General features: G+C 69.0%; 48 protein-coding genes, 1 tRNA gene and 2 pseudogenes (2 of these 51 running past the window's edge). 31 read left to right on the top strand and 20 right to left on the bottom strand.

Annotated elements, in window-relative coordinates; genetic code table 11:
- The 3 genes from serC to aroA all read left to right on the top strand — a co-directional run.
- Positions 1-842, top strand: partial view of a 3-phosphoserine/phosphohydroxythreonine transaminase gene (serC, locus tag AB3X07_RS09865; protein ID WP_369944330.1) — the 3' portion only. Its footprint begins 244 nt before the window's first position; the window shows 842 of its 1,086 coding nt (coding positions 245-1,086); its start codon lies beyond the left edge, outside the window; it ends in the stop codon at positions 840-842.
- Positions 843-919: 77 nt separating this feature from the next.
- On the top strand, positions 920-2,104 hold the full coding sequence (gene pheA, locus AB3X07_RS09870) for a prephenate dehydratase (RefSeq protein ID WP_369944331.1): 1,185 nt from the start codon (positions 920-922) through the stop codon (positions 2,102-2,104).
- A 551-nt stretch (positions 2,105-2,655) separates the two neighbouring features.
- The gene (gene aroA, locus AB3X07_RS09875) at positions 2,656-3,972 is read left to right on the top strand and encodes a 3-phosphoshikimate 1-carboxyvinyltransferase (protein WP_369944332.1); all 1,317 of its coding nucleotides are present in this window, start codon (positions 2,656-2,658) and stop codon (positions 3,970-3,972) included.
- An 81-nt stretch (positions 3,973-4,053) separates the two neighbouring features.
- Here aroA and AB3X07_RS09880 read toward each other — a convergent pair whose 3' ends face one another.
- The 3 genes and pseudogenes from AB3X07_RS09880 to AB3X07_RS22945 form a co-directional block, all read right to left on the bottom strand.
- The gene (locus AB3X07_RS09880; RefSeq protein WP_369944333.1) at positions 4,054-4,284 is read right to left on the bottom strand and encodes a hypothetical protein; all 231 of its coding nucleotides are present in this window, start codon (positions 4,282-4,284) and stop codon (positions 4,054-4,056) included.
- Positions 4,285-4,389: 105 nt separating this feature from the next.
- Positions 4,390-4,674 (bottom strand): annotated as a pseudogene (locus AB3X07_RS22940) (energy transducer TonB); the annotation flags it as partial.
- Positions 4,675-4,739: 65 nt separating this feature from the next.
- Positions 4,740-5,058: pseudogene (locus AB3X07_RS22945) on the bottom strand (energy transducer TonB); the annotation flags it as partial.
- A 143-nt stretch (positions 5,059-5,201) separates the two neighbouring features.
- Between AB3X07_RS22945 and serS the strand changes: the two are divergent.
- The 8 genes from serS to AB3X07_RS09925 all read left to right on the top strand — a co-directional run bounded on the left by serS (position 5,202) and on the right by AB3X07_RS09925 (position 12,705).
- Positions 5,202-6,482 carry a serine--tRNA ligase gene (serS, locus tag AB3X07_RS09890; RefSeq protein WP_369944335.1) on the top strand — a complete coding sequence of 427 codons (1,281 nt, stop codon included), beginning with the start codon at positions 5,202-5,204 and terminating at the stop codon, positions 6,480-6,482.
- A 612-nt stretch (positions 6,483-7,094) separates the two neighbouring features.
- The gene (locus tag AB3X07_RS09895) at positions 7,095-8,081 is read left to right on the top strand and encodes a LysR family transcriptional regulator (protein ID WP_369944336.1); all 987 of its coding nucleotides are present in this window, start codon (positions 7,095-7,097) and stop codon (positions 8,079-8,081) included.
- Positions 8,082-8,232: 151 nt separating this feature from the next.
- Positions 8,233-8,322, top strand: a tRNA-Ser gene (locus AB3X07_RS09900).
- 469 nt (positions 8,323-8,791) lie between these two features.
- Entirely contained in the window at positions 8,792-9,439 is a 648-nt protein-coding gene (locus AB3X07_RS09905) for a response regulator (protein ID WP_145706360.1), read from the top strand.
- Positions 9,440-9,650: 211 nt separating this feature from the next.
- The gene (locus tag AB3X07_RS09910; protein ID WP_369944337.1) at positions 9,651-10,253 is read left to right on the top strand and encodes a hypothetical protein; all 603 of its coding nucleotides are present in this window, start codon (positions 9,651-9,653) and stop codon (positions 10,251-10,253) included.
- Complete coding sequence (locus AB3X07_RS09915; protein WP_369944338.1) at positions 10,250-10,825, top strand: hypothetical protein; 576 nt, start codon at positions 10,250-10,252, stop codon at positions 10,823-10,825. The genes AB3X07_RS09910 and AB3X07_RS09915 overlap by 4 nt, the downstream gene beginning before the upstream one ends.
- Entirely contained in the window at positions 10,812-11,405 is a 594-nt protein-coding gene (locus tag AB3X07_RS09920; RefSeq protein ID WP_369944339.1) for a hypothetical protein, read from the top strand. The genes AB3X07_RS09915 and AB3X07_RS09920 overlap by 14 nt, the downstream gene beginning before the upstream one ends.
- Entirely contained in the window at positions 11,398-12,705 is a 1,308-nt protein-coding gene (locus tag AB3X07_RS09925; RefSeq protein WP_369944340.1) for a hypothetical protein, read from the top strand. The genes AB3X07_RS09920 and AB3X07_RS09925 overlap by 8 nt, the downstream gene beginning before the upstream one ends.
- 281 nt (positions 12,706-12,986) lie before the next feature.
- Here AB3X07_RS09925 and AB3X07_RS09930 read toward each other — a convergent pair whose 3' ends face one another.
- Together AB3X07_RS09930 and AB3X07_RS09935 are read right to left on the bottom strand one after the other, a co-directional pair.
- Complete coding sequence (locus AB3X07_RS09930) at positions 12,987-13,553, bottom strand: DUF3617 domain-containing protein (RefSeq protein ID WP_369944341.1); 567 nt, start codon at positions 13,551-13,553, stop codon at positions 12,987-12,989.
- A 338-nt stretch (positions 13,554-13,891) separates the two neighbouring features.
- Positions 13,892-17,377, bottom strand: a complete 3,486-nt coding sequence (locus tag AB3X07_RS09935; RefSeq protein ID WP_369944342.1) for an Rne/Rng family ribonuclease — start codon at positions 17,375-17,377, stop codon at positions 13,892-13,894.
- Between the two features lie 394 nt (positions 17,378-17,771).
- On the opposite strand from AB3X07_RS09935, the gene AB3X07_RS09940 reads away from it, so the two are divergent.
- Positions 17,772-18,761 (top strand): RluA family pseudouridine synthase, encoded by a 990-nt coding sequence (locus AB3X07_RS09940; RefSeq protein WP_369944343.1) that lies wholly within the window; start codon positions 17,772-17,774, stop codon positions 18,759-18,761.
- 43 nt (positions 18,762-18,804) lie between these two features.
- Here the strand turns inward: AB3X07_RS09940 and AB3X07_RS09945 are convergent, their stop codons facing one another.
- The 4 genes from AB3X07_RS09945 to AB3X07_RS09960 form a co-directional block, all read right to left on the bottom strand.
- Positions 18,805-20,643, bottom strand: a complete 1,839-nt coding sequence (locus tag AB3X07_RS09945; protein ID WP_369944344.1) for a DUF3300 domain-containing protein — start codon at positions 20,641-20,643, stop codon at positions 18,805-18,807.
- 144 nt (positions 20,644-20,787) lie between these two features.
- A complete protein-coding gene (gene zupT, locus AB3X07_RS09950; protein ID WP_369944345.1) occupies positions 20,788-21,609 on the bottom strand; it encodes a zinc transporter ZupT in 822 nt (273 codons plus the stop codon).
- A gap of 113 nt (positions 21,610-21,722) precedes the next feature.
- Positions 21,723-22,166, bottom strand: a complete 444-nt coding sequence (locus tag AB3X07_RS09955; RefSeq protein ID WP_369944346.1) for an energy transducer TonB — start codon at positions 22,164-22,166, stop codon at positions 21,723-21,725.
- Positions 22,167-22,171: 5 nt separating this feature from the next.
- Positions 22,172-22,513: a 4a-hydroxytetrahydrobiopterin dehydratase gene (locus AB3X07_RS09960; protein ID WP_369944347.1), complete on the bottom strand. Its 342-nt coding sequence runs from the start codon at positions 22,511-22,513 to the stop codon at positions 22,172-22,174.
- 89 nt (positions 22,514-22,602) lie between these two features.
- On the opposite strand from AB3X07_RS09960, the gene AB3X07_RS09965 reads away from it, so the two are divergent.
- Positions 22,603-23,199, top strand: coding sequence for an NfuA family Fe-S biogenesis protein (locus tag AB3X07_RS09965; RefSeq protein WP_184410073.1), 597 nt, complete (start codon positions 22,603-22,605; stop codon positions 23,197-23,199).
- Between the two features lie 16 nt (positions 23,200-23,215).
- Positions 23,216-24,916, top strand: a complete 1,701-nt coding sequence (locus AB3X07_RS09970; protein ID WP_369944348.1) for a transmembrane repetitive protein — start codon at positions 23,216-23,218, stop codon at positions 24,914-24,916.
- 372 nt (positions 24,917-25,288) lie between these two features.
- On the opposite strand, the gene AB3X07_RS09975 is transcribed toward AB3X07_RS09970, so the two are convergent.
- Entirely contained in the window at positions 25,289-25,750 is a 462-nt protein-coding gene (locus tag AB3X07_RS09975; RefSeq protein WP_369944349.1) for a c-type cytochrome, read from the bottom strand.
- A 7-nt stretch (positions 25,751-25,757) separates the two neighbouring features.
- Positions 25,758-26,159 carry a c-type cytochrome gene (locus tag AB3X07_RS09980; RefSeq protein ID WP_369944350.1) on the bottom strand — a complete coding sequence of 134 codons (402 nt, stop codon included), beginning with the start codon at positions 26,157-26,159 and terminating at the stop codon, positions 25,758-25,760.
- 212 nt (positions 26,160-26,371) lie between these two features.
- Here AB3X07_RS09980 and AB3X07_RS09985 point away from each other — a divergent pair, with 212 nt between their 5' ends.
- Genes AB3X07_RS09985 through AB3X07_RS09995 form a run of 3 tightly spaced genes read left to right on the top strand, consistent with a single transcriptional unit; the run spans position 26,372 to position 34,091 of the window.
- Positions 26,372-27,496 (top strand): efflux RND transporter periplasmic adaptor subunit, encoded by a 1,125-nt coding sequence (locus tag AB3X07_RS09985; RefSeq protein WP_369944351.1) that lies wholly within the window; start codon positions 26,372-26,374, stop codon positions 27,494-27,496.
- Positions 27,496-31,014 (top strand): efflux RND transporter permease subunit, encoded by a 3,519-nt coding sequence (locus tag AB3X07_RS09990; protein WP_369944352.1) that lies wholly within the window; start codon positions 27,496-27,498, stop codon positions 31,012-31,014. The genes AB3X07_RS09985 and AB3X07_RS09990 overlap by 1 nt, the downstream gene beginning before the upstream one ends.
- Positions 31,011-34,091 carry an efflux RND transporter permease subunit gene (locus AB3X07_RS09995; protein ID WP_369944353.1) on the top strand — a complete coding sequence of 1,027 codons (3,081 nt, stop codon included), beginning with the start codon at positions 31,011-31,013 and terminating at the stop codon, positions 34,089-34,091. Before AB3X07_RS09990 ends, AB3X07_RS09995 begins: the two co-directional genes overlap by 4 nt.
- Before the next feature lie 196 nt (positions 34,092-34,287).
- Here AB3X07_RS09995 and AB3X07_RS10000 read toward each other — a convergent pair whose 3' ends face one another.
- The 6 genes from AB3X07_RS10000 to ykgO all read right to left on the bottom strand — a co-directional run bounded on the left by AB3X07_RS10000 (position 34,288) and on the right by ykgO (position 39,060).
- Positions 34,288-35,586, bottom strand: a complete 1,299-nt coding sequence (locus AB3X07_RS10000; protein WP_369944354.1) for a TraB/GumN family protein — start codon at positions 35,584-35,586, stop codon at positions 34,288-34,290.
- The gene (locus tag AB3X07_RS10005) at positions 35,579-36,127 is read right to left on the bottom strand and encodes a GNAT family N-acetyltransferase (RefSeq protein WP_369944355.1); all 549 of its coding nucleotides are present in this window, start codon (positions 36,125-36,127) and stop codon (positions 35,579-35,581) included. The genes AB3X07_RS10000 and AB3X07_RS10005 overlap by 8 nt, the downstream gene beginning before the upstream one ends.
- Positions 36,124-37,026 carry a carbon-nitrogen hydrolase gene (locus AB3X07_RS10010; protein ID WP_369944356.1) on the bottom strand — a complete coding sequence of 301 codons (903 nt, stop codon included), beginning with the start codon at positions 37,024-37,026 and terminating at the stop codon, positions 36,124-36,126. Before AB3X07_RS10010 ends, AB3X07_RS10005 begins: the two co-directional genes overlap by 4 nt.
- A gap of 294 nt (positions 37,027-37,320) precedes the next feature.
- Positions 37,321-38,358, bottom strand: a complete 1,038-nt coding sequence (locus tag AB3X07_RS10015) for an agmatine deiminase family protein (protein WP_369944357.1) — start codon at positions 38,356-38,358, stop codon at positions 37,321-37,323.
- A gap of 120 nt (positions 38,359-38,478) precedes the next feature.
- Positions 38,479-38,805 carry a hypothetical protein gene (locus tag AB3X07_RS10020; RefSeq protein ID WP_369944358.1) on the bottom strand — a complete coding sequence of 109 codons (327 nt, stop codon included), beginning with the start codon at positions 38,803-38,805 and terminating at the stop codon, positions 38,479-38,481.
- Between the two features lie 129 nt (positions 38,806-38,934).
- Entirely contained in the window at positions 38,935-39,060 is a 126-nt protein-coding gene (gene ykgO, locus AB3X07_RS10025; RefSeq protein WP_010342887.1) for a type B 50S ribosomal protein L36, read from the bottom strand.
- 172 nt (positions 39,061-39,232) lie between these two features.
- Here ykgO and cmk point away from each other — a divergent pair, with 172 nt between their 5' ends.
- The 8 genes from cmk (at position 39,233) to galU (ending at position 47,549) form a co-directional block, all read left to right on the top strand.
- Positions 39,233-39,904, top strand: a complete 672-nt coding sequence (gene cmk / locus AB3X07_RS10030) for a (d)CMP kinase (protein WP_369944708.1) — start codon at positions 39,233-39,235, stop codon at positions 39,902-39,904.
- A 234-nt stretch (positions 39,905-40,138) separates the two neighbouring features.
- On the top strand, positions 40,139-41,818 hold the full coding sequence (gene rpsA, locus AB3X07_RS10035; RefSeq protein WP_369944359.1) for a 30S ribosomal protein S1: 1,680 nt from the start codon (positions 40,139-40,141) through the stop codon (positions 41,816-41,818).
- A 79-nt stretch (positions 41,819-41,897) separates the two neighbouring features.
- Complete coding sequence (locus AB3X07_RS10040; RefSeq protein ID WP_369944360.1) at positions 41,898-42,203, top strand: integration host factor subunit beta; 306 nt, start codon at positions 41,898-41,900, stop codon at positions 42,201-42,203.
- Between the two features lie 80 nt (positions 42,204-42,283).
- Positions 42,284-42,583: a LapA family protein gene (locus AB3X07_RS10045; protein WP_369944361.1), complete on the top strand. Its 300-nt coding sequence runs from the start codon at positions 42,284-42,286 to the stop codon at positions 42,581-42,583.
- 6 nt (positions 42,584-42,589) lie between these two features.
- The gene (gene lapB, locus AB3X07_RS10050; RefSeq protein WP_369944362.1) at positions 42,590-43,768 is read left to right on the top strand and encodes a lipopolysaccharide assembly protein LapB; all 1,179 of its coding nucleotides are present in this window, start codon (positions 42,590-42,592) and stop codon (positions 43,766-43,768) included.
- Entirely contained in the window at positions 43,769-44,740 is a 972-nt protein-coding gene (locus tag AB3X07_RS10055; protein ID WP_369944363.1) for an MraY family glycosyltransferase, read from the top strand.
- Positions 44,741-44,757: 17 nt separating this feature from the next.
- Positions 44,758-46,668 carry a polysaccharide biosynthesis protein gene (locus AB3X07_RS10060; RefSeq protein WP_369944364.1) on the top strand — a complete coding sequence of 637 codons (1,911 nt, stop codon included), beginning with the start codon at positions 44,758-44,760 and terminating at the stop codon, positions 46,666-46,668.
- Positions 46,668-47,549, top strand: a complete 882-nt coding sequence (gene galU, locus AB3X07_RS10065) for a UTP--glucose-1-phosphate uridylyltransferase GalU (protein ID WP_369944365.1) — start codon at positions 46,668-46,670, stop codon at positions 47,547-47,549. Before AB3X07_RS10060 ends, galU begins: the two co-directional genes overlap by 1 nt.
- A gap of 293 nt (positions 47,550-47,842) precedes the next feature.
- On the opposite strand, the gene AB3X07_RS10070 is transcribed toward galU, so the two are convergent.
- From AB3X07_RS10070 to AB3X07_RS10080, 3 genes are all read right to left on the bottom strand, one after another.
- The gene (locus tag AB3X07_RS10070; protein ID WP_369944366.1) at positions 47,843-49,048 is read right to left on the bottom strand and encodes an acetyl-CoA C-acyltransferase; all 1,206 of its coding nucleotides are present in this window, start codon (positions 49,046-49,048) and stop codon (positions 47,843-47,845) included.
- A 154-nt stretch (positions 49,049-49,202) separates the two neighbouring features.
- Complete coding sequence (locus AB3X07_RS10075; protein ID WP_369944367.1) at positions 49,203-51,575, bottom strand: 3-hydroxyacyl-CoA dehydrogenase/enoyl-CoA hydratase family protein; 2,373 nt, start codon at positions 51,573-51,575, stop codon at positions 49,203-49,205.
- A gap of 60 nt (positions 51,576-51,635) precedes the next feature.
- Positions 51,636-52,268 carry a TetR/AcrR family transcriptional regulator gene (locus AB3X07_RS10080; RefSeq protein WP_369944368.1) on the bottom strand — a complete coding sequence of 211 codons (633 nt, stop codon included), beginning with the start codon at positions 52,266-52,268 and terminating at the stop codon, positions 51,636-51,638.
- Positions 52,269-52,484: 216 nt separating this feature from the next.
- Between AB3X07_RS10080 and ndk the strand changes: the two genes are divergently transcribed.
- The 6 genes from ndk to bamB all read left to right on the top strand — a co-directional run.
- A complete protein-coding gene (gene ndk, locus AB3X07_RS10085; protein WP_002812972.1) occupies positions 52,485-52,910 on the top strand; it encodes a nucleoside-diphosphate kinase in 426 nt (141 codons plus the stop codon).
- A gap of 9 nt (positions 52,911-52,919) precedes the next feature.
- On the top strand, positions 52,920-54,125 hold the full coding sequence (gene rlmN / locus AB3X07_RS10090; RefSeq protein ID WP_369944369.1) for a 23S rRNA (adenine(2503)-C(2))-methyltransferase RlmN: 1,206 nt from the start codon (positions 52,920-52,922) through the stop codon (positions 54,123-54,125).
- Positions 54,126-54,147: 22 nt separating this feature from the next.
- Positions 54,148-54,930: a type IV pilus biogenesis/stability protein PilW gene (locus AB3X07_RS10095; protein ID WP_369944709.1), complete on the top strand. Its 783-nt coding sequence runs from the start codon at positions 54,148-54,150 to the stop codon at positions 54,928-54,930.
- Positions 54,927-55,814 carry a helix-turn-helix domain-containing protein gene (locus AB3X07_RS10100; RefSeq protein WP_369944370.1) on the top strand — a complete coding sequence of 296 codons (888 nt, stop codon included), beginning with the start codon at positions 54,927-54,929 and terminating at the stop codon, positions 55,812-55,814. The genes AB3X07_RS10095 and AB3X07_RS10100 overlap by 4 nt, the downstream gene beginning before the upstream one ends.
- A 64-nt stretch (positions 55,815-55,878) precedes the next feature.
- Positions 55,879-56,517, top strand: coding sequence for a YfgM family protein (locus AB3X07_RS10105; RefSeq protein ID WP_369944371.1), 639 nt, complete (start codon positions 55,879-55,881; stop codon positions 56,515-56,517).
- Positions 56,517-57,113, top strand: partial view of an outer membrane protein assembly factor BamB gene (gene bamB, locus AB3X07_RS10110; protein WP_369944372.1) — the 5' portion only. The gene runs 759 nt beyond the window's last position; the window shows 597 of its 1,356 coding nt (coding positions 1-597); the start codon lies at positions 56,517-56,519; its stop codon lies off the right edge, out of view. The genes AB3X07_RS10105 and bamB overlap by 1 nt, the downstream gene beginning before the upstream one ends.

The raw sequence follows: 57,113 nt of genomic DNA on the forward strand, positions 1-57,113 counted from the left end.
TGCTGGCGCTGAATTTCGCCGCGCCCGGCCAGACCGTGGACTACGTGGTAACCGGGCACTGGGGCAAGACCGCGATCAAGCAGGTCACCCCGTACGCCAACGTGCACGTGGCCGCCAGCAGCGAGGCCGGCGGCTTCCACGCGATCCCGCCGCGCGCGGACTGGCGGCTCAGCGACGATGCCGCCTACGTTCACATCACCGCCAACGAGACCATCCACGGCGTGGAGTTCCGCGACGCGCCGGACGTCGGCGCGGTGCCGCTGTTCGCCGATTTCAGCTCCAGCATCGCCGCCGAACCGATCGACGTGTCCCGCTATGCGGTGATCTACGCCGGCGCGCAGAAGAACCTGGGGCCGGTCGGGGTGGCGGTGGTGATCATCCGCCGCGACCTGCTCGAACGCGCCGGCCAGCCGCGCGCGGACATCTTCGATTACCGCTCGCACGCCGCGCGCGACTCGATGCTCAATACGCCGCCGACCTGGAACTGGTACCTGGCGGGGCTGGTGTTCAAATGGATGCTGGCCGAGGGCGGGGTGGAGGAGTTCGCGCGCCGCAATCAGGCCAAGTCGGCGCTGGTGTACGCGGCGATCGACGGTTCCGGCGGCTTCTACCGCAACGCGGTGGTCGCCGAAGCGCGCTCGCGGATGAACATCCCGTTCTTCCTGCCGGACGAGACCCTGACCGCGCGCTTCGTCGCCGAGTCCAAGACCGCCGGCCTGCTGGCGTTGAAGGGGCACAAGGCGGTCGGCGGCATCCGCGCCTCGCTGTACAACGCGATGCCGGTGGCCGGCGCGCAGGCGCTGGTCGCATTCATGCGCGACTTCCAGCAACGCAACGGCTAGTCATCCCCCCTGTAGGAGCGGCTTCAGCCGCGACCGGACGCGTCAGGCGCTCCGGCACATCGAGGAAACCACGATCCATGGCCGCAAAGCCGAACAAATCCCGCACCGCCGACGCCGAATCGAGCAAGCCGGCCAAGCCGGCCAAGCCGAAATCGACGGCCGTCGCCAAGCCTGCAGCGGCGGCACCGGCGCTGGCCGACGTGCGCGCCAAGATCGACGAGATCGACCGCACCATCCAGGCGCTGATCGCCGAGCGCGCGCAGTTCGCGCACCAGGTCGGCAAGGCCAAGGGCAAGCTCGCCGCGGCGGTGGACTATTACCGCCCCGAACGCGAGGCGCAGGTGCTGCGCATGGTGGTGGACCGCAACCAGGGTCCGCTCAGCGACGAAGTGCTGGTGCACGTGTTCCGCGAGATCATGTCCGCGTGCCTGGCGCAGCAGGAGCCGTTGAAGATCGGCTACCTGGGGCCGGAAGGCACCTTCAGCCAGCAGGCGGTACTCAAGCATTTCGGCCGCTCGGCGGTGGGCCTGCCGATGGCGACCATCGAGGAAGTGTTCCAGGAAGTGGAGAGCGGCAACGCCGATTTCGGCGTGGTGCCGGTGGAGAATTCAGGGCAGGGCACGATCCAGGTCACGCTGGACATGTTCCTCACCTCCAACCTGAAGATCTGCGGCGAGACCGAGTTGCGCGTGCACCAATTCCTGCTCTCGCGCAGCGGGCGGCTGGACGCGATCGAGCGGATCTACGCGCATCCGCAGTCGTTCGCGCAGACCGCCGGCTGGCTGCGCGCGAACCTGCCGAAGGTGGAGAAGATTCCCGTCTCCAGCAACGCCGAGGGGGCGCGCCGTGCGCGCAATGCCGACGATGCGGCGGCGATCGGCGGGGAGAGTGCGGCGCATGTGTATGCGCTGAAGAAGGTGATCATGAAGTCGATCGAGGATGACGCGGACAACACCACGCGCTTCCTGGTGATCGGGCGGCAGATCTTTCCGCCGTCCGGGCACGATCGCACGTCGGTGCTGGTGTTCATCCACGACAAGCCGGGTGCGCTGTTCGATGTGCTCAGTCCGTTCGCGCGGCATGGGATCAGCATGAACCGGATCGAGTCGCGGCCGTCGCATCAGGCGAAGTGGGAGTACGGGTTCTTCATCGATCTGGCGGGGCATGTGGAGGATGAGGCGATGAAGTTGGCGTTGGCGGAGTTGAAGGCGCATTCGGCGCAGATCAAGGTGTTGGGGTCGTATCCGGTGGCGGTGCCTTGAGGTGGTTGCGCGGTTGCTTGGACTCTGACCGCGGCTGGGCGCTTTGATCACACAGAGAGTTGCACGTGTAGGAGCGGCTTCAGCCGCGACGAGGCGTTTCCCGGGAAGGTCATCAGGACTGAAGCCGCTTGTTCAACAGCAAAGGCAACAGCAAAAGCTTTCGCGCTTTGCGCGAGTCACTTTTCTTTGCTTGTGCAAAGAAGCGTTTTACAGCAGCCGGAGGCTGATCAAAGTAACCAAAAGAAATACACCCCCGGGACGGGCTGCCCCGCGCTGCGCGCGGGGTCCGCGGTCACGACGGGACATCGGAAGGCACATCCATGTGCCTGCCGAAAACGACGCGCATCTTGCGCGTCGCCCCTGTTGGGGTTTTACCCGCCGTGCCCGCCAGCCCTCACGGCGGATTGAAAGCAACAGCAAAAACAGAACAGCAGCAACAGCAAGAACAACAGCAATAGCGGTGGCGTCGTCGCGGTAGCGCAAGCGCTAGGTAGTGGCGGCGGTGACCTCGGGCGGTAGTGGATCTTCGGGTGGTTGGACTTTCAGGAACGATGATGAGCAACGAGCAAGGCTGGATCGCAACGCGCGGCACCGCGCTGCAGGGCACGCTGACGGTGCCGGGCGATAAGTCGGTGTCGCACCGGGCGGTGATGTTCGCGGCGTTGGCCGATGGCACGTCGCGCATCGAGGGGTTTCTCGAGGGCGAGGACACGCGTTCGACCGCGGCGATCTTCGCGCGGCTCGGGGTGCGGATCGAGACGCCGTCGCCGTCGCAGCGCGTCGTGCATGGCGTGGGCGTGGATGGGCTGCAGGCGCCGCAGGGCGAGCTGGATTGCGGCAATGCCGGTACCGGCATGCGCCTGCTCGCCGGGTTGTTCGCGGCGCAGCCCTTCGACAGCGTGCTGGTCGGCGATGCGTCGCTGTCCAAGCGGCCGATGCGCCGGGTCACCGAGCCGCTGGCGCTGATGGGCGCGCGCATCGACACCGAGGCCAATGGCGTGCCGCCGCTGCGCATCCATGGCAGCCAGCCGCTGCGCGGCATCGAGTTCGTCTCGCCGGTGGCCAGCGCCCAGGTCAAGTCGGCGGTGCTGCTGGCCGGTCTGTATGCCGACGGCGTCACCACGGTGCAGGAACCGCATCCCACCCGCGACTACACCGAGCGCATGCTCTGCGCGTTCGGTGTGGAGATCGACTTCGCGCCCGGCCAGGCGCGCCTGCGCGGCGGCCAGCGTCTGCGCGCCACCGATATCGCGGTGCCGGCGGACTTCTCCTCGGCGGCGTTCTTCATCGTCGCCGCCAGCATCATTCCCGGCTCGGACATCACCCTGAAGGCAGTCGGGCTCAATCCGCGCCGCATCGGCCTGCTGGCCGCGCTGCGGCTGATGGGCGCGGACATCGTCGAGCACAACCACAGCGAACACGGCGGGGAGCCGGTCGCCGACCTGCGGGTGCGTTACGCGCCGCTACGCGGCGCGACGATTCCCGAGAGCGTGGTGCCGGACATGATCGACGAGTTCCCTGCGCTGTTCGTGGCCGCGGCCGCCGCCGAAGGCCAGACCGTGGTCAGCGGCGCGGCGGAGCTGCGGGTCAAGGAGTCGGACCGCCTGGCGGCGATGGCCACCGGACTGCGCAGCCTCGGCATCGTCGTCGACGAGACCCCGGATGGCGCCACGATCCATGGCGGCACGCTGGGCGCCGGCACGATCGAGAGCCATGGCGACCATCGCATCGCGATGGCCTTCGCGATCGCCGGGCAACTGGCGGCGGGCGAGGTGCGGATCAACGACGTCGCCAACGTCGCGACCTCGTTCCCGGGGTTCGATACGCTGGCGCGCGGCGCCGGCTTCGGTTTGCGCGCCGCCGATTGAGCGTAGCGGTCTCGCGAGACGGCCGCGGTCCGTGGCATCGCGGCGCACGCCGCGACGCATCCGTTCGCGTCGTTCCTGTGCCTACGGGGTGCGTGGCGGGTCGCTCGCGGGCGTCGCCGGTGCTGCATTCGTCGGGGCGTCCGGCGACGGTGCCTCGCCGCCATCGTCGCGACTCAACCACCAGCCGGCGGCCGCCAACACCAACACGATCAGCGCCACCCACGCCCATGGCGAGCCGCGATGGGCGTGGGAACGGCGCTGGACGTCGCGGCCCTGCGCGTACGGATCCCGGATGTCTTGAGGACTGGACATGACCATGCTCCTTGCGTCTTGCAACGAGCCTAGTCTTGCCCGTGGCGGCGCAAGGTGTGTCAGCCGCCCGTGAACGCCGCACCTCCGCCGCATGCGGGGTTCAGCTTACTGAGCCGGCTTGAAATCGAACGGGATCTCCAGACTCCCGGCGACCGGCTGGCCGTTCTTCTGCGCGGGCCGGAAGCGCCAGCGGCGCACGGCTTCCATCGCGGCACGGTCCAGCTCGCGCGACCCACTGCGCTTGACCAGGGCCACGCCGCCAGGCGCGCCGCTGGCATCGACCTCGACCCGCACCACCACCGTGCCGCTGTCGCCGCGGCGCAAGGCGGCCGTCGGGTAACGCGGCGGCGCCTGTCCCTCCAGCGGCACCGGACGATCGCCGGGCGCCAGCGCAGCGCCGCCGGCACCCGCGGCCACGGCGTCGCTGCCGGTGGGGCCCGCCGCGATGGCATCGGCTCCCGCCGGTGGGGCGGGGGGCGCGGTCTCGACCAGCTTCGGTGTGTCCTCCGTCGTCGTCGCCGGCGGCTTGGCCTGCGGCATGTCGCTGGCCGCGCTGCCGGCGGGCAGCGGCTCGGGCAGCGGCTTGATCTCCGCCGTGTCCTGCTGCACCTGCGCCGGTTGCGGCTTGTAGAAATCGTTGTCCTTGCGCCCGCTCAGCCAGACCGCCAGGAACAGCAGCAGCCCGGCGCAGAACGCGATGCCGACGATCACCAGCAGACGCCGCGGCAGGCGCAGCACGATGCCGGAGTTGGAAGAGGGGGGTGACGTGGACATGGGGCTCACCGTGAGGAACCGCTGGATTCTGGCATAGCCGCGGTGAATCGGTCGCACAGCGTCCGCGGCGCGCGCGCGCTGTCGGCAAAAGCGCGGCCGACAGGCGATAATGCGTGGCTCCGATCCATCCACGTGATGCGCCCATGCTCGATCCCGTCCTGCTCCGCCAACAGCCCGCCGACCTCGCCGAGCGCCTGCGCACCAGCCGCGGCTATGCGCTGGACGTGGCCGTCCTGGAGGCCCTGGAGGCCGACCGCAAGCGCATCCAGGTGCGCACCCAGGAACTGCAGAGCCTGCGTAACAGCCGCTCCAAGGCGATCGGCCAGGCCAAGGCCAAGGGCGAGGACGTGACCGCGCTGATGGCCGAGGTCGCCGGATTCGGCGACGAACTCAAGGCCTCCGAACAGCGCCTGGACGAGATCCGTGCGCAGTTGGAGACGCTGGCGCTGGAAATTCCCAACCTGCCGCAGGCCGACGTGCCGGCCGGCAAGGACGAGGCCGACAACGTCGAGGTGCAGCGCTGGGGCAGCCCGCGCGCGTTCGATTTCGCGGTCAAGGATCATGTGGAACTCGGCGCGCGCCACGGCTGGCTGGACGGCGAAGCCGCGGCCAAGCTGTCGGGCGCGCGCTTCACCGTGCTGCGCGGGCCGATCGCGCGCCTGCACCGCGCGCTGGCGCAGTTCATGCTGGACCTGCACACCGGCCCGCACGGCTACCAGGAAACCAACGTGCCGGTGATCGTCAACGCCGACAGCCTGTACGGCACCGGCCAGTTGCCCAAGTTCGAAGAGGACATGTTCGCCACCGAACTGGGCGAACAGAAACGCTATCTGATCTCGACCTCGGAAATCTCGCTGACCAACCTGGTTCGCGACGAGATCGTCGAGGCCGAACGCCTGCCGCTGCGCATGACCGCGCACTCGCTGTGCTTCCGTTCCGAAGCCGGCAGCGGCGGTCGCGACACCCGCGGCATGATCCGCCAGCACCAATTCGAGAAGGTCGAACTGGTCAGCGTCTGCCGTCCGGAGGACAGCGCCGCCGAGCACGAGCGCATGACCCGCTGCGCCGAGGTGGTGCTGGAGACGCTCGGCCTGCCGTACCGCAAGGTGCTGCTGTGCACCGGCGACATGGGCTTCTCGGCGACCAAGACCTACGACCTGGAAGTGTGGCTGCCCTCGCAGCAGACCTATCGCGAGATTTCCTCCTGCTCCAACTGCGGCGACTTCCAGGCGCGGCGCATGCAGGCGCGCTGGCGCAATCCCGCCACCGGCAAGCCGGAACTGCTGCACACCCTCAATGGCTCGGGTACCGCGGTGGGGCGCGCGATGATCGCGGTCATGGAGAACTACCAGAACGCCGACGGCTCGATCGAGGTCCCCGCGGCGCTGCGTCCGTACATGGGTGGCCTCGACCGGATCGGGTGAGCGACGGGCGCCGCGCCAGCGGCGTGCGACGCTGCCCCTGTTCGTCAGGCGACGGCGTTGGCGTAGCCCCGGTGCCAGGCACTTGGTGAAGCTGCGTGCTTGTGAGCGACTCGCCCGCATTCCGGCCGGACGTTCACGGAATCGATGCTCAAGCTAGGCACGACGGCCATTCGATAGCGGCCGACCCCGGGCGCCGCCGCAGCGTTGCAGACCCTGCCGCACGTGGCGGAACGGCCCCGCACCCGACCGCGTCGCGTGGTCTGTACCCAAATGCCGCGCCCTGGCTGCCATCCCCTCCGATCCCGGTTTCAGCCTGGATTCGCAGCGGATTCGTCGCTCCGCGATGTCTCCAGCGCGTGTTCGATGGCGTTGTCGCACCCGCGACCAAGACGGCGACGCCGCCTGGATGCTTGAATCGCGGCGAACCGGGTCAGGCCATCGTCCCGGGGATTGAGTGGGAACCGGGGAAGCGCCGGGTGCAGCAGACTCCCGGCGATCGGGAAGCGTCGCGCTGCGCGCAGCGGCACGGCCGTCGGGTGCGCAGCCTCGATCGTTGTGGGAGTAGAATGACCCCGACGCGATTTCATCCATCGTTCTAGATATCGAAAGAACATGCACGATCTCAACGACCTGTACTACTTCGCGATGGTGGTGGACCACGGCGGTTTCGCCGCGGCCGAGCGCGCCCTGGGCATCCCCAAGTCGCGCCTGAGCCGCCGCATCAGCCAACTGGAAACCGACCTGGGCGTGCGCCTGCTGCAGCGCTCCACGCGCCGCTTCGCAGTCACCGACCTGGGCATGAGCGTGCATCGCCACGCGCAGACCATGCTGGCCGAGGCGCAGGCGGCGCGCGAGGTGGTGGACCGGCTCAGCGCCGAGCCGCGCGGCCTGGTCCGGGTCAGCGTGCCGGTGTCGCTGGCGCAGATGCAGCTGCCCAAGCTGCTGCCGATGTTTCTGGACCAGTACCCCAAGGTGCGGCTGCAACTGAACATCAGCAACCGCCGCGTCGACATCATCAACGAAGGCTACGACGTCGCCTTGCGCGTGCGTTCGCGCCTGGACGACGACGGCAGCCTGGTGATGCGCAGCTTCGGCCAGGTGCAAGAGCTGCTGGTCGCCAGCCCCAAGTATCTGGACCGCGCCGGCCGCCCCAAGGACCCGGAGGAACTGACCTCGCACGTGACCTTGAGCATCAGCGAGGACGAGGCGCGGCAGCGTTGGGAATTGCATGGGCCGGCCGGCGAAGTGCGCCGCGTCGACCTGCAGCCGCGCGTGGCCGGCTTCGATTTCCCGCTGCTGCAGTCGATGGTCAAGGACGGGTTCGGCATCACCCTGCTGCCGGAAACGGTCTGCGCCGATGCGGTGCGCAACGGCGAACTGGAAGTGGTGCTGCCGGAGTGGTCGCTGCCGCAGGGCATCTGCCACGCCGTGTTCGCCTCGCGCCGCGGCCTGCTGCCGGCGGTGCGCGTGTTCATCGATTTCCTCGCCGAGCACCTGCCGCGGCAGATCGAGGCCTCGCGCCTGGATTGCAGCGGCTGCCCGGAGCGGGTCAAGGTCAAGCATTCGACCCTGGGCGCGATGGCGGTCGAGGCCGGCTGAGCAAAACCCGCGCGGGCATGCGAAAATGCGCGCGCCGGCGCTGTATCGCGATTTCGACGCATGCTAGTGCGCTCACGTCGCGGCACGAAGTAGGGGATGCGCAGTAACAGGTCGAGCGCGTCCTCGCGACGCGCGTGGTTTGGTCGCAATCGGAGAGATGGCCGAGCGGTTTAAGGCACCGGTCTTGAAAACCGGCGAAGGGTCAAACCTTCCGTGGGTTCGAATCCCACTCTCTCCGCCAACCACTGCCTTCGCAGTTGTACGTCGGGCGGGTCGGGGAAGCGTCCGGTGCCCGGATGCGCGGCGACCTCTGGCAGTGTCCGCGCGAGGCTATCGGAAAATTCGGATTTGGCGAGTTGTTCGCGCGGTGGCATTGCGTCCGGATTTCGGGATGGGCAAGGTCAGGAAAATCTGACCCGGCATCAGGCTTTGTCCTGATAACGTTTTTGTCTTGCGGTCGCGATACTGCGCCTGCCTGACGCAGGTACCGCCGCGCTCACCCTAGAGGAGCGAACAGGCTGGTCACTCGCCCTGCGTGTCGAGCCTTGAGTAAGCTCGACGTGGTGTTTGTTTCACCCTGATGACAAGGCCCAGATGCTTGCTTAGCGTGCCGTGAATTTCGGTGGCTTTGTCTACAAAATTCGGTTGCCCTGAATAATTCACGCCGCTAGGCTGGTGGCGTGGCGTTCGCCGCATTGGGGTTATACGAGATGGCCATCAGGGTTTTTCTGGTCGATGATCATGCTCTTGTCCGTACCGGCATGAAGCTGATCCTTTCGAATCAAACCGATATCGAAATCGTCGGAGAGGCCGAGAGCGGCGAGGCGGCGATGCCGCAGATCCGCCAGCTCAAGCCCGACATCGTGCTGTGCGATCTGCACATGCCCGGCGTCAGCGGACTCGAGGTCACCGAACGCATCGTCAAGGGCGACCACGGCACCAAGGTCATCATCGTGTCGGTGCTGGAAGATGGTCCGTTGCCCAAGCGCCTGCTCGAGGCCGGCGCGTCCGGCTATGTCGGCAAGGCGGGCGATGCGCAGGAACTGTTGCGCGCGGTGCGCGACGTGGCGATGGGCAAGCGCTACCTCGGCGCCAACATCGCGCAGAACCTGGCGCTGGCCAATCTGGAAGGCGGCGGTTCGCCGTTCGATGCCCTGTCGCCGCGGGAACTGGAGGTCGCCTTGCTGCTGACCCGCGGGCTGCGCCAGGAAGACATCGCCAAGCGCCTGAGCCTCAGCGCCAAGACCGTCAACACGCACAAGGCGCGACTGTTCGAGAAGGTCGGCATCCACGACAACATCGCGCTGGCGCGTCTGGCCACGCAGTACGGGCTGCTGGATCCGGCGCATCCGCTGTAAGGCGTCTTGCCTCGCGGCTGAAGAAAGCGACCCACAGGGTCGCTTTTTTTTTGCGATCGCCTCCGCTCGCAGACGCGGATGCGGCGTCCGAGTGCCCAGTTCATCAGGCGGCGTGCCACCCGTTTCCGCCGTTTTGCGCCTGTTTTGGCGTCGGTTGCAATCCGTCGCGGGCGAGTGCTACCGTCGCGCCGAGCTTGCAAGGGAGCCTGTTTTGGCGAGCAAACCGTTCTTCGGGCAATGGCGGACCCGAGCGATGGCCGGCGCTGGCGGAATCGCTGCAATCGTTGCAAGTTGGGGGATGGGATTGTTCGAGGCCAAGGACAAGCCCGTGCTCGCGAACCTGCCCGTCGCGCAGTCCATTGCCGCAGGCGAGTGGTCGCTGCGATTCGAGCGTGCGGACCTCAGCGATCGGCTGCCGGACGGAAGCGCGCTGGCCAAATCGGGGCGCAAGGCGATCGTGTTGTACCTCGAGGCGACCAATCGCACCGCGCGCACCAGCGGCACGCTGCCGCGCGCGATCACGCTGGCCACGCCCATTCCCGGCGTCGATGCCCGGCCGACCGCGTATCTGCTGCGCGATCGCGCCGCCCTGACCGAACTGCAGCCGGCCTTGCCGGAAGAGATCGCGCTGGTCTGGACGTATCCGGCCGCGCAGCCCGCCGCACCACGCGTGCGTTTCGATGTGGCCGCCAGCACGTTCAAGCCCTTCGACAATCTCTACGCGCAGCCGTTGTGGACCGATCCGCATCCGGTCGGCGCGGTCGAACTGCCGCTGGACACGGTGCGGCCCGATGCGCCCGCAGGTGAGTCGTGAAGCGGCTTGCCGGTGTCGCGATCCTGCTGGTCGGCGTGGTTGCCCTTGCGGGAATGCGCTGGACGATGCCGCGTTACGAACGCATCACCGGGCCGATCGCCGTTTCCGGCAGCCCCGGAACATGGGTGCAGGCCGATAACCTATCCGTCGAAGCCGGCACGCCGCGTCTGGCGCGGACGCTGCGCTTCAAGGCCGCGGGCCAGGTGCAGCTGCGCGAGAGCGGCGGAACCTTTCTGGTGATCCCGGTGCGATCGCGTGTGGAGCGCGCGACCGCGCATGTGTACGGCCGCATCTGGGTCGCGGCCGACGGGCGCCGTTATCGTGCCAGTGCCCGGCTCGAGCAGGGCGATGTGGTGCTGTCGTCGATCAAGACGCTGCAGCCGGGGCTGGAGCGCAAGGATCTGGTGGTGTTCGAACTGCCGTCCGCACTCGCGGCAGGCGCCGGCACCTTGCTGTTGTCGGAAGAGCGGGATCCGCAACTGACGGCCGAAGCGCAACTGCGCTATCCGGCGGCCGCGGCGGGCTCATCCGTGGACGTGCTCGATCTGGACCTGCTGCATGCCAAGCTCTGAACGCGATAGCGAGCGCCGCTCGTCCGAACGGCGCATGCGCCGGCTTGCGACCGCCGCGCTGGTGGTGCTGGTGCCATGCACGGTCGTCGCGACCGGCTGGCGCGACGCGCGCGAGATTTTCCACACGCGCGAACTGCGGCCGGTCGATGTCCCCGCGCCGCGATCGGTGGAGTACGACGGGGCCGCGGTCCGGCTCGTCGGTCTCGCCGTGCTGCCGTTCGAGGCCGGGTTGCCGGCCGATCGCACCTTCGTGCGGGCTCGGCTGCTGGTCGAACCGCGGCGGGCGGACACGGCGTGGAACGATTGCAGGCTCAACGTCGTCGATGCCGCCGGCCGTTCCTGGGAAGCGGTCGAGCCGGTGCCGGACCTGCTGCGACGCGCCCTGGCCAAACCGGACGAACCCAAGGGCGCCAGTTGCAATGGCCTTGCGGTGTCGGCGGCCAGGCCCGGCAGCGCGCTGGCGATCGACGGGTACTATCTGGTGCCACGCGCCGTTGCGCCCAGGCTGCAGGTCACCCTGAGCACGCGCGAGGGGCGTCCGGCCTACCTCCGTTTTTCGCAAGGACAGCGTCATGACTGAGACGGTCGTGCGCGGCGGGCCGATCGGCCTGATCCGCGACAGCGTCGGCCTGTGGTGCCGGTACCTGCCGCAGTTGTTGGCGCTGGCGCTGCTCGGCGCCTTGCTCAACGAAACGCTGATGCAGGGCGCGGTCTGGCTCGGCTATCACAACCGCTTGCTCGGCCTGCTTTCGTTGACGCTGGTGGTGCTGGTCAAGCTCGTGATCATCGTCCTGATGTTCGAGACGCTGCGCCCCGCGTTGCCGGCGATCGCCAGCGCATCGCGTGTGGAGCAGGCGGAGGCGTCGGCACCGCAGAGCGGCGCGGCCAGGGCAGGGTGGCGGCGTCTGCCGATCGTCGTCTCGCAGGCGCTGGTGCCGTTCTTCGCCTACTACGCGGCCTGGGGATTTCTCGGCGAGACGATCCGCGCCTACGGGCGCGAGGCGATGGGGCAGTTCAATCCGTTCGATCCCACCTACAGCGGTTCGCTGTTCGATGTGTCGGGCGGTTGGTGGCTGATCGCCTCGGTCGCGTTGCTCTGGCTGATCCGGCGTGGGGCGAAGCAGCAGAAGCAGCGCAGCGAGCATCCGGCGTGGAGCATGCTGATCGTGCTGTGCGAAGCCGGTTGGACCTTCGTCGGCCTCTACGTGATCACCGAATGGCGGGGCGGCGTGTTCCGCTGGCTGGCCAATTTGCGCATCGCCGAGCTCGGCAAGGAGATCTGGCAGGGCGTCACCCATCCGATCGGCGTGGCCCAGGCGGCGCTGCCGGGGCCGGTGGAGCAGGTGCCGGCGGGCGTCGCCGACACGTTGGTGCCGCTCTTCTTCTCCGCGTTGTTGCCGGTGGTATGGCTGGCCCTGGCCGCGCTGATCTACCGCTACGATGTGCACAATGCGCAGTGGAACGCGCCGGGCGCGTGGGCGAGCCGGGTCGATGGCACCGTCGGCGCGTGGCGCAAGCTGCCCAAGTGGTTGCGCGATTTCATCGCCCATTTCTGGGCGGGGACCGCCTCGCGCTACCGCGCGGCGGCGAACAGCGTGCAACTGGCCGGCGCCACCGGCCTGGGAGCGCTGGTGGCGCTGATCGTGCTCTATCGCGCGCTGGATTGGGCCTGCGCCTGGGCGTGGATGGGCATCACCCGGTTGATCGGGCCGCATCCGCAGGTGGTGTGGGAGGCGATCGCCAACCAGCTCTCCGTCGTCCTCGGCACGCCCAGCGATCCTGGCGACGGCGTCCTCCCGCAGACGCTGAAGATCTGCCTGCTGGCGGCCACGCTGGAACGCTCCTTCCGCGTCGGGCGGAACTGGCACGCGTTGAAGTGATCGGATCGGCGCGCGAGCGCCGTTCGTGCGGCCTCGACCGAGCGTGCGAAGACCGGGCGCCGTTTCCGCGCAACCGGCTCGCCGCGGTTCGCGGGCTTCGTGCAAGGCTTGCATCGTCGATGGCTGGCGATGCCAGCCCACGAACAAAGAAGGTATTTGCGAAGTCGAATCCAGGCTTACGCCGCCACCGCCTTCACGGTGAACGTCATGGCGGTGGCGCGGAGAACGGAAGTCTCACCGCTTGCGGATGCATGGCAGGCACGCCCTGCCGCGGCGCGGACTCAGCTGGCGGCAGGCGCCTTGGTCTCGCCGGCCTTCACGTCGCCCGGCTGGCAGTCGCCCAGGCGCTTGCCGGCGATCTTCATGTGCGACTTGGTGGTCATGCCGCCCGGCAATCCGCTGACCGTGGTGTGCGACTCGGACGCGATCTCGGTGGCGCTGAAGGTGCCGGTCGTGGTGCCCTCGACCTTGATGTCGCCCATCGTGCAATGCAGCTTCGCGTCGACCTTGCCGTCCTTCATGGTGAAGGAGTCGTAGACGCAGTTCTGCTGCATCTGCGCGGCGTTGCCGAAGATGCTCGCGGGATCGTTGACCTGTTCCTCGGTCAGGCACACCTTGCTGCTGGTCGGCGGCATCTTCGGCATCGGCGGCATGTTGGACGAGCCGCCGGTGGCCTCGCTGCTGACCTGCTCGGCCCGCATTTCCCATTCGCCCGGCTGCAGCTTGCCGGCCTGCGCCTTGGCGACCTGGTCGACCGGGGCGTTGGACATCGAGACGCTTTCGCCGCCCTTGCTGCAGGCGGCGAGGAGCATGCATGCAGCGAGCGTTGCCGGCATGGTGTAACGCATGGACTTCTCCCTGGGTGATGTGAGGGCCGGAGCATACTGCATGGACGACGAAGGTCGCGTCGCTGCCGGATGACTCGGTTTCGGCCACGCGGCTGCCGCGTGCGGGGTGCGGTGGCGTGGCCGAGCGACATGGCGCGCCGGAGGTAGGGACTGGATCGCAGCGCCTGGTGGCGCGCCGACAGGCAGCGTATCCGCCCAAGTGTGGCGACGTTTCTTGGGGCATCGAAGCTGCCGACGCGAAGTGCGAGGAGCGCAGGCGATGCGGATTCCGGCCAGGAAGGCAGACAAAAAAAGCGGCCCGAAGGCCGCTTTCTGGTGTCGCCAGGAACCGCGCCCGCTCAGCCGGCGCGTTCCTTGTGCTCCTTGTCGTCGTCGCTCTCGCCGTCGTCATGCGCGCTGCGCGGCGGCTGGTGCTGGGCGACCGCGACCGGTGCATCCGCCGGCGGGGCGTCGAACAGGCCCTTGTCCGCGGTGTCGGCAGGCGCCGCTGCCGCGGTGTCCGCATCGTCGCTGGCAGCGACGTTCGAGGCCGGGGCTGTGGCGACCGGCGCGGACGCCGGCGTGGCCGGGGCGACGGCCGGTTCCTCGGGGAGGGCGTCCAGCAGCGTGGTCTGCACCGGCATGTAGGCCGGCTTGCTGGGCTCTTCCTGGGCGGCGGGCGACGTCGGCGCGGCATCCTGCCGCGGTTCGCTGACCGGCGTTGCGGGCAGCGGTGCCGCTGCCTCCACCGGTGCGGCGACGGTTTCCGTTCCGGCGGCCAGCGGCGTCGTGGCGACCGCGACGGGCCGCTCCACGATCGGCGTCGGCGCCGGCTGCAGGGCGTCCTCCACCGTCTTCGGCGGCGCCGACTCGGCGGGTGCCGCGACAGCGACGACCGATGCCGTGGCGGTGGGCGTTGCAGGCGCTGCATGGGTCTCCGCGACCGGTGCCGAGGCGGAGGACGCATGAGCGTCGGCCGCCTGCGTCGCCGTCGTTTCGGCTGGCGCGTCCTCCACCGAAGCCGGTGCGGCAACGGTCGGCGCGACCGCTACCACGGCAGCGGTGGCCGCCGGGGCGGCCTGCGCTGGCGCGCTGTCGTCCGCAGCCTGCGGCACGACGGCCGCAGCGGCGGCGGTGGGCGCATCGGTGGCGGCGGGACGCTCGGGCCGCGGCTCGCGCTTCTCGCGCCTTTCCCGTGGCGCCTGCTGCGGCTTGGCCGCGCTGGCTTCGCCCGGGGCGGCATCGTCGTCGAAATCGAACTCGGGCTGGCTGCGGCTCGGTGCCGAGGCGGTTTCGCCGTCGCCGTCGCCATCGCTGTCGCCGGCCTCCAGTTCGTTGTCGTCGAACGCCGCGCCTTCGCTGCCGGTGCCGGCTTCGCCATTGCCGCGGCGACGGCGGCGACCGCCGCGACGACCGCGCCGGCGGCGGCCGCCGGCCTCGCCGTTGGCGTCGTCGGCCTCGCCGTTCTCGCCGGCCGGGACCGCCTGCGCGGTCTCCGCGGCGCTCTCGCGTTCGTCGATGCCCGGTTGCGTCACCTGCGGCTGCGGCGCAGCCGGGGTGGCGGCGATGGCCTCGCTGGCCGGCGCCTCGTTGGCCGGGGACACGGCGGCGCCGACCACGGCGGCCGCGGCGATCGTGGTGGCGTCCTGCGCGACCGCGGCGGCCGGGGCCGCGACGGGCTTGCCTGCGGCCTCGTCCTGGCGCGGCTGGCGCTGCGGCCGGTCGCCCTGGGCGGCGGCCTGCGCCGGTTCCTGCTGCGGCTTGGGCTGGCGCGCCGGGTTCTGCGGTTGCTGCTGCTTGGGCGGCTTGGGTTGCTGCGCGGGCTGCTGCTGCGGCTTGGCCTGCTGCGGCTGCTCGTTGCGCGGCGGCTTGGCCGCGCCGTTCTGCTGGCCCTGCGGGTTGCCGCCGCCATTGCCCGGACGGCGCTCGTCGCGCCGCGCGTTGCCGCCATTGCCGCCGTTACCGCGCGCGGCATTGCCGCCCTGGCCGCCGTTGCGGTTGCCGTCGCGCCGCGCGTTGCGGTCGCCGCGGTCGTTGCGGTTGCGATTGCCGTCGTTGGCGCGCTGGCGCTGCGCCGGCTCGCTCGCGACGGGGGTCGGCGCCGGGGCGTCGCCGGCACCGAAGATCCGCTTCAGCCAGCCGACCACGCCGGTGGCCGGCGCCGCGACCGGCGCGGGCGCCGGGGCCTGCACCTGCACGGGGGCCGCCGCCGGTTCCGGGGTCTCGACCACCTCGCGCACCGGGGCCGGCTGCGAGTGCTTCACATTGGTCACCGCCGGCGCCGGGATGTTCAGTTGCGCCTTGGTCAGCGCGTGCACCGGCAGCTTGCGCGGGGTGTTGCGCTGGTAGCTGGGCTTGGCGCTTTCCTCGCCCAGCTCGTTCTCGCGCAGGCGGGTCACTTCGTAGTGCGGGGTGTGCAGTTGCTCGTCGGCGACGATGACGATCGGCGCGTCGTGGCGCTTCTCGATCTCGCTGAGCGCGCGGCGCTTCTCGTTGAGCAGGTAGTTGGCGATCTCCACCGGGGCCTGCACCAGCACCTGTCCGGTGTTCTCCTTCATCGCATGCTCTTCGGCGACGCGGATGATCGACAGCGACATCGACTCGACGCTGCGCATGCGGCCATGGCCGTCGCAACGCGGGCACACGATCTGGCTGGACTCGCCCAGCGACGGACGCAGGCGCTGGCGGCTCATCTCGAGCAGGCCGAAGCGCGAGATGCGGCCGATCTGCACCCGCGCACGGTCGTACTTGAGCGCGTTCTGCAGGCGGTTCTCGACCTCGCGCTGGTGCTTGTTGGAGGCCATGTCGATGAAGTCGATGACCACCAGGCCGCCCAGGTCGCGCAGGCGCAGCTGGCGCGCCACCTCTTCGGCGGCCTCCAGGTTGGTCTGGAACGCGGTGTCCTCGATGTCGCTGCCCTTGGTCGCGCGCGAGGAGTTGACGTCCACCGCGGTCAGCGCTTCGGTCTGGTCGACCACGATCGAGCCGCCGGAGGGCAGGCGCACGCTGCGCTCGTAGGCCGCCTCGATCTGCGATTCGATCTGGAAGCGGTTGAACAGCGGGATGTCGTCGGTGTAGTGCTTGAGCTTGCGCAGGCTCTGCGGCATCACCTGCTGCATGAACTCCTGGGCATCGCCGTACATCTCGGGGGTGTCGACCAGGATCTCGCCGATGTCGGCGCGCAGGTAGTCGCGCAGGGCGCGGATGATCAGCCGCGATTCCTGGTAGATCAGGAACGGCGCCGGCTTGGCCAGGGCGGCCTCGGCGATCGACTTCCACACCTGCAGCAGGTAGTCCAGGTCCCACTGCAGTTCTTCGGCATCGCGGCCGACGCCGGCGGTGCGGATGATCACGCCCATGTCGTCGGGGATGTTCAGCTTGTCCAGCGCTTCCTTCAGCGCGGCGCGGTCCTCGCCCTCGATCCGGCGCGAGACGCCGCCGGCGCTGGGCGAGTTCGGCATCAGCACCATGTAGCGGCCGGCCAGGGAGATGAACGTGGTCAGCGCGGCGCCCTTGTTGCCGCGTTCTTCCTTGTCCACCTGGACCACGACTTCCTGGCCCTCGCGCAGCAGTTCGCGGATCGTCGCCTTGTTGTGGTCGACGCCGGCCTGGAAGTAATCGCGGGAGATTTCCTTCAGCGGCAGGAAGCCGTGGCGCTCGCCGCCGTATTCGACGAAGGCGGCTTCGAGCGAGGGTTCGAGCCGGGTGATGCGGCCCTTGTAGATGTTGGACTTCTTCTGTTCCTTGGACGGCTGCTCGATGTCGATGTCGTACAGGGTCTGGCCGTCCACGATGGCCACACGCAGTTCTTCCGCCTGCGTGGCGTTGATCAGCATTCGCTTCATTGTTGCGTTCCTCGCGCTGCTACCGCGCGGAACGCCATGGGGTTTCGCTTCTGGTCACGCTTCGCCGCCCATCGCGCAGGCGCGGGGTGGGCGGCTTGGGTTTCCAGCGCTACGACACCACGGCGAACCGCGGGAGCGCTTGTTTCTTTTAGGTGGTTCAGGACCGGCGGCGACTCCAGCCAGGCTGGGCGCCGCACGGGGCATGTTCAGCGCGGACGCTTGTGGCATCCGGCGATGGCCGGGTAGGCCGGTGAGCCGCTAACATGGCCGCCCCGGGGGCGGTGGTCGCGCACTGTGCCGGAATCGTCGCAAGCCGGGCTTCTGGCCCTTAGCTAACTTCCAACGAAATCAAACCCTTATCTCGCCCCCCGAGTGTAACAGAATAAACTGCCTGATGACTTCTTCCCCGATCCCTCCCAAGCCGCGCGACGTCGCGACCAGCGCGGTGCGCATTCTCAAGGTCCCGGAAGACAGGGCTGGACAGCGTGTAGACAATTTCCTGCTCGGCGAGCTCAAGGGCGCCCCGCGCAGCCTGATCTACAAGCTGATGCGCAGCGGCCAGGTCCGTGTCAACGGCGGCCGCACCAAGGCCGAGCGCAAGCTGGAGGCGGGCGACGAGGTGCGCATCCCGCCGGTGCGGCTGGCCGAGGAGGGCGAGAAGACCGCGCCGCCGGAGGCGTTCATGGCCCGGCTGGAGGCGGCGATCGTCTACGAGGACGCGCGGCTGCTGGCGCTGAACAAGCCGTCCGGGGTCGCCAGCCATGGCGGCAGCGGGATCAGCTTCGGCGCGATCGAGACGCTGCGCGCCTTGCGCCCGAACCAGACCCTGGAACTGGTGCATCGCCTGGACCGCGACACCTCCGGGCTGCTGATCGTGGCCAAGAAGCGCTCGGCGCTGACCGAGATGCAGGCGCTGATGCGCGAGGACGACCGGGTCGAGGGCCGCGGCATCAGCAAGCGCTACCTGACCCTGCTGGTCGGGCGCATGCCCGACGGGGTGATGAGCGTGGACGCGCCGCTGCACATCGGCCTGCGCCAGGGCGGGGAGCGCCACGTGCAGGTGAACGCGGCCGGCAAGGAATCGCTGAGCCATTTCCGGGTGCTGGAGCGGCGCGGCGGACATTCCTATTGCGAGGTGCGGATCGAGACCGGCCGCACCCACCAGATCCGCGTGCATGCCCAGCACCTGGGCCATCCGGTCGCCGGCGACGACAAGTACGGCGATCCGGCGGTCAACAAACGCCTGCGCGAGCAGATCGGGCTCAAGCGCCTGTTCCTGCACGCCGCGTCGCTGGAGTTCACCCTGGACGGCGGCAAGACACCTTATCTATTGAACGCGCCGTTGGCCGATGAACTGGCCGAGGCGCTGAACCGTCTGGGCTGAGGCACCAGGCCGGAGGCGGCGTCGAACCGCCTCCGGCCCCCGCTTAGCTGTTGTGGTGATCGTGGTCGTGATGGCCGTCGTGGTGGGCGGGCGCCGGCCGCGACGGTGCCGGGCGTGGCTCGGCCGGCCGCGGGGCGGCCATGTGCGGAGGCGGGACGAAGCGGGCGACACGCTGCTCCTGGCGCGGCTCCGGCATCGGCGCGCGCATCGCCTCGCGCGGCATTTCCGGCGCGCGCGCCACGCGCTCGGGCGCTGGCGCATGCCAGGCCTGCGTACGCGGGGCCCCGGCCGGCATCGCCTGCCGGGGCGGCGGCGTCCGCGGCATTTCGCGTGCGAAGCCGTCGCGGGCGCCGCCGGCGGCGGGCTGCATGCCCGGGTCGGCGCCGTGCCGCGGCGGTTCGCCGAAGCGCGGCGCCGGCATGGTGCCGTGGTTGGCGACAGCCGCGCGCGGCATCGGCGTGGGCGTCAGTGACTGCGGCACCGGCCGGCCATGGAACTGCGGGACCGGCATCGACGGTGCCGTGCGCGGTGCGTTCGGCTGGGCCATCGCCAGCGTGCGTTGCGGCGCCGCGGCATGCGCGACGCCAGGCGGCAGCCGCGGATCGCGCGCCGCAGCCATGGCGGCCGGCATCCCCGGAGACGGCGGGCGCTGCGCGGGCGGCGCCATCGCCGCCACCGGGCGGCCGGCCTGCAGCATCTGGCTGGTGAAGTGCGGCATGGTCTGCGGCATCGCGTGCGGCGCGGTGCGTGCCGGCCCGAACGCCGCCGCCGGCGCGCGCGCGCCCATCGCCGCCGCGGCCATTGCGGCGCCCGGCGCATGCGTGGCGGCGAAGGCCTGCTGGTCACCCGGCCCGCCCATCGGTGCGGCCGGTGGCGGCGCGCCGCGGTAGTCGTTGTGCACGTAGCTGCGGTTGTCGTAGTGGTTGTTGATGATGGTGGTGCGCGGCGCGTACACGCTGTTGCGGTAGACCACGTAGTTGGGCGCCGACGGCGGCGCGTTCCAGTTCACCCCCCAGTTGTTCCAGCCCCAGCGGTGCCACGGCGGGGCCGGTTCCAGCCAGCCGAACACGCCGTGATGGTGGTGGTCGAGCGCGTCGCCGACCAGCACGCCGACGCCGAAGGAGATGATGCCGGCGGTGACCAGGTCGCCGCTGTCGTAGTAGGGGCGCGGCGGACGGTAGCGGTATTCGCGATAGACATTGACCGGCGCGCCGTAGACCACGTCGGGGTCGTAGCGCGGCACGTAGACCACGTCCGGCTGCGCCGGCTCGATCACGATGGTGCGGGTCGGCGGCGGCACCGCGTCGGCATAGGCCGGGGCCGGCTCCACCACGGTGCGTTGCAGCACCTGCACGCGCTGCTGCGGAGTGCTGCGCAGGTGGCCCTGCGCCTGCGCGCGCTGGCGCATGACCTGCACCGCGTCCAGCACCTGGTTGGGATCGTGGGCATAGGCGTCGCCCAGCGCGCGGGTCCAGTTGCCGTTGCCGGCCAGTTGATCGACCACGTCGGGGAAGGCGGTCAGCGCCTTGACGCTGGGATCCCAGGGTTGCGCCGCCGCGGCCTGCAGGCGGTTGCTGGCGGACAGGCTGCGGTTGTTGCGCAGCCAGTCCTGCGCGGACACCACCTGGTCCGGATACACCGAGGCGGCCAGCGTCTGCGCCAGCAGCTTGTCCGGGAACAGCGCGATCGGCGCCACCAGCTGATAGAGCTGGTCGGCGGTGGGCGGCACGTAGGGGGCAGGCGCGGGTGCCGCGGCGGGGGCGGGCGCATCGGCCTGCGCCGCGGGGGCCGGCGCGTCTTGTCGCTGGCAGGCGCCTAACGCCACCACGCTCAGGGCGGTGAACAGGGCAAGCCTGGCCGGGGGCAGGGAACGGAGATCCATGCGACACCTCTTCGACATGCATTGCTGACGATGCGCGCAGCATGCGCCGGCTTTCATGTCTCCCAGCTTTCTTGTTCGCCTCGCATAGCGCCGCGCTGGCATGCGTTCAGTCAGCGTACGTGTGGCGTCGCTGGCGCGCCCGGTTCACGGCGCGGTGGACACCCGGAACAGCACCAGGCTCAGCGCCAGCGTGGCCATGCCCGCCACCAGCCCGTACACGGTCTCGTGGCCCTTGGCATAGCGCTTGGCCGCGGGCAGCAACTCGTCCAGGGCCAGGAACACCATCACGCCGGCGATGACGCCGAACACCGTGCCGAAGATCGCCTCGGACAGGAAGCGCGACAGCGCGACGTAGCCGATGATGGCGCCGATCGGCTCGGCCAGGCCGGACAGCAGGCTGGCCGCGAACGCATAGGATTTGCGCCCAGTGGCGTAGTGCACCGGCACCGCGATGGCGATGCCCTCGGGGATGTTGTGCACGGCGATCGCGAAGGCCAGCGGCATGCCGACCGTGGGGCTTTCCAGCGTGGCGAAGAAGGTCGCCAGGCCTTCCGGAAAGTTGTGCGTGGTGATCGCCACGGCGGTCAGCAGGCCGACGCGCTTGACGTAGGCGCGGTTGTCGTCCCGGAACAGCGGATCGCGGGCATTGAGGCTTTCGTGCGGATTGGGCACCAGCCGGTCGATCACCACGATCAGCGCCATGCCCGCGAGGAAGGCCAGGGTGGCGTAGGCGTAGCCCAGGTTGGGATCGAACGCCTTGGAGAAGGCGGTGATCGCTTTGCCGAGGATCTCGGTCAGCGACACGTACACCATCGCGCCGCCGGCGAAGGCGAGGCCGAACGCCAGCAGGCGTGGATTGGGGCCCTTGGTGAACAGCACCAGCACGCTGCCCAGCGCGGTGGCCAGGCCGGCGGCCAGGGTGACCGCCAGCGCGATCCAGACGTTGTGCAAGGGGATATCCAGCATGCGCCGGGCGGCTCCTGAGGCGAGACGACGATGAGAGCGGGCGCACTGCGGGCGTCGCGTGAAGGCGGCGCGGCGGCGCCGTCGATGCCTAGGACGCGCTGCGCCCGCGCGGATCAGCCGGCGCCGTGCGCCTTCGCGTCGAGCGCGAAGCACTGGTCCGGACGCTGCGCCGGCGGGGTGAAGTTGACCGGGACCTGGATCGTCCACGGCACCGCCTGGCCATTGCGGGTGGCGGGCTTGAACACCCAGTCGCGCACGCGCTGCTGCGCCGAGGCGTCGAGCTTGGGCTGGCCGCTGCTGCTGACCAACTGCACGTCGGTCGGCTTGCCCTGCACGCCGACCACCACCTTCAGCACCGCCTTGCCGCCGAGCCCGGCGCAGGCCAGTTCGATCGGGTAATCCGGCGGCGGCGTCTGCACCGCGGCGACGTCGGTCGGCGGCGCCACCGGCGTCTGGGTCTGCGCCTGTTCGGACTTGCCGCAGCCGCCGAGCAGCGCGGCCGCGGCGAGCAAGGACAGCGCCGGAAGGAGGGGGCGACACGGGGACAGGGCAGGCATGGGGGTCATTCCGGAAGGGCCGACGCCTTGGCGGCGCAGATGAAGTCGTTTTCGCTGAGGCCGCCGACGTCGTGGGTGGAATAGCGCACCACCACGCGGTCGTAGTGCACGCCCAGGTCGGGGTGGTGGTCTTCGCGGTGCGCGATCCAGGCCAGCGCGTTCACGAACGCCAGGGTGCGGTAGTAGTCGGGGAAGCGGAACGTGCGGCTGATCGCCGTGCCGTTGTCGACCACCTCCCAGCCGGGCACCTGCGGCAGCAGTTCGGCCAGGCGCGCCTGGGTGAGCCGGTATTCGCTGCCCTTGCAGGTCGAGCAATGGGCCTGGTGCAGGGGGATCAGGTCGTTCATTCTGGGGTCTCTGCGGCGCGGCAGCTGAACCTGCCAGGCAAGGGGGCGTCCGCGGTGAGCGGATCACGTGGAAGCGCTAGAATAACCGCATGATCCAGATCTCAGACAACGCGCAGACCCATTTCCGCAAACTGCTCGAACGCGAGGCCGTGCCCGGCATGGGCGTGCGCCTGAGCGCGGTCGATCCGGGCACCGCCCGCGCCGATGCGCGGCTGGAGTTCGCCGAGCCGGCGGACCTGGCCGGCGACGAGTGGGCGATCGACTGCGCCGGTTTCACCTTGTACGTCGCCGCCGACAGCGTCGCCTGGCTCGATGGCGCCGAGATCGACTACGTCACCCAGGGCACCGGCCAGCAACTGACGATCAAGGCGCCGAAGATCAAGGGCGAGGCGCCTGGCGAGGCCGCGTCCTTGGTCGAGCGGGTGCGCTGGGTGGTCGAGAACGAGGTCAACCCGCAACTGGCGCAGCATGGCGGCCGCGTGGCGGTGCAGGAAGTATCGGCCGAGGGCGTGGTACTGCTGCGCTTCGGCGGCGGCTGCCACGGCTGCGGCATGGCCGACGTGACCTTGAAGCAGGGCATCGAGAAGACGCTGATGGGGCGCGTGCCGGGCATCACCGCCGTGCGCGACGCCACCGACCACGACAGTGGCAGCGCGCCGTACATTCCGCGCGATTCCGCGGCCTGATTCTCCCGCAACGCCGGTGACGCGCGCCACCGACATCCTCGCCGCGCTGTTGGCGCGGTCGCCACGCAAGCTGCTGCGCGACCGCCGCACCGGCCTGCCGTACGGCTGGGCGCACTGGATCGGCTCGCAACCGGCGCGGCCGCGCGCCTTCGCCGCGCCCGAGCTGATCGCGGCGATGCCGCAGATCGCGCCGCCCGCGACCGGGCGGCTGCCGGCGCTGAGCCCGTGGCGGGCGTTCCGCAGCCTGTGGTGGCAGCACTGGGATCCGGCGCCGTACGACCAGCGCTGGTGGCGGCGCGGCGCGGCGCTGGCGAGCCTGTTGCTGCACCTGCTGTTCGCGTTGTTCCTGCTGTGGGCGGCATTCGTGCGCTGGTTGCCGCCGCGTCCGGATGCCGGTGAGGCCGGGCGCGTGCAGGTGGAGTTCGTGGGTCGTGGCACGCCAGCCGAGACGGGCGGCGGCGCGGCGGCGCAGGACGCCGCGGCTGCTGCGCAGCCCGCCGTCTCGGCCCCAGCCCCAGCCCCGGCGTCCCGGGCTGCGCCGGCGGTGGCGCGGACTGCGCCCCGCGCTGCGCCAACGGCGCCTGCCGCGAGCGCGGCGCAGGCGGCGGCCCCGTCACCGCCGCCGTCCGCGCCACCGCCGCCCGCCGAACAACCGCTGCAGGTCACCGAGACCGCGCAGCCGAGTACCGACTTCGTGTTGCCGCCACCGCCTCCTGTGCGCGCTCCGAATCCTGCCCCGCGCGCGATCGCGCCGCCGCCCGTGCAGGTGACGGAGCGCGAGGTCGAGGTGGTCACCGAGGTGCCGGTGGTGGCGCAGATCCGCCCGCGCGAGGTCGCGGTGCCGTCGCCGTCCGGACCGCAGGTGCAGGTGCGCGAACGCGAAGTCCCGGCGCCGCTGCCGCAGGTCCAGGTGCCGATGCCGCAGATCCGTCCGCGCGATCCGGCGCCGACGCTGCACGCGGCGGAAGCGCCGCAGGTGCGGCAGATCGAACTGCCCACGCCGGTCGCGGCGTCCGCGGCGGCGGCGCCGTCCGCGCAGCCGGCCCCTGCGGCGGCAACCGCGGCGGCCACGCCGACGGCCGCGGCCAGCACCACGCCAGCGACGGCCGCCGCGCAGGGCAGGGCCGAGACGCCAGCGCCGCCAGGGGCAGGCAGTGCACCGCCCGGCAAGCAGGCGCCCGCGCCGGGCAGCGGTCCGGCCGCGGCCGCGCGCGACGGGGGCTGGGCGACGCTGCAACGCGGCGACGATTGGGGGGCGGCGGCGCGCAACCGCGCCGGCGATGCGGGCGCGGGCCAGGGGAATGGTTTGTTCAATGGCGACGGCAGCGTGCGCGTGCCGGGCGGAGAAGGCCAGGGCAAGGCGCCGCCGCGCGGCGCCCCCGGTGCCGAGACCGACACCTGGTCGCGCGACCAGATCGCCAATGCCGGCCAATGGCTCAAGCGCCCGCCGTACGACTACACCCCGACCTCGTTCGACAAATACTGGCTGCCGAATGCGACGCTGCTGGAGGACTGGGTGCGGCGCGGCATCAAGAGCGTCAACATCCCGATTCCCGGCACCACCAGCAGCATTTCCTGCGTGATCTCGATCCTGCAGTTGGGCGGCGGCTGCGGCATCACCGATCCCAACCTCAACGACCAGCCGGCCAGCGCGCGGCCACCGCCGGACGTGCCGTTCAAACCTGGATTGCAGGAAGACAACGGCAGCGTGAAGTAGATCCGCGACCGGCCGCGCGCGCTGCTTCACCGATCATGGAAAGCAGGCACTGCCGGTGTGCGAGGGTAACGCCAGCGTCACGTCGGGCGAACGCACGCGGCGTCGGCTGCCGCGGCAGCCGTCGTCGCCGGTATGCGAGACACGGCATTGGAACAGTGGTGCGCTGACGCTGGGCCGGCGTCCGCGGGTACGTGCATCGCCGGTGTGCGAGACACGGCACAGCAGCCGGGCGAGTGGCGCGGTCTGCGAGCGGCCATGGCCGTCGCGCAAAGGCGCTGTCTGTTTCGGCCGTCGACCGCGGGAATGCTCCGCTCGGCAGGGCGCCGCATGCTGGTGGCTGAGCCGCGCCGGCGCGGGACGCCGGCGCCGGGTTCAGTTCAGGCCGTGCATGTCGCGCAGTTGCGTGCTCCGCGAACCGAAGTAGGCGGCCAGGTCGGCGATGTCCTGGTCGCTGAGCGGCGCCGCCTGCGGGGCCATCAGCGGATGTTGGCGATCGCCGGCGCGGTAGGCCTGCAGCGCATGCGCGATGTAGTCGCCGTACTGGCCGCCAAGCTTGGGGTAGGTCGGGTCGATCGGCGCGTTGCCGTCGGCGCCGTGGCAGTCGATGCAGCTCTGCCCGGTGGCCTTGCCCTTGGCGTGGGCGAGCTTGTCGCCTGCCTCGATGCGCCCGGGGGGCAGGCCGGCGGACGAGCTGGAGCCGTGCTCGCCGCTGGCGTGGCCGGGGTCGCCGGCGGACTGGCTGGTGGATTCCACCTGCGATTGCGAACAGGCCCCCAACCACAGGGCAGCAAGCAGGACGATGGCGGGACGCAGGGCGTGCTCGGCTTTCGGCATGGGAAGGCTACTTGAGGGTGGTCAGGAAAGCGGCGATGTCGGCGATATCCTGGTCGGAGAAGCTTTCCGCCTGGGCCTGCATGGTCGGGTGCTTGCGCTTGCCGAGCCGATATTCGGTCAGCGCCTGGGTCAGGTATTGCGCCGACTGGCCGCCGATCTTGGGAATGCGGTAACTCGGATAGGCGTTCTTGTAGCCGGTCACGCCGTGACAGCCCTGACAGGTGTAGGTCAGCAGCTTGCCGTTGGCGGCATTGCCGACGGCGGGAGCGGGCGCTGCCGGAGCGGCGGCCGGGGCGGAAGCTGGAGCTGGAGCGGCGGGCGCCGGCGCGGTCTGCGCCGCTGCCGGGGCAACCCCGAGAGCGACGAGTACGGCCAGGGCAAAACAAGCGGCTAGCGGCTGCGTGCGCATGGTTTCGTGGTCCGAGGACGGGACTGGGGTTCCGGCGTGGGGGAACACGGAACAGCCCGAGTATAGCCTGGCCTTTCGCGGCTCCGAAACAGGCCCCGGCCGGAGCGTGCCGCGCGGCGGGGGCACCATGACCTTTGGCGCATTCACCTCCCCGTCATTTGGTGATCTACTGAGCTACAACACCATTCACGCCATCCACCAGGGACTCGACGATGACGCGATCTTCCATGCGCCGCACCGCCAGCTGCGCCGCCGCGCTGATGCTCACTTCCACACTGCTGCTCGGCGGCTGCAAGCCGGCGACCGACGCGCAGGCGCAACAGAAGGAGGGCGATAAGGCGCCGGACGCGGTTCCGGTGGAGGTGGTCCAGGCGACCCGGCGCGCGGTGGCGGCCAGCTACAGCGGTACCGCGGCGCTGGAAGCGCGCGCCGAATCGCAGGTGGTGGCCAAGACCTCGGGCGTGGCCCTGGCGGTGCTGGCCGAGGAAGGCCAGCAGGTCCGCGCCGGACAGCCGCTGGTGCGGCTGGACCCGGACCGGGCGCGGCTGGCGGTGGCGCAGAGCGAGGCGCAGCTGCGCAAGCTGGAGAACAACTACCGGCGCTCGCAGCAGCTGGTCGGCCAGCAACTGGTCAGCGCCGCCGACGTCGACCAGATCAAGTACGACCTGGCCAACGTGCGCGCGCAGCACCAATTGGCGTCGCTGGAACTGTCCTACGCCACGGTGGTGGCGCCGATCTCCGGAGTAATCGCGTCGCGTTCGATCAAGACCGGCAACTTCGTGCAGATCAATACGCCGATCTTCCGCATCGTCGACGACTCGCGCCTGGAGGCCACACTCAACGTGCCCGAACGCGAGCTGGCCACGCTCAAGGCCGGGCAACCGGTGACGCTGCTGGCCGACGCGCTGCCGGGCAAGCAGTACCAGGGCAAGGTCGACCGCATCGCGCCGGTGGTGGATTCGGGCAGCGGCACGTTCCGCGTGGTGTGCGCCTTCGAGGAAGGCGCCGAGGCGTTGCAGCCGGGCATGTTCGGGCGCATCCGCATCGACTACGACCAGCGCGCCGACGCCTTGGTGGTGCCGCGCGCGGCGCTGCTCGACGACGGCGATCCGGCCGTGTTCAAGGTGGTCGCCGGCAAGGCGAAGCGGGTGCCGGTGACGCTGGGTTACGCCGAAGGCCCGTGGGTGGAGATCCGCGCCGGCCTGCAGCCTGGCGACCAGGTGGTGACCGCCGGCAAGGTCGCGTTGCGCGACGGCAGCAGCGTGCAGGTGATCGCGCCGCAGCGCGCCGCCGCCAGCGCCGGCGCGGGCGGCGGCGCCGCGGTCGGAGCGCGCTGATGAGCAGCGCCGGTTCCGATCACGGCAGCGATCCGCACGACCACGCCCCGCCGGGCGTGCACGGCGGCGGGCTGGTCGAATTCGCCACCCGCCGCCGCGTCACCATCGCCATGGCCACGGTGACCCTGCTGCTGTTCGGCGTGATCGCGCTCAACAGCCTCAAGGTCAACCTGTTGCCCGACCTGAGCTATCCGACCCTGACCGTACGCACCGAGTATGCGGGCGCGGCGCCGTCGGAGATCGAGACGCTGGTGACCCAGCCGGTCGAGGAAGCGGTCGGCGTGGTCAAGAACCTGCGCAAGCTCAAGTCGGTGTCGCGCACCGGGCAGAGCGACGTGGTGCTGGAGTTCGCCTGGGGCACCAACATGGACCAGGCCAGCCTGGAGGTACGCGACAAGATGGAGGCGCTGGAGCTGCCGCTGGAGGCCAAGGCGCCGGTGCTGCTGCGCTTCAATCCCTCCACCGAGCCGATCATGCGCCTGGTGCTGGCGAGCAAGGCGATGCCGGCCACCGACGCCGACGCGGTGCGCGCGCTGACCCAACTGCGCCGTTACGCCGACGAGGACCTGAAGAAAAAGCTGGAGCCGGTGGCCGGCGTGGCCGCGGTCAAGGTCGGCGGCGGCCTGGAGGACGAGATCCAGGTCGATATCGACCAGCAGCGGCTGGCGCAGTTGAACCTGCCCATCGAGACCGTCATCACCCGGCTCAAGGAGGAGAACATCAACATCTCCGGCGGGCGCCTGGAACAGGGCTCGCAGCGCTACCTGGTGCGCACGGTCAACCAGTTCGCCAACCTGGAGGAGATCCGCAATCTGTTGCTGACCACCCAGGGCGCCGGCAGCAATGCCGCCGACGCGGCGATGCAGCAGATGTACGCGATCGCCGCCTCGACCGGCTCGGAAGCGGCGCTGGCCGCGGCTTCGGCGGCGCAGAGCGCCACGTCCAGTTCCAACACGACCATCGCCGGCGGCATGCCGGTGCGCCTGAAGGACGTCGCCGACGTGCGCCAGGGCTACAAGGAGCGCGAGGCGATCATCCGCCTGGGCGGCAAGGAGGCGGTGGAACTGGCGATCTACAAGGAAGGCGACGCCAACACCGTGTCCACCGCGGCGGCGCTGCGCAAACGCCTGGAACAGCTGCAGGCGCAGATTCCGCCGGACGTGGAGCTGACCACGCTGGAGGACCAGTCGCGCTTCATCGAGCACGCCATCGGCGACGTCAAGAAGGATGCGGTGATCGGCGGCCTGCTGGCGATCCTGATCATCTTCCTGTTCCTGCGCGACGGCTGGAGCACGTTCGTGATCAGCCTGTCGCTGCCGGTGTCGATCGTGGCCACGTTCTTCTTCATGGGCCAGTTGGGCCTTAGCTTGAACGTGATGTCGCTGGGCGGGCTGGCGCTGGCCACCGGCCTGGTGGTGGACGACTCGATCGTGGTGCTGGAGAGCATCGCCAAGGCGCGCGAACGCGGCCTGGGCATCCTCGATGCGGCGATCGCCGGCACCCGCGAGGTCAGCATGGCGGTGGTCGCCTCGACCCTGACCACGATCGCGGTGTTCCTGCCGCTGGTGTTCGTCGAGGGCGTGGCCGGGCAGCTGTTCCGCGACCAGGCGCTGACCGTGGCGATCGCCATCGCGATCTCGCTGGTGGTATCGATGACCCTGATCCCGATGCTGAGTTCGCTGAAGGGACGGCCGCCGCTGGCGTTCCCGGCCGAGCCGGAACCGGCGCCGTGGCAGCCGCGGCGCGGCTGGCTGAAGCCGGTGGCGTGGAGCCGGCGCGGCGCGGCGGCGGCGGTGCGCGGCGGCTTCTTCGGCGTGGCCTGGTTGGTGGTGCGGTTGTGGCGCGGGGGTGTGGCGGTGGTCGCGCCGGTGATGCGCAAGGCCAGCGACCTGGCGATGGCGCCGTATGCGCGCGCCGAACGCGGCTATCTGCGGGTGTTGCCCGGCGCGCTGGCGCGGCCGGGGCTGGTGCTGGGCCTGGCCGCGCTCGCGTTCGCGGCGACACTGGCGGTGGTGCCGCTGCTCGGCGCCGACCTGATCCCGCAGCTGGCGCAGGACCGCTTCCAGATGACGGTGAAACTGCCGGCGGGCACACCGCTGCGGCAGACCGATGCGCTGGTGCGCGAGCTGCAGGAAGTCCATGCCAAGGATGCCGGCGTGCAGGCGCTGTACGGGGTCAGCGGCAGCGGCACGCGGCTGGATGCCAACCCCACCGAGAGCGGCGAGAACATCGGCAAGCTGACCATCGCCATGACCGGCGGCGGCAGCGCGCGGTTCGAAGCCGAGCAGAGCGACCGCATGCGCGAGACGATGCGCCGGCACCCGGGCGTGCAGGTCGGCTTCAGCCGCCCGGAGCTGTTCAGTTTTTCGACGCCGCTGGAGATCGAACTGCGCGGGCAGGACCTGGAGACGATCCAGTACGCCGGGCAGAAGCTGGTGGCGATGTTGCGCGGCAACGGCCACTACGCCGACGTCAAGTCGACCGTGGAAGAGGGCTTCCCGGAAATCCAGATCCGCTTCGACCAGGAGCGCGCCGGCGCGCTGGGGCTGACCACGCGCCAGATCGCCGACGTGGTGGTGAAGAAGGTGCGCGGCGACGTCGCCACCCGCTACAGCTTCCGCGACCGCAAGATCGACGTGCTGGTGCGCGCGCAGCAGAGCGACCGCGCCAGCGTCGACAGCATCCGCCGGCTGATCGTCAATCCGGGCAGCAGCCGGCCGGTGACGCTGGACGCGGTCGCCGACGTGGTCGCCACCACCGGCCCCAGCGAGATCCACCGCGCCGACCAGATCCGTGTGGCCATCGTCTCGGCCAACCTGCGCGACATCGACCTGGGCGGCGCGGTGCGCGAGGTGCAGGACATGGTCGCGCGCGAACCGCTCGGCGCCGGCGTGGGCATGCACATCGGCGGGCAGGGCGAGGAACTGGCGCAGTCGGCCAAGTCGCTGCTGTTCGCGTTCGGCCTGGCGATCTTCCTGGTGTACCTGGTGATGGCCTCGCAGTTCGAATCGCTGCTGCACCCGTTCGTGATCCTGTTCACCATCCCGTTGGCGATGGTCGGCGCGGTGCTGGCGTTGCTGCTGACCGGCAAGCCGGTGTCGGTGGTGGTGTTCATCGGCCTGATCCTGCTGGTCGGGTTGGTGACCAAGAACGCGATCATCCTGATCGACAAGGTCAACCAGTTGCGCGAGGACGGCGTGGCCAAGCGCGCGGCCCTGATCGAGGGCGCGCGCTCGCGCCTGCGCCCGATCATCATGACCACGTTGTGCACGTTGTTCGGCTTCCTGCCGCTGGCGGTGGCCAGCGGCGAGGGCGCCGAGGTGCGCGCGCCGATGGCGATCACCGTGATCGGCGGTCTGCTGATGTCCACACTGCTGACGCTGGTGGTGATCCCGGTGGTCTACGACCGCCTGGATCGCCGCGCGGACGCCTACTACGCCGAACGCGGGCAGCGCGCGCGGCGTCGCCTGCAGGGCGCCGGACACGGTGCCGACGGCACCGCGGGTGAACCGGCATGAGCGTCGCCGAGTTCAGCATCCGCCGTCCGATCACCACCATCATGTGTTTCGTGTCGCTGGTGGTGGTCGGCCTGATCGCCGCGTTCCGGTTGCCGCTGGAGGCGTTGCCGGACATCTCCGCGCCGTTCCTGTTCGTGCAACTGCCGTACACCGGCTCCACGCCCGACGAGGTCGAGCGCAACCTGGTGCGGCCGACCGAGGAAGCGCTGGCGACGATGACCGGGATCAAGCGCATGCGCTCGACCGCGACCGCCGACGGCGCCAACATCTTCATCGAGTTCTCCGACTGGGACCGCGACATCGCCATCGCCGCGTCCGATGCGCGCGAGCGTATCGATGCGATCCGCGCCGACCTGCCCAGCGACCTGCAGCGCTACCACGTGTTCAAGTGGTCCAGCAGCGACGAGCCGGTGCTGAAGGTGCGGCTGGCCGGCGCGGCGGATCTGACCGGCGCCTACGACATGCTCGACCGCGAGTTCAAGCGGCGCCTGGAGCGCATTCCCGGCGTGGCCAAGGTGGAAGTGTCCGGCGCGCCGCCCAACGAGGTCGAGATCGCGATCGCGCCGGACCGGCTCAGCGCGCACAACCTCAGCCTCAACGATCTCAGCGAACGCCTGGGCAAGCTCAATTTCTCGCTGTCGGCCGGGCAGATCGACGACCACGGCCAGCGCCTGCGGGTACAGCCGGTCGGCGAGCTGCGCGACCTGCAGGAATTGCGCGACCTGGTCATCGACAACAAGGGCCTGCGCCTGGGCGATATCGCCGAGGTCCGGCTCAAGCCGACCCGGATGAACTACGGACGGCGCCTGGACGGGCGCCCGGCGGTGGGGCTGGACGTGTACAAGGAACGCAGCGCCAACCTGGTCGAGGTGTCGCGCGCGGTGCTGGCGGAGGTCGAGCAGATCCGCACCCAGCCGGCGCTGAGCGACGTGCAGGTGAAGGTCATCGACAACCAGGGCAAGGCCGTGACCTCGTCGCTGGCGGAACTGGCCGAGGCCGGCGGGGTCGGCCTGCTGCTGTCGGTGACGGTGCTGTTCTTCTTCCTGCGCCACTGGCCGTCCACGCTGATGGTGACCCTGGCGATCCCGATCTGCTTCACCATCACCCTGGGCTTCATGTACTTCGCCGGGGTGACCCTCAACATCCTGACCATGATGGGCCTGCTGCTGGCGGTGGGCATGCTGGTGGACAACGCGGTGGTGGTGGTGGAGAGCATCTACCAGGAACGCGAGCGCATGCCGGACCAGCCGCAGCTGGCCTCCATCGTCGGCACCCGCAACGTCGCCATTGCGCTGACAGCCGGCACCCTGTGCCATTGCATCGTGTTCTTGCCGAACCTGTTCGGCGAGACCAACAACATCAGCATCTTCATGTCGCAGATCGCCATCACCATCTCGGTGTCGCTGCTGGCGTCGTGGCTGGTGGCGGTGAGCCTGATTCCGATGCTGTCGGCGCGGATGCGCACCCCGCCGCTGGTCGGCTCCGAACGCGGCCTGATCCCGCGCCTGCAGCGCCGCTATGCGCGGGTACTGCGCTGGTCGCTGGCCCACCGTGGCTGGAGCGTCGCGGCGATCGCGCTGATCAGCGCGGTCAGCGTGGTGCCGATGCTGCAGACCAAGAAGGACATGTTCGGCGGCGATGGCGGCGAGCAGATCTTCATCGGCTATCAGTGGAAGGGTTCCTACACGCGCGAGCAGCTGTCGGAGGAAGTGGCCAAGCTCGAGCGCTTCATCGACGCGCGCCGCCAGCGCTACCACGTCACCCAGGTGTATTCGTGGTTCAGCGAGGTGGAAGGCAGCAGCACCACGCTGACCGTGGACCTCAAACAGGTTCCCGACCTGGCGGCGCTGAGCGAGCAGATCCGCAAGGAACTGCCGCGTTCGGCGCTGGTCGACTACAGCGTCGGCCGCAACGACAATGGACAGGGCGGCGGCGGGCAGAGCGTGCAGGTGCAATTGGTCGGCGACTCTACCGACGCGTTGCGCGCGATCGCCGACGACGTGGTACCGCTGCTGGCGCGGCGCAAGGAACTGCGCGACGTGCGCGTGGACACCGGCGACCGCAGCGCCGAGCTGGCGGTGCGCGTGGACCGCGAGCGCGCCGCGGCGTTCGGCTTCAACGCCGAGCAGGTCGCCAGCTTCGTCGGCCTGGCGCTGCGCGGGGCGTCGCTGCGCGAGTTCCGTCGCGGCGACAGCGAGGTGCCGGTATGGGTGCGCTTCGCCGGCGCCGAGGAAACCAAGCCCGAGGACCTGGACAGCTTCAACGTGCGCACCAAGGACGGGCGCAGCGTGCCGCTGCTGAGCCTGGTCGAGGTGCAGACGCGGCCGGCGGCGACCCAGATCGGGCGCACCAACCGCCAGACCACGCTGACCCTCACCGCCAATCTCGGGCCCAAGGTCACCCCGCAGGAAGCCAAGCAGGCGATGGAGGAGACCCTCAAGGGCGTCAGTTTCCCGGCCGGCTACCGCTACAGCTTCGACGGCGCCGACGGCCAGGACGAGGACAAGGCCGGCCAGCAGATGATGTTCAACCTGCTGATCGCGCTGCTGATGATCTACATGCTGATGGCGGCGGTGTTCGATTCGATGCTGTTCCCGGCGGCGATCATGAGCGGCGTGCTGTTCTCGATCTTCGGCGTGTTCTGGCTGTTCTGGATCACCGGCACCAGCTTCGGGATCATGGCCTTCATCGGCATCCTGGTGCTGATGGGCGTGGTGGTGAACAACGGCATCGTGATGATCGAGCACATCAACAACCTGCGCCGGCGCGGCATGACCCGCACCGAGGCGCTGGTGGAGGGCTCGCGCGAGCGGCTGCGGCCGATCATGATGACCATGGGCACGGCGATCCTGGCGATGGTGCCGATCTCGCTGACCACCACGCAGTTGTTCGGCGATGGCCCGGCCTATTACCCGATGGCGCGCGCGATCGCCGGCGGCCTGGCGTTCTCCACCGTGGTCAGCCTGCTGTTCCTGCCGACCATCTACGCGATCCTGGACGATCTCAGCGGCGGCGTGGCGAAGCTGGTGCGCCGCGCCCGCGGCGGCCGCGCAGTGCCGGCGCCGCTGGTGTCCTGAGCGGCGCAGCGATGCCGCGCGCCGGAATGGCTGGCGCGCCTTGGTCGCTTGCCGCCTTCGCGCGGAAACATGTGGGAGGGGCTTCAGCCCCGACGCCTTTATCGGTCAGGCGTCGGGACTGAAGCCCTTCCCACAGTGTTCAACGACATGGTGGCACTGCGACGCGCAAGGCGCATGGCCCTGCCGCCGCGACGGCTCAGCCGGCCAGCTTGCCGAAGATGCGGAAGCCGGCCAGCCACACCCCGAGCATGCTGCCGAGGTTGGTCAGCAGGAAGGTGAGCACCACCCGCGAGACGCGGTTGCGGTACCAGCCGCGCAGGTTCTGCGCGTCGTCGCGCAGCGCCAGGAAATCACCGTAGGCCGGCTTGCGCATGTGCACCTCGACCAGCGCGCTGAACGCGCCGGCCGGCACGCCGGGGCGGAACGGCTTCAACGGCGCGGCGATGGCGCCGGCGACGATGCTCAACGGGTGGCCGCCGGCCAGCAGGCAGCCCAGCCCGGCCAGGCCGCCGGTGAACAGCACCCACTGCAGCAGCAGGTCGGTGCCGAGCGCGAAGCCGCCGCGCCAGTAGCCCCAGGCGACGCCGCCGAGCACCAGCGCGGTCAGGGTCAGGGTGATCCACGGAATCTTCTTCTTGGTCGGCACGTCTTCCAGCGCCTTGCGCAGAGAGGCCGGATCGTCCTGGTCGCCTTGCAGGTGTCTGGCCAGGCCGGCCAGATGGCCGGCGCCGACCACCGCCAGCACCTCGCGGATGCCGCCGGCCTGCGGCGGGTCGGCAGCGTCGGCGGACACGCCCGGCGTCTGTGGCGGCGCGCTGCGCTGCGCCTGTTCCTCGCGCAGGCGCGTGGCCATGTAGCGGTCGCGCTCGGCGATGATGGTGTCGTACAGCGCCGGGCTCTCGCTGGCGAAATCGCCGAAGCTGGCCTCGAGCATGTCGCCCTGCTTGAGCTTCTCGATCTCCGCCTCGCCGACCTCGTCGGAGGCGAACAGGCCGCCGAGCAGGCCGCTGGCCAGCTTGAGCTTGCCGAAGAAGCCGAGCCGGCTGGAGGCGCGCTTGAAGGTCAGGCCGACCTCGCGATCGATCAGGTACACCGGCAACTGCCGTTCGCGCGCCAGCAGCACCGCGCGCTTGAGTTCGGCGCCGGGTTCGATGCCCAGTTGCTCGGCCAGGCGCCGCTGGTACGCGGCCAGCGCCAGGTTGGCCGCGAACAGCGCCACCCGGCCCTTGCGGATCACCTGCACCAGGTCCAGCTTGGTCAGTGCGTCCGGATCGGTCAGCGCCTGCAGCCGTTGCGGATCCAGCTCGACCGCCACCGCATCGAAGCGGCCGCTGTCGATCGCCCGTTCCACCGCGGCGACGCTGGCCAGCGAGACGTGCGCGGTGCCGAGCAAGGTGTAGCGCACGCCGTCGCGCTCGACGATGCGGTACGGCTGGCCGGCGAACAGGGCGTCGTCGGCGCCGGGCTGGGAAAGTTCGTTCATTCCATCACTCATCGGAGGGCGCCTCGTCGGCGCCGGAGCCCAGCGGGCGTTGCATCTGTAGGGTGTCCAGCCAACGGCCATGCTTGCGACCGAGCCCGGTGAAGACGCCGACCCGGAGGAAGCCGTGGCGTTCGTGCAGGCGGATCGAGGCCTGGTTGGTCGCGTCGCCGATCACCGCCACCATCTGCCGGAAGCCGCGCGCCTGGCAGTCCGCGATCAGCGCCTGCAGCAGCGCCGATCCGATCCCGCGGCCGTGCAGCGCCGGGGCCACGTAGACCGTGTCCTCCACGGTCCAGCGGTAGCCGCTGCGAGCGCGGTAGCCGCTCGCGTAGGCATAGCCGGCGAGGCGGCCGTCGGCGGTCTGCGCGACCATGTAGGGATAACCGCGTGCGACGATGTCCTGCATCCGCCGCAGCATTTCCGCCTGGTCCGGCGCTTCGTACTCGTAGGTATTGACGCTGCCGCGCACCTCGTCGGCGTACAGCGCGGCGATCGCGGCAATGTCGGCGGCCTCGGCGGCACGCAGCTGCAGGTCGTCCAAGAGGGGGCTCAATCGATGTAGCGCTTCAGCAGATCGCCATAGGCGTCGATGCGGCGGTCGCGCAGGAACGGCCAGATCCGCCGCACGTGCTCGCTGCGCTGCAGGTCCACATCGCAGACCAGCACGGTCGGCTCGGCGCCGGCTTCGGCGATGAATTCGCCCTGCGGGCCGAGCACGTGGCTGTTGCCCCAGAACTGGATGCCGGCGGCGCCCACCACCCCATCGGCCGCCAGCGGCGAGGGCTCGTGGCCGACCCGGTTGCAGCTCAGCACCGGCACGCCGTTGGCCACGGCGTGGCCGCGGTGGCTGAGGATCCAGGCGTCGCGCTGGCGCTCCTGCTCGGCCTGTTCGTCGCTGGGGTCCCAGCCGATCGCGGTCGGGTACAGCAGCAGTTCGGCCCCGGCCAGCGCCATCAGACGCGCGGCTTCCGGATACCACTGGTCCCAGCACACCAGGACGCCGAGGCGGCCGACCGAGGTCTGGATCGGGGTGAAGCCGAGATCGCCCGGGGTGAAATAGAACTTCTCGTAGAAGCCCGGATCGTCGGGGATGTGCATCTTACGGTACTTGCCGAGCAGGCTGCCGTCCTTCTCGAACACCACCGCGGTGTTGTGGTACAGGCCGGCGGCACGGCGCTCGAACAGCGAGGCCACCAGCACCACGCCGTGGCGCTTGGCCAGCGCGCCGAGGCGCTCGGTGCTGGGACCGGGAATCGGTTCGGCCAGGTCGAACTCGTGCACCGATTCGTGCTGGCAGAAGTACGCGCCGTTGTGCAGTTCCTGCAGCAGCACCAACTGCGCGCCCTGCGCCGCGGCCTCGGCCACCCGCGATTCGATGATCGCCAGGTTCGCCTCGGCATCGCCGTGGTTGCGTTCCTGGATCAGCGCGACGGAAAGAGTGTTTCGGCTCATTGCGGAAGAAGGTTCGGCGAAAACGCGCATGGTAGCGCGGATGGCGGCATGGCAGGTTCCCGGCAGATGAATGCGCCGCGCTGGCGTGCGCAGGCCTTGGCATCGCGCGGAATGGGCGAGGTGGCGCTCGCCGCTCGGACACCCGTGCGTGTGTGATCGATGCCTGCATGGCGGCGTGCCGCGCGCAGTCCTGATGCGCGGCAAATGCCGCATGTCCAGCGAGGCCATGGCGCACGCGATCGAGCCTTGGCCCGACGTTGCGCGGTGGCGCGCCTCGCCACCGCCGCCGGCGTCTCAGCCGGCCAGCACGCCCTCGGGCAACTGCATGGTGATGCAGTGCAGGCTGCCGTTCTGCCAGATCAGCGCGCGGCAGGGGATCGGCACGATCTCATGCCGCGGGAACGCCTGCGCCATCACCGCCTGCGCGTGCGCATCGGCCGCATCGCCATAGGCCGGCATCAGCACCGCGCCGTTGACGATCAGGAAGTTGGCGTAGGAGGCGGCCAGGCGCCGGCCCTGGTCGATCACCGGCTGCGCCCACGGCAGCGGAAACAGGCGATACGGGCGGCCATCGGTGGTGCGCAATGCGGCCAGTTCGGCGCCCATCGCCTGCAACTCGGCGTAGTGCGAATCGCCTTCGTCGTCGCAGGCCTGGTAGACGATCGCATCGGTGCTGGCGAAGCGGGCGAGGGTGTCGATGTGGGCGTCGGTGTCGTCGCCTTCCAGGTAGCCGTGATCCAGCCACAGCACGCGTCGCTGCGCCAGCCAGTCGGCCAGGTCGTGGCTGAGCGATTCGCGCGAGCGCTGCGGGTGGCGTTCGTGCAGGCATTGCCAGGTGGTCAGCAGGGTGCCGGCGCCGTCGCTGTCGATCGCGCCGCCTTCCAGCGCGAAATCGATGCTGCGCACGCTGCTGCCGGCGAACAGGTCCTGCGCGGCCAGCGCGCTCACCAACTGATCGTCGCGGCTGGCCTGGAACTTGCCGCCCCAGCCGGTGAAGCGGAAGTCCAGCAACTGGAAACCGCCGTCGGCACGCGCCAGGGTGATCGGGCCGGAATCGCGCAGCCAGGTGTCGTCGTACTCGGCCTCGACGAACTGCACGCGCTGCATGTCCACCCGCGCCGAGCGCAACCGCGCCTCGGCGTAGATCTGCAGGTCGGCGTCGGCCACGCAGATCAGCACGCGCTGGTAGCGCACGATCGCCGCAACCAGCGCGATGTAGGTCTCCTCGACCTCGGCCAGGCGCTCGGCCCAGTCGGTGCCGGCATGCGGCCAGGCGATCAGGATGGCGGACTGGGGTTCCCATTCCGCCGGAAGGCGAAGGCTGTCGCTCATTGCAGACCACTACTCACGTCGTACCGGACCGAAGCCGGGCGGTTATTTAAGTCCCCGCACATGGATGTGCGGGCTCTTGCGAAGGGGCGCGCATAAAAACGCTTGCGAGGGACCCGCGCACTACCGGATCGCAGGCTTGGGGCCGACCTCGTCGGCATCGACCTTGTTGGATACCACGTCCACCACCTTGTTCTTCTCGAAGTACACGGTGAAGGCCGGGTACACCCAGCGGTGGATCGTCGGCCACTGCCGCTTCTGCCCGCCGCGCGGGTCGAGCTTCTGCTGCGGGGCGCCGTAGCGCGATTCGACCTCGCCCATGCTCAGGCCGCGCGCGGGCATCGCCGCCACGGGTTCCTGCTTGACCCGTTCGACCAGCAGGGTCTCGGCGCTGGCGACGCCGGCAACGCCCAGGACGGCCAGCAGCAAGGCGGACAGACGGTGCTTCATCACGGTGTGCTCCCCAGAGGACGAACGGCGATTACAGCAAACTTCGGCAACAAAAAACCGCCCGAAGGCGGCTTTCGTCGATGACCCGTCACCGTGGGCGCGGTGCCGCGGGGCGGGGTCGTCGTCGGATCAGCGCTGGCGCGCCTTGAAACGGGGGTTCGACTTGCAGATCACGAAGACCTTGCCGCGGCGGCGGACCACCTTGCAGTCGCGGTGACGGGCCTTCGCCGACTTCAGGGAGGACAGGACTTTCATGGCACACCTCGGCGTAAACTTGTGGATTCGAAAGGGCGCGGCGTGGCGCAAGCCGCGTCGCTGGATCAGTAAGCCGGCGATTGTAGCCTGGTTTTCTTCATGGTTTCAACTGCTTGCGCCAGCACGGCCGGCGTCGGGGCTACAATGCGCCGCCCCACGTCCGAGGAACCGCATGAACGAGCCCGCTCCCGTCCTGACCATCGATGGCCCGTCCGGGGCCGGCAAGGGCACTGTCAGCCGCATCGTGGCGGCCCAGTTGGGCTGGCATTACCTGGATTCCGGGGCGCTGTACCGCGCGGTCGGCGTGGCCGCCAGTTGGGCGAACCTGGACATTTCCGACGCCGCGGCCCTGGTGCGCTGCACCTTCGATACCCGGGTGGATTTCGAGGAAGTCGCCGGCGGCGGCCTGCGGGTCCGGATCAACGGGGCCGACGCCACCGACGAATTGCGCCTGGAGACGACCGGTGCGGTGGCCTCGGCGATCGCCGCGATTCCGGAGGTGCGGGCGGCGCTGAAGCAGCGCCAGCGCGCGTTTCGGTGCCCGCCGGGGCTGGTCGCCGACGGGCGGGATATGGGCACGGTGATTTTCCCGGACGCCCCGTACAAGGTGTTCCTGACCGCCAGTGCCGAGGAGCGCGCCATGCGCCGGCATAACCAGTTGAAGGGAAAAGGGGTTTCCGTTATATTCGACGACCTGCTGCGCGAGATCATGGCCCGCGACGCACGCGATGCCCAGCGTTCGGTGGCGCCCCTGAAGCCGGCAGACGATGCCGTGCTGCTCGACACCACCGGCATGGACATCGACCAGGTGGTGGGCCGCGTGCTGGCGTTGCTGCCCGTCTGAGGGCCGCGCCGGGGCAGGGTGGCAGCATGGCGCCGATCCGACGCCATGGAGGCGAGTTGCATCGCAGGGCGCTTCACCGTCGTACCGCAACACCGTTGTTCCAGGCTCCGCCGCGCAATCCCGCGCTGCGGTTTTCCCATTTCACACCCGGCCGCGATTTTGGGCCGACTAACAGGTGGGCAGTTCGCCGTTTCCCTCAGGCCGCTGTCCGTGTGTCCACTAGAGTAATTTCAAATGACCGAATCTTTTGCCGAACTGTTCGAAGCCAGCCAAGCCAACCTGGCGAAGCTGAAGCCCGGCTCCATCGTCACCGGTACCGTCGTGGAAGTCCGCGGCGACGTGGTGGTGATCAACGCCGGCCTGAAGTCCGAAGGCATCGTGCCGATCGAACAGTTCCGTAACGACGCTGGCGAGATCGACGTCGCCGAAGGCGACCTGGTCAAGGTCGCCCTCGACTCGCTCGAGAACGGCTTCGGCGAAACCGTGTTGTCGCGCGAGAAGGCCAAGCGCGCCATGGTGTGGGACGAGCTGGAAGAAGCGTTGGAGAAGAACGAAACCATCACCGGCCGCATCAGCGGCAAGGTCAAGGGTGGTTTCACCGTGGACATCAAGGATGTCCGCGCGTTCCTGCCTGGTTCGCTGGTGGATGTGCGCCCGGTGCGCGACCCGGCCTACCTGGAAGGCAAGGAGCTGGAGTTCAAGCTCATCAAGCTGGACCGCAAGCGCAACAACGTCGTGGTCTCGCGCCGCGCTGTCGTCGAGAGCGAGCACTCGGAAGAGCGCGAGCAGCTGATGGACAAGCTGCAGGAAGGCGCGATCCTGAAGGGCGTGGTCAAGAACCTGACCGACTACGGCGCGTTCGTGGACCTGGGCGGCATCGACGGCCTGCTGCACATCACCGACATGGCCTGGAAGCGCGTGCGCCATCCGTCCGAAGTCGTGAACGTCGGCGACGAGCTGGACGTGCGCGTGCTGAAGTTCGACCGCGAGCGCAACCGCGTCAGCCTCGGCCTGAAGCAGCTGGGCGAGGATCCGTGGGACAACATCGCGCGTCGCTACCCGGCCAACAGCCGCGTGTTCGGCAAGGTCTCCAACGTTACCGATTACGGCGCGTTCGTCGAGATCGAGCCGGGCGTGGAAGGCCTGGTGCACGTGTCCGAGATGGACTGGACCAACAAGAACGTCAACCCGTCCAAGGTCGTGCAGGTCGGCGACGAAGTCGAAGTGATGGTGCTGGACGTGGACGAAGAGCGTCGCCGCATCTCGCTGGGCATGAAGCAGGTCGCCGCCAATCCGTGGGAGACCTTCGCCGCCACCCACAAGAAGAACGACAAGGTGTCCGGCCAGATCAAGTCGATCACCGACTTCGGCATCTTCATCGGCCTGGACGGCGGTATCGACGGCCTGGTGCACCTGTCCGACATCAGCTGGAACACCACCGGCGAAGACATCGTGCGCAACTTCAAGAAGGGCGACACGCTGGAAGCCGTGGTGCTGGCGGTGGACCCGGAGCGCGAGCGCATCAGCCTGGGCGTTAAGCAGCTGGAGCAGGATCCGTTCGGCCAGTACATGGCCGCCAACCCGAAGGGCTCGAAGGTCGAGGGCACGGTGCGTGAAGTGGACGCCAAGGGCGCCACCATCGACCTGGCCGACGGCATCGAAGGCTACGTCGCCGCGCGCGACATCGCCAACGAGCGCGTCGACGACGCCACCCAGCACCTGAAGGTCGGCGACAAGATCGAAGCCAAGTTCGTGGGCATGGACCGCAAGGGCCGCACCCTGCAGTTGTCGATCAAGGCCAAGGACGATGCCGAAATGCGCGAAGTGCTGGAGGAATACCAGTCCGCGTCGGGCGGCACCACCCAACTGGGCGCGCTGCTGCGTGCGCAGTTGAACGGCAACAAGTCCGAGTAATCCGTTCCACGCAGTGTGTCCGCCACGGCCCGGTCGATCCGGGCCGTGGCGGCTTGCGACCCCACCGCACGAATCCGCGATGACCAAGTCCGAATTGATCGAAATCCTGGCGCGCAAGCAGGCGCATCTGAAGTCGGACGACGTCGATCTGGCGGTGAAGTCGCTATTGGAAATGATGGGCGGCGCGCTGTCCGGCGGCGACCGCATCGAGATTCGCGGTTTCGGCAGTTTTTCCCTGCATTACCGGCCGCCGCGCCTGGGACGCAATCCCAAGACCGGCGAATCCGTCGCGCTTCCCGGCAAGCATGTGCCGCACTTCAAGCCGGGCAAGGAATTGCGCGAACGCGTCAGCGGCGTGGTTCCGATCGAGTCCGATTCGCCCTGAGTCGAGGCGGCGGACGGCGGGTTTGTTCCGGAATCCCGATCCGTTCGGCTAATCTAGCGCTCCCGACGCTGGAGACCTCCATGAAAATCGCCCGACTGCTGATATTGCTGGTGTTCCTGCTGGCCGGCCTGGTCATTGGATCGCTGAACTCGCAGCAGATCGTCATCAATTTCGGTTTCACCGGCATCACCACCACCTCCGGCATCGCCATCATCGTGGCGCTGTTCGCCGGCGTGCTGATCGGCGCGTCGCTGCTGCTGGCCACGCTGGTGATTCCCCTGTACGCCAAGCTGCGCCGCGCCAACAAGGCCGCGGTCGCCGCGAACACGCCGGCCGCCGCGCCGGCATCGACCTACACCCAGCCCGTGGACGGACGCTGATCTTCGATGGACTTCCTGACCGAGTGGTTCTGGTTCTTCCTGTTCCTGCCGCTGGCTGCGTTGAGCGGGTGGGTCATCGGCCGCCGCGGCGGCCAACGCCATGGCGATACCCAGGTCAGCCGCCTGTCCAGCACCTACTTTCGCGGCCTGAACTATCTGCTCAACGAGCAGCCCGACAAGGCGATCGAGCTGTTCCTGCATATCGCCGAACTGGACAAGGAAACCTTCGAGACCCAGGTCGCGCTCGGTCACCTGTTCCGGCGGCGCGGCGAAGTCGATCGCGCGATCCGCCTGCACCAGGGCCTGGTGCAGCGCACCGACCTGAGCGACCAGCAGCGCGTGCAGGCCTTGCTGGCGCTGGGCGAGGACTACATGAAGTCGGGCCTGCTGGATCGCGCCGAGACCGTGTTCACCGAACTGGCGCAGATCGACCAGCGCGCACCGCAGGCGCTCAAGCACCTGATCGGCATCTACCAGGCCGAACGCGACTGGGAAAAGGCGATCGACAACGCTACCCGTTACGAAGAGGTGACCGGCGAGCCGATGGGCAAGCTGATCGCGCAGTTCGAATGCGAACTGGCCGACCGCTATCGTGCGTCCGGCAATGCCGAGCTGGCGCGTGCCGCGATCGCGCGCGCCTACCAGGCCGACGCCACCTCGGTGCGCGCGGGCATCCTGGAAGGGCGCATCGACGTGGACAGCGGCAACGACGAGGCCGCGATCCGCGCCTTCGAGCGCGCCGCGCGGCATGATCCGGACTACCTGCCGGAGATCATGCCGGCGCTGATGGACTGCTATCGCCGCGGCAACGACCTCAGCGGCGCGCGTGCGTTCCTGTCGGAAATGACCGAGCACTACCGCGGCATCGCCCCGGTGCTGGCGCTGACCCGGCTGATGGAGTCGCAGGAAGGCGTGTCCGCGGCGCGCGCCTACCTCGGCCGGCAGTTGAAGGATCGGCCGTCGGTACGCGGCGAATCGGCCCTGATCGACCTGACCCTGGCCGAGGGCGCCGATTCCACCGCCACCCTGCAGGACCTCAAGCACATCACCGACCAGTTGCTGGTGCGCAATCCCAGCTACCGCTGCACGCGTTGCGGCTTCGGCGCGCGCACCCACCACTGGCAATGCCCGAGCTGCAAGGAGTGGGGCACGGTCAAGCCGCTGCTCAACTACGCGGTGGTGTAGGTGCCCGCCGCAGCTTGGGCGCTGCTCGCGGCGCTGGCGGCGCTCAGCGCGATCGGGACGTGGCTGTCGCGGCGCTACGCCCTCAACCGCAACCTGATGGACGCTCCCGGCGAGCGCCGCAGCCATACCGTGGCGACGCCGCGCGGCGGCGGCGTGGCGATCGTGGCCACGGTGCTGGCGGGCTGCGCCTACGCGGCGTGGCTGTGGCCGCAACAGAGCATGGCGATCGCGATGTTCGCGACCGGGCTGGTGCTCGTCGCCGGCATCGGCTGGTGGGACGACCACCGCCCGCTGTCGGCCGCGCTGCGGCTGGTGGTGCATGCGGTGGCGGCCAGCTTGCTGGCGGCACTTGTCTACCGTGTGCACCACGACCCGTGGCTGGCGGCGCTGAGCTGGCTGGCGACGATCTCGCTGATCAACATCTGGAACTTCATGGACGGCATCAACGGCCTGGCGACCAGCCAGGCGATGCTGGTCGCCCTGGGGTTCGCAGGGTTCCTGCCGGGGCCGCTGCGCTGGGCGTGCCTGGTGCTGCTCGTGGCCTGCGCCGGCTTCCTGCCGTTCAACTTTCCGCGGGCACGCATCTTTCTCGGCGACGTGGGGAGCGGGGCGCTCGGATATCTGGTCGCGGCGTTGTTCGCCTGGAGCTGTCTCGCGACCGACGTCACGCCATGGTTGCTGTTGATACCGATATCGGCGTTCGCCATCGACGCAGGCTTCACGTTGCTCTCGCGCATGCTGGCCGGCGAACGTTGGTGGCAGCCGCATGCGCAACATTTTTACCAGCGTTGGGTACATACGGGCAGGAGCCACACCGTGGTGACGCTTGCCTATGCCCTGTTCAGCATTGTCGCGATTACAATTGCCTGGTTCGGCGGTACGTTGCGAACCGGGGGGCAGGTCGGATTGGCGCTGGGCTGGTATGTGGCGGCGAGCGTGCTTTGGCTGACGTTGCGCAAGGGATTGCGCTGAATTCTCATGGATACCTGATGCTCTCGATCCGCGACCGTTTTACCGAGTTGTTCCCCAAGGCCTCCGTGGTCGTGCACGATCTGACCATCGTGTGGATCTGCTGGCAGCTGCTGCATGCAGCGCGCTACACGATGCTGCCCGGCGAGCACCCGCTGCCGTTGTGGAACCTCAATACCGCCATCGTGCTGGTGGCGCAGGGCCTGGTGTTCTGGAAGGTCGGCCTGTATCGCGGACTGTGGCGCTTCGCCAGCGTTCCCGACCTGCTCAACATCTTCAAGGCCAGCTTCTACGGCCTGGTCGCGATCGTGCTGGGGCTGGCCTACAGCCGCTTCGATTCGATCCCGCTGTCGGTGCTGATGGTGTATCCGTTCGCGTTGTCGGCGCTGCTCGGCGCGCCGCGGTTGCTGTATCGCGCGTGGAAGGACTATCAGATCGCGCATTCGGATGAGACCGCGCGGCGCGTGCTGATCGTCGGTGCCGGCCGCGCGGCCGAAACCCTGGTGCGCGACCTGCGCCGTTCCGGTGCCTATCATCCGGTCGGGTTCGTCGACGACGCCGCCCATCTGCATGGCGCCAAGCTGCAGGGCCTGCCGATCCTGGGCCGGATCGACGAAGCCGGTGCGATCGCCAAGGAAACCGCGGCCAAGCTGCTGGTGATCGCGATCCCGTCGCTGGACGCGGCCGGCATGCAGCGGGTGGTGGCGATCTGCGAAAGCACCGGCCTGCCGTTCCGCACCGTACCGCGCCTGCTCGACGTGCTCGAAGGCCACTTTCTGCCGGGCGAGCTGAAGGAGGTCGCGATCGAGGACCTGCTCGGGCGCAAGCCGGTGACGCCGGACTGGAAGCTGATCAAGGGCTGGTTGTCCGGGCGCACGGTGATGGTGACCGGTGCCGGCGGTTCGATCGGTTCGGAGCTGTGCCGGCAGTGCGCGCGGCATGGTGCGCAGAAGGTAGTGTTGCTGGAGATCGACGAACTGGCGTTGATCACCATCCACGCCGATCTGCATCGCACCTTTCCCGACCTGGAAATCGAATGCGTGCTCGGCGACTGTGGCGATCCGGCGGTGACCCGCCACGCGATGCGCCTGGCCGAGCCCGATGCGGTGTTCCATGCCGCCGCTTACAAGCAGGTGCCGCTGCTGGAGCGGCAGTTCCGCGAGGCCGTGCGCAACAACGTGCTGGCCACCGAAACGGTGGCCCGCGCCTGCATCGCGGCCAAGGTTTCGACCTTCGTGTTCATCTCCACCGACAAGGCGGTCAATCCGGTCAACGTGCTCGGCGCCTCCAAGCGCTACGCGGAGATGGTGTGCCAGTCGCTGGACGACCAGGCGGTCGGCACGCGCTTCGTCACCGTGCGCTTCGGCAACGTGCTCGATTCGGCCGGCAGCGTGGTGCCGCTGTTCCGCGAGCAGATCCGCCAGGGTGGCCCGGTCACGGTCACCGATCCGCAGGTGACCCGTTACTTCATGACCATTCCCGAGGCCTGCCAATTGATCGTGCAGGCCGCAGCCTCGGCGTCGCACGGTGCGATCTACACGCTGGACATGGGCGAGCCGGTGCCGATCCGGCTGCTCGCCGAACAGATGATCCGCCTGGCCGGCAAGCAGCCCGGCCGCGACATCGCGATCGTCTATACCGGCTTGCGTCCTGGCGAGAAGCTGCACGAGACCCTGTTCTACGCCGACGAGAACTATCGCGCCACGTCGCATCCCAAGATCCTGGAAGCCGGCGTCCGCAGTTTCTCGCGCGACGACGTCCTGCAGGGGCTGCAGCAATTGCGTGCCGCGGTGGCCGAGTACGACAGCGACGGCATCGAGAAAGTGCTGCGCACGACGATGCCTGAATTCGCGCCCTTGCGCCAACAGGGCGCTCACGATGGCTCCGCTACAATCGTTCCTTTCCCCGCACGCGAGGCCAGAAGGCTCTGATGAGCAAGAGAATCCGCAAGGCAGTTTTTCCGGTCGCAGGTCTGGGTACCCGCTTCCTTCCCGCCACCAAGACGGTGCCCAAGGAAATGTTGCCGATCATCGATCGGCCGCTGATCCAGTACGCGGTGGACGAAGCGATCGAAGCCGGGTGCGACACCTTGATCTTCGTCACCAACCGCTACAAGCATGCGGTTGCGGATTATTTCGACAAGGCCTACGAGTTGGAACAGAAGCTCGAGCGCGCCGGCAAGCACGAGCAGCTGGAAATGATCCGCAACGTGCTGCCTGAGGGCGTACGCGCGATCTTCGTAACCCAGGCCGAGGCGCTGGGGCTGGGCCATGCGGTGCTATGCGCCAAGTCGGTGATCGGCGACGAGCCGTTCGCGGTGCTGCTGCCGGACGACCTGATCTGGAACCGCGGCGATGGCGCGCTGAAGCAGATGGCCGATCTCAACGAGCGCAGCGGCGCCAGCGTGATCGCGGTGGAAGACGTGCCGCACGAGAACACCGCCAGCTACGGCATCGTGGCCACCGAAGCCTTCGACGGCCGCAAGGGGCGCATCGCGCAGATCGTCGAGAAGCCCAAGCCGGAAGACGCGCCGAGCGATCTGGCGGTGGTGGGGCGCTACGTGCTCAGCTCGAAGATCTTCGAACTGCTGGAAAGCACCGGCACCGGTGCCGGCGGCGAGATCCAGCTGACCGACGCCATCGCCGCGCTGTTGAAAAGCGAGGAAGTCGATGCCTACCGCTTCGAGGGCACCCGCTTCGACTGCGGGACCCATCTGGGCCTGGTCGAGGCGACCATCCGCTTCGCGCTGGAGAACAAGAAGCTGGCCAAGCCGGCGCGCGAGAAGCTGACCCAGATGCTCTCCGAGGAGTGAGCCTGGCGCCGCGCGCCGCTGCAGCCGACGCGCAAGCCGAATCGCTCCACCAGTATCAAGCGGATGCGTCAACACAAGCGGATGAGTCGATCCAGATGAGAGTCGACTCGGATGAAGAACGAAAAAGGCAGCCGAGAGGCTGCCTTTTTTGTTGCTGCGCCGGTCTGTTATCACACGTGTTTCGCCGTACCCTCACCCCAACCCCTCTCCCGACGGGAGAGGGGGGCATGCGCTGCGAGTGAGCGGGCGGCCACATGCGGGTCCGCACCATGCCAGGGATCCATCGAGCGTGCTTACAGCGCCTCGATGATGCCCGCGGCGCCCATGCCGGTGCCGATGCACATGGTGACCATGCCGTACTTCTGCTTGTGCCGGCGCAGGCCGTGCACCAAGGTTGCGGTACGGATCGCGCCGGTGGCGCCGAGCGGATGGCCCAGGGCGATGGCGCCGCCCAGCGGGTTGACCTTGGACGGGTCCAGGCCGCTGTCGCGGATCACCGCCAGCGACTGCGCGGCGAAGGCTTCGTTGAGCTCGATCCAGTCCAACTGGTCCTTTGTCAGTCCGGCCTGCTTGAGTGCCTTCGGAATCGCCTCGATCGGGCCGATGCCCATCACCTCCGGACGCACGCCGGCGACCGAGAAGCTGACGAAGCGGGCCAGCGGGGTCAGCCCGTAGTCCTTGATCGCCTGCTCGGAGGCCAGCAGCACCGCACCGGCGCCATCGCTCATCTGCGAGGAGTTGCCGGCGGTGACGCTGCCGCCGAACTGGCCGTTGCGGAACACCGGGCGCAGCTTGGCCAGGCCTTCGATCGAGCTGTCGGGACGCGGGCCCTCGTCGGTGTCGACCAGCTTCTTGCGCAGGGCGATGACGTTGCCGGCCAGGTCCGGCTGGTGCGAGAGGATCTCGTAGGGGCTGATCTCGTCGCGGAATTCGCCGGCGGCGATCGCGGCGATGGCCTTCTGGTGCGAGGCGAGGGCGAAGGCGTCCTGGTCCTCGCGCGACACCTTCCATTCCTCGGCCACCTTCTCGGCGGTGATGCCCATGCCGTAGGCGATGGCGACGTGGTCGTCGGCGAACACGCTCGGCGACAGCGCCACCTTGTTGCCCATCATCGGCACCATCGACATCGATTCGGTGCCGCCGGCCAGCATCAGGTCGGCGTTGCCCAGGCGGATCTGGTCGGCGGCCAGCGCCACCGCCTGGATGCCCGAGGAGCAGAAGCGGTTGATGGTCTGCCCGGCCACCGAGTTCGGCAGGCCGGCCAGCAGCACGCCGATGCGCGCCACGTTCATGCCTTGCTCGCCTTCGGGCATCGCGCAGCCGATGATCGCGTCGTCGATGCGCGCCGTGTCGATGCCCGGCGCCTGCGCCACCACCGCGCGCAGCACGTGCGCCAGCATGTCGTCGGGACGGGTATTGCGGAACATGCCCTTGGGCGCCTTGCCGACCGGGGTGCGGGTGGCGGCGACGATGTAGGCTTCTTGGATCTGTTTGCTCATGGCTTTCTCCGAAAGCCGGGAATAGGGAATGGGGAGTCGGGAATCGTGAAGCGATTCGCGCGATCTGCAGCAGTCCTATTTCCGGCAGAAAATTAGGGGGGGAGAAGGAGGAGCCGGGAATGCGTTTCCATTCCCGATTCCCCATTCCCGATTCTCAGTTCCTAAGCGGCTTACCCGTCTTGAGCATGTGCCCAATCCGCGCCTGGGTCTTTTCCTGCTGCGCCAGTTCGACGAAGTGCTTGCGCTCGAGCTTGAGCAGCCATTCCTCGTCCACCAGCGCGCCGCGGTCGACTTCGCCGCCGCACAGCACAGTGGCGATGCGGGTGGCGATCTCGTAGTCGTACTCGCTGATGAAGCGGCCTTCCAGCATGTTGACCAGCAGCATCTTGAAAGTGGCGATGCCGACGTCGCCGGCGACCTGGATGCGGCGGGCCGGCAGCGGCGGACGGTAGCCGCCCTCGGCCAGGGCGCGCGCCTCGGCCTTGGCGATGTACAGCGACTCGTAGCTGTTGAACACCACCTTGTCGGTGCCGCGCAGCAGACCCAGTTCCTTGGCGTTGACCGCCGAGGTGGAGACCTTGGCCATGGCCACGGTCTCGAAGGTCTTCTTCAGCTCGGCGAACACGTCACCGCCCGGGCCCGCGGCCTGGGCCGCGCGCACCGCGATCTCCTTGAGGCCGCCGCCGGCCGGCAGCAGGCCCACGCCGGCCTCGACCAGGCCGATGTAGCTCTCCAGCGCGGCCACGGTCTTGGCGCTGTGCATCTGGAACTCGCAGCCGCCGCCCAGCGCCAGCCCGCGCACCGCCGCGACCACGGGGACCAGCGAATACTTGATGCGCTGGCTGGTGGCCTGGAAGTTGGCGACCATCGCCTCGAACGCATCGACCTTGCCGGCCTGCAGCAGGCCCAGCGCGCCGGCCAGGTCGGCGCCGGCGGAGAAGGGTTCCTTGTGCTGCCACAGCACCAGGCCCTTGAAGTCCTTCTCGGCGCGGCCGACCGCTTCCTGCAGGCCGTCCAGCACCTGGTCGGAGACGGTGTTCATCTTGGTCTTGAAGCTGACCACGGCGATGTCGTCGCCGTCGTGCCACATGCGCAGGCCGTCGTTCTCGAACACGGTCTCGCCCTGCGCGAACTTCTCGCCCAGCAGCGGATCGGGGAAGCGCTGGCGCTGGTACACCGGCAGCGCCGAGCGCGGCAGCTTGGCGTCGCGCGCCGGGCTGTACGAGCCTTCGGCCGCGTGTACGCCGTCGCGGCCGTCGAACACCCAGTTCGGCAGCGGCGCGCTGCTCATGCTCTTGCCGGCGGCGATGTCGTCGGCGATCCACTGCGCGACCTGCTTCCAGCCCGCGGCCTGCCAGGTCTCGAACGGACCCAGCGCCCAGCCGTAGCCCCAGCGGATCGCCAGGTCCACGTCGCGCGCGGTCTCGGCGATGTCGGCCAGGTGGTAGGCGCTGTAGTGGAACAGGTCGCGGAAGGTCGCCCACAGGAACTGCGCCTGCGGATGCTGGCTCTCGCGCAGCTTGGCGAACTTCTCGGCCGGGTTCTTGATCTTCAGGATCTCGACCACCTCCGGCGCGGCGGCGCGGTCGGCGGGGCGGTAGTCCTGCTTCTGCAGGTCCAGTACCACGATGTCCTTGCCGACCTTGCGGAAGATGCCGGCGCCGGTCTTCTGGCCCAGCGCGCCCTTGCCGATCAGCGCCTCCAGCCACTTCGGCGCCTTGAAGAAGGCATGCCAGGGATCGTTCGGCAGGGTATCGCCCATGGTCTTGATGACGTGCGCCATGGTGTCCAGACCGACCACGTCGGAGGTGCGGTAGGTGGCCGACTTCGGCCGCCCGACCAGCGGGCCGGTGAGGCCGTCGACCTCGTCGAAGCCCAGGCCGAACTGCTCGGTGTGGTGGATGGTGGACAGGATCGAGAACACGCCGATGCGGTTGCCGATGAAGTTCGGGGTGTCCTTGGCGTAGACCACGCCCTTGCCCAGGGTGGTGACCAGGAAGCTCTCCAGGCCTTCCAGCACCGCCGGCTCGGTGTGCTTGGCCGGGATCAGCTCGGCCAGGTGCATGTAGCGCGGCGGGTTGAAGAAGTGCACGCCGCAGAAACGGTGGCGCAGCTGCTCCGGCAGCACGTCGGACAGCGCGTTGATGCCCAGGCCGGAGGTGTTGGAGGCCAGCACTGCGTGGTCGGCCACGAACGGCGCGATCTTCTTGTACAGGTCCTGCTTCCAGTCCATGCGCTCGGCGATGGCTTCGATGATCAGGTCGCAGCCGCGCAGCTGCTCCAGGCCTGCGTCGTAGTTGGCCGGGGTGATGGCCTCGGCCAGCGCGGTGCTGGCCAGCGGCGCCGGGCTGAGCTTGGTCAGGTTGGCGATGGCCTTGAGCACGATGCCGTCGGGGTGGCCGTCCTTGGCGGGAAGGTCGAACAGGACGGTGTCGACGCCGGCGTTGGTCAGGTGCGCAGCGATCTGCGCGCCCATCACGCCCGCGCCCAGGACGGCGGCACGGCGGACTAGCAGGGGATTGGACATAGCGATCAGCCTCTGTGGGTCAACGATTGCGGGATACGGACGAAAACGGGTCTTGCGGGATCAGGGCGCGGAGCCGGCCATGAAGCCGGCTTCGGCGAAACGGATCAGTTCGCGCGCGGCGTGGGCGCGGTGCGCGCCTTCGCTGACCCCGGCCGGGCGCTTGATCAGGCCGAAGTCGGCCATCGCGTAGGTCAGCGCGCCGGCCAGGAAGTCCAGGCGCCAGTACAGCTCTTCCTTGCTGAGTCCAGGCACGCAGACGGCGATGGCCTTGCCGAACTCGCGCAGCACATGGCCGTAGTGATCGGACAGGAATTGGCGCAGGCTGTCGTTCTTCTCGGCATAGGCGCGGGCGATCACGCGCACGAAGGCGCCGCCGCTCTGGCGGTCCTGGGCCATCGCCAGCGCCGGCTCCACGAACGCGGCCAGCACCGGCCCGAGCTGGCCGGGATGCTGGCGCTGCGCGGCCTCCAGCTGCGCCAGGCGCGCGGCGGTCATCTCGTCCATGCGCCGCCGGAACACCTCGTTGACCAGGTTCTCCTTGGAGCCGAAGTGGTAATTCACCGCGGCGATGTTGACGTCGGCCTGGCTGGTGACCTGGCGCAGCGAGGTGCCGGAAAAGCCATGCTGCGCGAACAATTCCTCGGCCGCGCTGAGGATGCGGTCCTTGGTCGAGAAGTGCGCTTGCTTTGCCATGCGGCCGCCGGAATCAATCAAACGATTGTTTGAGTCTAGGCCCCGGTTGCGGTCGCGTCATGTTGCGGCGCAGCACGATTCAGCCTGCGGCCGTGCAAAGCGGTTTGCGATTGGATAGAATTGTCCATCGCAATTCTGGCTAAGCCCGCGTTTTGACGCGGGTTTTTTTCATGCTAACCTCGGGCCTTCAGTGGCCCGCCCAACGGAGAATTTCCCATGGCGCTGGAGCGCACCCTGTCCATCATCAAGCCCGATGCCGTCGCCAAGAACGTCATCGGCGAGATCTATTCCCGCTTCGAGAAGGCCGGCCTGAAGGTCGTGGCCGCCAAGTACAAGCAGCTGTCGCGCCGCGAGGCCGAGGGTTTCTACGCCGTGCACCGCGAGCGTCCGTTCTTCAACGCGCTGGTCGAGTTCATGATCTCCGGCCCGGTGATGATCCAGGCGCTGGAAGGCGAGAACGCCGTCGCCGCGCACCGCGACCTGCTCGGCGCCACCAACCCGAAGGACGCCGCGCCGGGCACCATCCGCGCCGACTTCGCCGATTCGATCGACGCCAACGCCGCGCACGGCTCGGACTCGGTCGAGAACGCCGCCAACGAAGTGGCGTATTTCTTCGCCGCCACCGAAGTGGTTTCGCGCTAAGAGGTCATCGTGAACGAGGTCGCCCACACTCCCTTGGCGCTCCCCGATCCGGTCCGGACCGGCGGCGCGACCAAGCAGAATCTGCTCGACCTCGATCGCGAGGGGCTGGAGCGCTTCTTCGCCGAGACCCTCGGCGAAGCGCGCTACCGCGCCCACCAGGTGATGAAGTGGATCCACCATCGCTACGTCACCGACTTCGACCAGATGACCGACCTCGGCAAGGCGCTGCGCGCCAAGCTGCAGCAGCATGCCGAGGTCGTCGTCCCCAACATCGTGTTCGACAAGCCTTCCGCCGACGGCACCCACAAGTGGCTGCTGGCGATGGGCGTGGATGGCAAGAACGCGATCGAGACCGTGTACATCCCCGACAAGACCCGCGGCACGCTGTGCGTGTCCTCGCAGGTCGGCTGCGGCCTCAACTGCACCTTCTGCTCCACCGCCACCCAGGGCTTCAACCGCAACCTGTCCACCGCCGAGATCATCGGCCAGGTGTGGGTGGCGGCGCGGCATCTGGGCAACGTGCCGCATCAGATGCGCCGTCTCACCAACGTGGTGATGATGGGCATGGGCGAGCCGCTGATGAATTTCGACAACGTCGTGCGCGCGATGAGCGTGATGCGCGACGACCTGGGCTACGGCCTGGCCAACAAGCGGGTCACGCTGTCGACCTCCGGCCTGGTGCCGATGATCGATCGCCTGTCCACCGAGAGCGACGTGTCGCTGGCGGTGTCGCTGCATGCGGCCGACGACGCGCTGCGCGAGACGCTGGTGCCGCTCAACAAGAAGTACCCGGTCGCCGAGCTGATGGCGGCCTGCGCGCGCTATCTGCGCGCCAACAAGCGCCGCGAGTCGGTGACCTTCGAATACACCCTGATGAAGGGCATCAACGACCAGCCCGAGCACGCGCGGCAACTGGCGCGGCTGATGCGCCAGTTCGACAACGCGGTGCAGGCGGCGAATTCGGGCAAGGTCAATCTGATCCCGTTCAATCCGTTCCCGGGCACGCGCTATGAGCGTTCCGGCGACGCGGAGATCCGCGCGTTCCAGAAGATCCTGCTCGATGCGCAGGTGTTGACCATGGTGCGGCGCACGCGCGGCGACGACATCGATGCGGCTTGCGGGCAGCTGAAAGGGCAGGTCATGGACCGGACCCGTCGCCAGGCCCAGTTCCAGCGCGAGTTGCAGACGCGGGCGGACCGGGATGCGGCGGCTTAGGCAGACGCTGGCTATCGCGATGCTGGCCGCGACCTTGCTGGCGCTGACGGCCTGTGCCGGGCGCTCCGGCAAAGCCGGTCGGGTGCGCAGCGTCGAGCAAGTGGCCCCGGACTACGAATTTCGCGACAGCGCCGCCGTCAAGGCGCGCTACGCCCTGGAGGAGCAACTGGGCCTGGCCAGCAACCGGCTCAACGGCGGCGACTTGGCCGGTGCCGAGCAGCATGCGCGCAAGGCGCTGGCGATGGCGCCGGAGTCGGTGCAGGCGCATACGCTGCTGGCCGTGGTTGCCGGCAGTCGCGGCGATGCCGCCACTGCCGGCGAGCATTACCGCAAGGCGGCGGAACTGGCGCCGGAGCGCGGCGATACCTTGAACAACTATGGCGCCTGGCTGTGCGCGAATGGCTCGGTCGCCGAGTCGCTGCAGTGGTTCGACCGTGCCCTGGCCGCGCCCGGTTACGCCACGCCGGCCTCGGCGCTGGCCAATGCCGGTGGCTGCGCGCTGCAACTCGGCCAGCGCGAACGCGGCCTGCGCGACCTGCGCAAGGCGCTGGCGCTGGAGCCGGGCAACGCGTACGCCTTGGAAGCCATGGCGCGCGACGAAGCGGCGCAGGGGCGCTTTTTCGAGGCACGGGCCTTCTCGGAACGGCGCTTGTCGGCTGCGCCGGCCACGGCTTCCGTGTTACAACTTGCTATTCAGATTGAACAAGGGCTGGGCGACAAGGCTGCCGCCGGCCGTTACCAACAGCGGTTGCGCATGGAGTTTCCCGACGCCGCGACCACGACACCCGGGGCTAGTGCATTGTGATCAGTGAGTCCAATCCGAACGCTTTCGAAAGCGCCAAAGGTTGCGGGCAACAACTCCGCGAGGCGCGCGAGGCGGCCGGTCTGAGCATCGACGACGTCGGCAGCCGGCTGCGCATGCCGGTGCATGTCGTGCGTGCGCTCGAAGAGGAAGAGTGGCAGCGCCTGGGCGCGCCGGTGTTCGTGCGCGGGCAGTTGCGCAGTTACGCCCGCCTGCTCGGGGTGGATCTGGATCCACTCCTGGAAAGCGCGCGCATCGCGCCGGTGCAGCCGGTGGAGCTGATCAGCCACACGCACACGCCGCCGCTGCGGCGCATGCTGGAAAGCGCCACCCGGCGCATGGTGTACGTGGTGATCACGGCCGGACTGGCGGTGCCGGTCTGGTATGCGACCCGCACCCATTTCGCCGACGACGGCCCGAGCACGGCCTCGCTGGACGTGGTGCCGGCGGCTCCCGGCGACGCGGCGCGGTCCGCGCCAGCGGGCGCTGCGGGCAACGGCAGTGCGCCGGCGGCCGCGCCGACCGAGCGCGCCGCGCCCAGCGCCGCCCCGTACATCGCGTCGCTGACGCCGCTGCCGCGCGCTTCCAGCGAGGATCACGCGTCCGGCGCGGCGGCGCAGAAGGCCGGTCTGAGCCTGTCGTTCCAGGGCGACAGCTGGGTGCAGATCATCGCCCCGGACGGGACGCCGCTGGAAAAGGCGCTGTTGAAGGCGGGCGAGACGCGCGCCTACGCGCCGGGCCAGGTGGGCCGCATCGTGCTGGGCAATGCCTCGGCGGTCCAGGTTCAGCAATCCGGTAGTACCGTGGATCTGACCCCGTACAAGCGCGCGAACGTGGCCCGCTTTGCGGTATCCTCTGACGGTTCCGTGGTGCCTGCCTCCGAGTGACGGCGGCGCGGTTCCTCAATCTCAACATTTCATGTCCCGCCGTCGCGGCGGGGCGAGAGTACGCATGGCGATCGACGACCTGCTCGACGAGCACGAACAAAGCGAACGCGTCCGCACTTGGCTCAGGAAAAACGGCGCCGGCCTGATCGGCGGCATTGCCTTGGGCATCGGCGCGATCATTGGCTGGCAGTGGTGGAGCAAGCAGCATTCCAGCGACCTGGCGCAGGCCAATTCCCGCTACGACGCCGTGCTCAAGAGCATCCAGGCCAAGCAACTGGACAAGGCGAGCAAGGACATGGCAGCGCTGCAACAGGGCCCGGCCAACATCTACGCCGAGCTGGCCGCGCTGCGCCTGGCCAAGGCCCAGGCCGACGACGCCAAGTACGACCAGGCGCTGGCCACCTTGCGCGGGCTCAAGACCGAGGGCGAGCTGAAGCTGCTGGTCGACCAGCGCGTGGCGCGGCTGCTGATCCAGACCGGCAAGAGCGACGAAGCGCTGAAGCTGCTGGCCACGGCCGACGACAACCAGAGCCTGGAACTGCGCGGCGATGCGTTGATCGCGCTGGGCAGGCGCGATGCCGCGCGCGACGCGTATGCCAAGTCGTTGACCACCCTGGACGTGGCGGCGCCGCAGCGGCGACTGCTGGAAACGAAATTGATGGATGCCGGCGGCACCGTGCCGAATCCTGCGGAGCCGATCTGATGAAGGTAGTCATGTTCAAGCGCGTCGCGACGGTCGCCCTGCTGGGCCTGGCGCTGTCCGGCTGCAGCACGGTCAAGGGCTGGTTCGCGGGCAAGGACGCGGCCGCCAAGAAGGCCGCCGAGCCGGCCGAATTGGTCGATTTCAAGCCGTCTGTGAAGGTGTCCAAGCTGTGGTCCACCGATGGCGGCAAGGGCGAGCAGCGCATCGGCGTGCGCCAGCATCCGGCCGTCGCCGACGGCAAGGTGTATCTGGCCGCGACCTCAGGCTCGGTCTACGCGCTGGATCTGCAGACCGGCAAGACCGTGTGGGAATACGACGCCAAGAAGGCGCGCAAGGCGCGCCTGTCGCAGGCGCAGGAACAGCCGGAAAGCCAGGTCGAGGGCGAGTCGAGCAAGGGCCTGTCCAAGGATGAGCGCGCCGCCTACAAGCAGCGCCTGCGCAACGAGAAGCAGCAGGCCAAGGAGCGCAAGCGGCTGGAGAAGAACCGTCCGCTGCCGCGTTTCGCCGGTGGTCCGGGCGTGGGCGACGGGCTGGTGGTGGTGGGCGGCCTGAACGGCGAAGTGATCGCGCTCGATGCCGCCAACGGCAGCGAGAAG

The organism is Xanthomonas sp. DAR 35659 (genome assembly GCF_041242975.1).
GTDB lineage: Bacteria > Pseudomonadota > Gammaproteobacteria > Xanthomonadales > Xanthomonadaceae > Xanthomonas_A > Xanthomonas_A medicagonis.

Bases quoted from the DNA above. Each gene is read 5' to 3' on its own strand.
- pheA (WP_369944331.1), top strand. From the start codon at position 920: ATGGCCGCAAAGCCGAACAAATCCCGCACCGCCGACGCCGAATCGAGC.
- aroA (WP_369944332.1), top strand. From the start codon at position 2,656: ATGATGAGCAACGAGCAAGGCTGGATCGCAACGCGCGGCACCGCGCTG.
- AB3X07_RS09880 (WP_369944333.1), bottom strand. From the start codon at position 4,284: ATGTCCAGTCCTCAAGACATCCGGGATCCGTACGCGCAGGGCCGCGAC.
- serS (WP_369944335.1), top strand. From the start codon at position 5,202: ATGCTCGATCCCGTCCTGCTCCGCCAACAGCCCGCCGACCTCGCCGAG.
- AB3X07_RS09895 (WP_369944336.1), top strand. From the start codon at position 7,095: ATGCACGATCTCAACGACCTGTACTACTTCGCGATGGTGGTGGACCAC.
- AB3X07_RS09905 (WP_145706360.1), top strand. From the start codon at position 8,792: ATGGCCATCAGGGTTTTTCTGGTCGATGATCATGCTCTTGTCCGTACC.
- AB3X07_RS09920 (WP_369944339.1), top strand. From the start codon at position 10,812: ATGCCAAGCTCTGAACGCGATAGCGAGCGCCGCTCGTCCGAACGGCGC.
- AB3X07_RS09925 (WP_369944340.1), top strand. From the start codon at position 11,398: ATGACTGAGACGGTCGTGCGCGGCGGGCCGATCGGCCTGATCCGCGAC.
- AB3X07_RS09930 (WP_369944341.1), bottom strand. From the start codon at position 13,553: ATGCGTTACACCATGCCGGCAACGCTCGCTGCATGCATGCTCCTCGCC.
- AB3X07_RS09935 (WP_369944342.1), bottom strand. From the start codon at position 17,377: ATGAAGCGAATGCTGATCAACGCCACGCAGGCGGAAGAACTGCGTGTG.
- AB3X07_RS09940 (WP_369944343.1), top strand. From the start codon at position 17,772: ATGACTTCTTCCCCGATCCCTCCCAAGCCGCGCGACGTCGCGACCAGC.
- AB3X07_RS09945 (WP_369944344.1), bottom strand. From the start codon at position 20,643: ATGGATCTCCGTTCCCTGCCCCCGGCCAGGCTTGCCCTGTTCACCGCC.
- zupT (WP_369944345.1), bottom strand. From the start codon at position 21,609: ATGCTGGATATCCCCTTGCACAACGTCTGGATCGCGCTGGCGGTCACC.
- AB3X07_RS09955 (WP_369944346.1), bottom strand. From the start codon at position 22,166: ATGCCTGCCCTGTCCCCGTGTCGCCCCCTCCTTCCGGCGCTGTCCTTG.
- AB3X07_RS09960 (WP_369944347.1), bottom strand. From the start codon at position 22,513: ATGAACGACCTGATCCCCCTGCACCAGGCCCATTGCTCGACCTGCAAG.
- AB3X07_RS09965 (WP_184410073.1), top strand. From the start codon at position 22,603: ATGATCCAGATCTCAGACAACGCGCAGACCCATTTCCGCAAACTGCTC.
- AB3X07_RS09975 (WP_369944349.1), bottom strand. From the start codon at position 25,750: ATGCCGAAAGCCGAGCACGCCCTGCGTCCCGCCATCGTCCTGCTTGCT.
- AB3X07_RS09980 (WP_369944350.1), bottom strand. From the start codon at position 26,159: ATGCGCACGCAGCCGCTAGCCGCTTGTTTTGCCCTGGCCGTACTCGTC.
- AB3X07_RS09985 (WP_369944351.1), top strand. From the start codon at position 26,372: ATGACGCGATCTTCCATGCGCCGCACCGCCAGCTGCGCCGCCGCGCTG.
- AB3X07_RS09990 (WP_369944352.1), top strand. From the start codon at position 27,496: ATGAGCAGCGCCGGTTCCGATCACGGCAGCGATCCGCACGACCACGCC.
- AB3X07_RS09995 (WP_369944353.1), top strand. From the start codon at position 31,011: ATGAGCGTCGCCGAGTTCAGCATCCGCCGTCCGATCACCACCATCATG.
- AB3X07_RS10000 (WP_369944354.1), bottom strand. From the start codon at position 35,586: ATGAGTGATGGAATGAACGAACTTTCCCAGCCCGGCGCCGACGACGCC.
- AB3X07_RS10010 (WP_369944356.1), bottom strand. From the start codon at position 37,026: ATGAGCCGAAACACTCTTTCCGTCGCGCTGATCCAGGAACGCAACCAC.
- AB3X07_RS10015 (WP_369944357.1), bottom strand. From the start codon at position 38,358: ATGAGCGACAGCCTTCGCCTTCCGGCGGAATGGGAACCCCAGTCCGCC.
- AB3X07_RS10020 (WP_369944358.1), bottom strand. From the start codon at position 38,805: ATGAAGCACCGTCTGTCCGCCTTGCTGCTGGCCGTCCTGGGCGTTGCC.
- ykgO (WP_010342887.1), bottom strand. From the start codon at position 39,060: ATGAAAGTCCTGTCCTCCCTGAAGTCGGCGAAGGCCCGTCACCGCGAC.
- cmk (WP_369944708.1), top strand. From the start codon at position 39,233: ATGAACGAGCCCGCTCCCGTCCTGACCATCGATGGCCCGTCCGGGGCC.
- rpsA (WP_369944359.1), top strand. From the start codon at position 40,139: ATGACCGAATCTTTTGCCGAACTGTTCGAAGCCAGCCAAGCCAACCTG.
- AB3X07_RS10040 (WP_369944360.1), top strand. From the start codon at position 41,898: ATGACCAAGTCCGAATTGATCGAAATCCTGGCGCGCAAGCAGGCGCAT.
- AB3X07_RS10045 (WP_369944361.1), top strand. From the start codon at position 42,284: ATGAAAATCGCCCGACTGCTGATATTGCTGGTGTTCCTGCTGGCCGGC.
- lapB (WP_369944362.1), top strand. From the start codon at position 42,590: ATGGACTTCCTGACCGAGTGGTTCTGGTTCTTCCTGTTCCTGCCGCTG.
- AB3X07_RS10060 (WP_369944364.1), top strand. From the start codon at position 44,758: ATGCTCTCGATCCGCGACCGTTTTACCGAGTTGTTCCCCAAGGCCTCC.
- galU (WP_369944365.1), top strand. From the start codon at position 46,668: ATGAGCAAGAGAATCCGCAAGGCAGTTTTTCCGGTCGCAGGTCTGGGT.
- AB3X07_RS10070 (WP_369944366.1), bottom strand. From the start codon at position 49,048: ATGAGCAAACAGATCCAAGAAGCCTACATCGTCGCCGCCACCCGCACC.
- AB3X07_RS10075 (WP_369944367.1), bottom strand. From the start codon at position 51,575: ATGTCCAATCCCCTGCTAGTCCGCCGTGCCGCCGTCCTGGGCGCGGGC.
- AB3X07_RS10080 (WP_369944368.1), bottom strand. From the start codon at position 52,268: ATGGCAAAGCAAGCGCACTTCTCGACCAAGGACCGCATCCTCAGCGCG.
- ndk (WP_002812972.1), top strand. From the start codon at position 52,485: ATGGCGCTGGAGCGCACCCTGTCCATCATCAAGCCCGATGCCGTCGCC.
- AB3X07_RS10105 (WP_369944371.1), top strand. From the start codon at position 55,879: ATGGCGATCGACGACCTGCTCGACGAGCACGAACAAAGCGAACGCGTC.